Annotated in this window: 50 protein-coding genes and 1 pseudogene (2 of these 51 only partly in view); 28 read left to right on the forward strand and 23 right to left on the reverse strand. The window is 70.4% G+C overall.

Annotation, left to right across the window (positions count from 1 at the left end; translation table 11 throughout):
- Window positions 1–934: the 5' portion of an exodeoxyribonuclease VII large subunit gene (gene xseA, locus AB0959_RS01050; RefSeq protein WP_366824088.1), read on the reverse strand. 275 nt of this gene lie to the left of the window's left edge; the window shows 934 of its 1,209 coding nt (coding positions 1–934); its start codon is at window positions 932–934; its stop codon lies beyond the left edge, outside the window.
- Window positions 935–1,041: 107 nt separating this feature from the next.
- Between xseA and AB0959_RS01055 the strand changes: the two genes are divergently transcribed.
- Window positions 1,042–2,058 carry a 4-hydroxy-3-methylbut-2-enyl diphosphate reductase gene (locus AB0959_RS01055; protein ID WP_366824089.1) on the forward strand — a complete coding sequence of 339 codons (1,017 nt, stop codon included), beginning with the start codon at window positions 1,042–1,044 and terminating at the stop codon, window positions 2,056–2,058.
- A 108-nt stretch (window positions 2,059–2,166) separates the two neighbouring features.
- Window positions 2,167–2,910, forward strand: a complete 744-nt coding sequence (gene ppgK, locus AB0959_RS01060) for a polyphosphate--glucose phosphotransferase (protein ID WP_366824090.1) — start codon at window positions 2,167–2,169, stop codon at window positions 2,908–2,910.
- Window positions 2,911–3,004: 94 nt separating this feature from the next.
- Here the strand turns inward: ppgK and AB0959_RS01065 are convergent, their stop codons facing one another.
- Window positions 3,005–3,541: a DUF6542 domain-containing protein gene (locus AB0959_RS01065; protein WP_366824091.1), complete on the reverse strand. Its 537-nt coding sequence runs from the start codon at window positions 3,539–3,541 to the stop codon at window positions 3,005–3,007.
- Between the two features lie 479 nt (window positions 3,542–4,020).
- On the opposite strand from AB0959_RS01065, the gene ychF reads away from it, so the two are divergent.
- Together ychF and AB0959_RS01075 are read left to right on the forward strand one after the other, a co-directional pair.
- A complete protein-coding gene (ychF, locus tag AB0959_RS01070; protein ID WP_366824092.1) occupies window positions 4,021–5,109 on the forward strand; it encodes a redox-regulated ATPase YchF in 1,089 nt (362 codons plus the stop codon).
- Window positions 5,110–5,458: 349 nt separating this feature from the next.
- Window positions 5,459–6,388, forward strand: coding sequence for an amidohydrolase family protein (locus AB0959_RS01075; protein WP_366824093.1), 930 nt, complete (start codon window positions 5,459–5,461; stop codon window positions 6,386–6,388).
- A 387-nt stretch (window positions 6,389–6,775) separates the two neighbouring features.
- On the opposite strand, the gene AB0959_RS01080 is transcribed toward AB0959_RS01075, so the two are convergent.
- From AB0959_RS01080 to AB0959_RS01090, 3 genes are all read right to left on the reverse strand, one after another.
- Window positions 6,776–7,102: a carboxymuconolactone decarboxylase family protein gene (locus AB0959_RS01080; protein ID WP_366824094.1), complete on the reverse strand. Its 327-nt coding sequence runs from the start codon at window positions 7,100–7,102 to the stop codon at window positions 6,776–6,778.
- 142 nt (window positions 7,103–7,244) lie between these two features.
- A complete protein-coding gene (locus AB0959_RS01085; RefSeq protein WP_366824095.1) occupies window positions 7,245–7,652 on the reverse strand; it encodes a cupin domain-containing protein in 408 nt (135 codons plus the stop codon).
- A 38-nt stretch (window positions 7,653–7,690) separates the two neighbouring features.
- Window positions 7,691–8,533, reverse strand: coding sequence for an SDR family NAD(P)-dependent oxidoreductase (locus AB0959_RS01090; protein ID WP_366824096.1), 843 nt, complete (start codon window positions 8,531–8,533; stop codon window positions 7,691–7,693).
- 227 nt (window positions 8,534–8,760) lie between these two features.
- Here AB0959_RS01090 and AB0959_RS01095 point away from each other — a divergent pair, with 227 nt between their 5' ends.
- A complete protein-coding gene (locus AB0959_RS01095; protein ID WP_366824097.1) occupies window positions 8,761–9,651 on the forward strand; it encodes a helix-turn-helix transcriptional regulator in 891 nt (296 codons plus the stop codon).
- 48 nt (window positions 9,652–9,699) lie between these two features.
- Window positions 9,700–10,686, forward strand: a complete 987-nt coding sequence (locus AB0959_RS01100) for an aldo/keto reductase (RefSeq protein ID WP_366824098.1) — start codon at window positions 9,700–9,702, stop codon at window positions 10,684–10,686.
- Window positions 10,687–10,761: 75 nt separating this feature from the next.
- Here the strand turns inward: AB0959_RS01100 and AB0959_RS01105 are convergent, their stop codons facing one another.
- Window positions 10,762–11,670, reverse strand: coding sequence for a LysR family transcriptional regulator (locus tag AB0959_RS01105; RefSeq protein ID WP_366824099.1), 909 nt, complete (start codon window positions 11,668–11,670; stop codon window positions 10,762–10,764).
- A gap of 110 nt (window positions 11,671–11,780) precedes the next feature.
- On the opposite strand from AB0959_RS01105, the gene AB0959_RS01110 reads away from it, so the two are divergent.
- Both AB0959_RS01110 and AB0959_RS01115 read left to right on the forward strand, forming a co-directional pair.
- Entirely contained in the window at window positions 11,781–12,611 is an 831-nt protein-coding gene (locus AB0959_RS01110) for an SDR family NAD(P)-dependent oxidoreductase (protein ID WP_366824100.1), read from the forward strand.
- A 152-nt stretch (window positions 12,612–12,763) separates the two neighbouring features.
- A complete protein-coding gene (locus AB0959_RS01115) occupies window positions 12,764–15,037 on the forward strand; it encodes a DEAD/DEAH box helicase (protein ID WP_366824101.1) in 2,274 nt (757 codons plus the stop codon).
- A 220-nt stretch (window positions 15,038–15,257) separates the two neighbouring features.
- Here the strand turns inward: AB0959_RS01115 and AB0959_RS01120 are convergent, their stop codons facing one another.
- A complete protein-coding gene (locus AB0959_RS01120; protein ID WP_366824102.1) occupies window positions 15,258–16,370 on the reverse strand; it encodes a threonine synthase in 1,113 nt (370 codons plus the stop codon).
- A 276-nt stretch (window positions 16,371–16,646) separates the two neighbouring features.
- On the opposite strand from AB0959_RS01120, the gene AB0959_RS01125 reads away from it, so the two are divergent.
- From AB0959_RS01125 to AB0959_RS01155, 7 genes are all read left to right on the forward strand, one after another.
- Window positions 16,647–18,215, forward strand: a complete 1,569-nt coding sequence (locus AB0959_RS01125; RefSeq protein WP_366824103.1) for a S8 family serine peptidase — start codon at window positions 16,647–16,649, stop codon at window positions 18,213–18,215.
- Between the two features lie 241 nt (window positions 18,216–18,456).
- Window positions 18,457–19,737, forward strand: coding sequence for a DUF4190 domain-containing protein (locus tag AB0959_RS01130; protein ID WP_366824104.1), 1,281 nt, complete (start codon window positions 18,457–18,459; stop codon window positions 19,735–19,737).
- 147 nt (window positions 19,738–19,884) lie between these two features.
- On the forward strand, window positions 19,885–20,637 hold the full coding sequence (locus tag AB0959_RS01135) for a GntR family transcriptional regulator (protein ID WP_366824105.1): 753 nt from the start codon (window positions 19,885–19,887) through the stop codon (window positions 20,635–20,637).
- Between the two features lie 733 nt (window positions 20,638–21,370).
- Entirely contained in the window at window positions 21,371–21,562 is a 192-nt protein-coding gene (locus AB0959_RS01140) for an SPOR domain-containing protein (RefSeq protein ID WP_131563975.1), read from the forward strand.
- Window positions 21,563–21,617: 55 nt separating this feature from the next.
- Window positions 21,618–22,034, forward strand: coding sequence for a (deoxy)nucleoside triphosphate pyrophosphohydrolase (locus tag AB0959_RS01145; protein WP_366824106.1), 417 nt, complete (start codon window positions 21,618–21,620; stop codon window positions 22,032–22,034).
- Window positions 22,035–22,458: 424 nt separating this feature from the next.
- On the forward strand, window positions 22,459–22,917 hold the full coding sequence (locus tag AB0959_RS01150) for an ATP-binding protein (protein ID WP_366824107.1): 459 nt from the start codon (window positions 22,459–22,461) through the stop codon (window positions 22,915–22,917).
- Between the two features lie 259 nt (window positions 22,918–23,176).
- Window positions 23,177–26,236 (forward strand): SpoIIE family protein phosphatase, encoded by a 3,060-nt coding sequence (locus AB0959_RS01155; protein WP_366824108.1) that lies wholly within the window; start codon window positions 23,177–23,179, stop codon window positions 26,234–26,236.
- Window positions 26,237–26,294: 58 nt separating this feature from the next.
- On the opposite strand, the gene AB0959_RS01160 is transcribed toward AB0959_RS01155, so the two are convergent.
- The 5 genes from AB0959_RS01160 to AB0959_RS01180 all read right to left on the reverse strand — a co-directional run bounded on the left by AB0959_RS01160 (window position 26,295) and on the right by AB0959_RS01180 (window position 32,079).
- The gene (locus AB0959_RS01160) at window positions 26,295–27,866 is read right to left on the reverse strand and encodes a hypothetical protein (RefSeq protein WP_366824109.1); all 1,572 of its coding nucleotides are present in this window, start codon (window positions 27,864–27,866) and stop codon (window positions 26,295–26,297) included.
- A gap of 343 nt (window positions 27,867–28,209) precedes the next feature.
- A complete protein-coding gene (locus tag AB0959_RS01165) occupies window positions 28,210–28,980 on the reverse strand; it encodes a succinate dehydrogenase/fumarate reductase iron-sulfur subunit (RefSeq protein WP_366824110.1) in 771 nt (256 codons plus the stop codon).
- A complete protein-coding gene (locus AB0959_RS01170; RefSeq protein WP_366824111.1) occupies window positions 28,977–30,923 on the reverse strand; it encodes a fumarate reductase/succinate dehydrogenase flavoprotein subunit in 1,947 nt (648 codons plus the stop codon). Before AB0959_RS01170 ends, AB0959_RS01165 begins: the two co-directional genes overlap by 4 nt.
- Before the next feature lie 18 nt (window positions 30,924–30,941).
- A complete protein-coding gene (locus AB0959_RS01175) occupies window positions 30,942–31,763 on the reverse strand; it encodes a hypothetical protein (protein ID WP_366824112.1) in 822 nt (273 codons plus the stop codon).
- 25 nt (window positions 31,764–31,788) lie between these two features.
- Complete coding sequence (locus AB0959_RS01180) at window positions 31,789–32,079, reverse strand: hypothetical protein (RefSeq protein ID WP_366824113.1); 291 nt, start codon at window positions 32,077–32,079, stop codon at window positions 31,789–31,791.
- A 548-nt stretch (window positions 32,080–32,627) separates the two neighbouring features.
- Here AB0959_RS01180 and AB0959_RS01185 point away from each other — a divergent pair.
- The 8 genes and pseudogenes from AB0959_RS01185 to AB0959_RS01220 all read left to right on the forward strand — a co-directional run.
- A complete protein-coding gene (locus tag AB0959_RS01185; protein WP_366824114.1) occupies window positions 32,628–34,715 on the forward strand; it encodes an ABC transporter family substrate-binding protein in 2,088 nt (695 codons plus the stop codon).
- A gap of 302 nt (window positions 34,716–35,017) precedes the next feature.
- Window positions 35,018–36,925, forward strand: a complete 1,908-nt coding sequence (gene typA, locus AB0959_RS01190) for a translational GTPase TypA (protein ID WP_366824115.1) — start codon at window positions 35,018–35,020, stop codon at window positions 36,923–36,925.
- 392 nt (window positions 36,926–37,317) lie between these two features.
- Window positions 37,318–38,355, forward strand: coding sequence for an ABC transporter permease (locus tag AB0959_RS01195; RefSeq protein ID WP_366824116.1), 1,038 nt, complete (start codon window positions 37,318–37,320; stop codon window positions 38,353–38,355).
- A 101-nt stretch (window positions 38,356–38,456) separates the two neighbouring features.
- On the forward strand, window positions 38,457–40,262 hold the full coding sequence (locus tag AB0959_RS01200) for an ABC transporter substrate-binding protein (RefSeq protein ID WP_366824117.1): 1,806 nt from the start codon (window positions 38,457–38,459) through the stop codon (window positions 40,260–40,262).
- A gap of 104 nt (window positions 40,263–40,366) precedes the next feature.
- A complete protein-coding gene (locus AB0959_RS01205) occupies window positions 40,367–41,344 on the forward strand; it encodes an ABC transporter permease (protein ID WP_366824118.1) in 978 nt (325 codons plus the stop codon).
- Between the two features lie 10 nt (window positions 41,345–41,354).
- Complete coding sequence (locus AB0959_RS01210) at window positions 41,355–42,416, forward strand: ABC transporter ATP-binding protein (protein ID WP_366824119.1); 1,062 nt, start codon at window positions 41,355–41,357, stop codon at window positions 42,414–42,416.
- A gap of 13 nt (window positions 42,417–42,429) precedes the next feature.
- The gene (locus AB0959_RS01215) at window positions 42,430–43,572 is read left to right on the forward strand and encodes a dipeptide ABC transporter ATP-binding protein (RefSeq protein WP_366824120.1); all 1,143 of its coding nucleotides are present in this window, start codon (window positions 42,430–42,432) and stop codon (window positions 43,570–43,572) included.
- Window positions 43,573–43,658: 86 nt separating this feature from the next.
- Window positions 43,659–43,772, forward strand: a pseudogene (locus tag AB0959_RS01220) (peptide ABC transporter ATP-binding protein); the annotation flags it as partial.
- A 73-nt stretch (window positions 43,773–43,845) separates the two neighbouring features.
- Here the strand turns inward: AB0959_RS01220 and AB0959_RS01225 are convergent.
- The 3 genes from AB0959_RS01225 to AB0959_RS01235 form a co-directional block, all read right to left on the reverse strand.
- Entirely contained in the window at window positions 43,846–44,133 is a 288-nt protein-coding gene (locus AB0959_RS01225) for a hypothetical protein (protein ID WP_366824121.1), read from the reverse strand.
- Window positions 44,130–44,426 carry a DUF6247 family protein gene (locus AB0959_RS01230; RefSeq protein ID WP_366824122.1) on the reverse strand — a complete coding sequence of 99 codons (297 nt, stop codon included), beginning with the start codon at window positions 44,424–44,426 and terminating at the stop codon, window positions 44,130–44,132. Before AB0959_RS01230 ends, AB0959_RS01225 begins: the two co-directional genes overlap by 4 nt.
- A 209-nt stretch (window positions 44,427–44,635) precedes the next feature.
- Complete coding sequence (locus AB0959_RS01235; RefSeq protein WP_366824123.1) at window positions 44,636–45,052, reverse strand: ATP-binding protein; 417 nt, start codon at window positions 45,050–45,052, stop codon at window positions 44,636–44,638.
- 134 nt (window positions 45,053–45,186) lie between these two features.
- On the opposite strand from AB0959_RS01235, the gene AB0959_RS01240 reads away from it, so the two are divergent.
- Together AB0959_RS01240 and AB0959_RS01245 are read left to right on the forward strand one after the other, a co-directional pair.
- Window positions 45,187–46,071 carry a helix-turn-helix transcriptional regulator gene (locus AB0959_RS01240; protein WP_366824124.1) on the forward strand — a complete coding sequence of 295 codons (885 nt, stop codon included), beginning with the start codon at window positions 45,187–45,189 and terminating at the stop codon, window positions 46,069–46,071.
- A gap of 13 nt (window positions 46,072–46,084) precedes the next feature.
- A complete protein-coding gene (locus AB0959_RS01245) occupies window positions 46,085–46,294 on the forward strand; it encodes a DUF397 domain-containing protein (protein WP_366824125.1) in 210 nt (69 codons plus the stop codon).
- A 157-nt stretch (window positions 46,295–46,451) separates the two neighbouring features.
- Here the strand turns inward: AB0959_RS01245 and AB0959_RS01250 are convergent, their stop codons facing one another.
- From AB0959_RS01250 to AB0959_RS01280, 7 genes are all read right to left on the reverse strand, one after another.
- Window positions 46,452–47,453 carry an ABC transporter ATP-binding protein gene (locus tag AB0959_RS01250; RefSeq protein WP_366824126.1) on the reverse strand — a complete coding sequence of 334 codons (1,002 nt, stop codon included), beginning with the start codon at window positions 47,451–47,453 and terminating at the stop codon, window positions 46,452–46,454.
- Window positions 47,450–48,448, reverse strand: coding sequence for an ABC transporter ATP-binding protein (locus AB0959_RS01255; RefSeq protein WP_366824127.1), 999 nt, complete (start codon window positions 48,446–48,448; stop codon window positions 47,450–47,452). Before AB0959_RS01255 ends, AB0959_RS01250 begins: the two co-directional genes overlap by 4 nt.
- Window positions 48,445–49,368, reverse strand: coding sequence for an ABC transporter permease (locus tag AB0959_RS01260; protein WP_366824128.1), 924 nt, complete (start codon window positions 49,366–49,368; stop codon window positions 48,445–48,447). Before AB0959_RS01260 ends, AB0959_RS01255 begins: the two co-directional genes overlap by 4 nt.
- A complete protein-coding gene (locus tag AB0959_RS01265; RefSeq protein WP_366824129.1) occupies window positions 49,365–50,378 on the reverse strand; it encodes an ABC transporter permease in 1,014 nt (337 codons plus the stop codon). Before AB0959_RS01265 ends, AB0959_RS01260 begins: the two co-directional genes overlap by 4 nt.
- 54 nt (window positions 50,379–50,432) lie before the next feature.
- The gene (locus tag AB0959_RS01270) at window positions 50,433–52,310 is read right to left on the reverse strand and encodes an ABC transporter substrate-binding protein (RefSeq protein WP_366824130.1); all 1,878 of its coding nucleotides are present in this window, start codon (window positions 52,308–52,310) and stop codon (window positions 50,433–50,435) included.
- A 284-nt stretch (window positions 52,311–52,594) separates the two neighbouring features.
- On the reverse strand, window positions 52,595–53,341 hold the full coding sequence (locus AB0959_RS01275; protein WP_366824131.1) for a class I SAM-dependent methyltransferase: 747 nt from the start codon (window positions 53,339–53,341) through the stop codon (window positions 52,595–52,597).
- A gap of 56 nt (window positions 53,342–53,397) precedes the next feature.
- A complete protein-coding gene (locus tag AB0959_RS01280) occupies window positions 53,398–54,435 on the reverse strand; it encodes an amidohydrolase family protein (RefSeq protein ID WP_366824132.1) in 1,038 nt (345 codons plus the stop codon).
- Window positions 54,436–54,511: 76 nt separating this feature from the next.
- Here AB0959_RS01280 and AB0959_RS01285 point away from each other — a divergent pair, with 76 nt between their 5' ends.
- Window positions 54,512–54,889, forward strand: a complete 378-nt coding sequence (locus tag AB0959_RS01285) for a VOC family protein (protein WP_366824266.1) — start codon at window positions 54,512–54,514, stop codon at window positions 54,887–54,889.
- Window positions 54,890–55,028: 139 nt separating this feature from the next.
- The gene (locus AB0959_RS01290; RefSeq protein ID WP_366824133.1) at window positions 55,029–55,532 is read left to right on the forward strand and encodes a pyridoxamine 5'-phosphate oxidase family protein; all 504 of its coding nucleotides are present in this window, start codon (window positions 55,029–55,031) and stop codon (window positions 55,530–55,532) included.
- Window positions 55,533–55,567: 35 nt separating this feature from the next.
- Here AB0959_RS01290 and AB0959_RS01295 read toward each other — a convergent pair whose 3' ends face one another.
- A complete protein-coding gene (locus AB0959_RS01295) occupies window positions 55,568–56,587 on the reverse strand; it encodes a hypothetical protein (RefSeq protein ID WP_366824134.1) in 1,020 nt (339 codons plus the stop codon).
- Window positions 56,588–57,251: 664 nt separating this feature from the next.
- Between AB0959_RS01295 and AB0959_RS01300 the strand changes: the two genes are divergently transcribed.
- Window positions 57,252–57,671, forward strand: the 5' portion of a protein-coding gene (locus AB0959_RS01300) for a dienelactone hydrolase family protein (RefSeq protein WP_366824135.1). It continues 306 nt past the right edge of the window; the window shows 420 of its 726 coding nt (coding positions 1–420); its start codon is at window positions 57,252–57,254; the stop codon falls past the right edge of the window.

Consider the following 57,671-nt stretch of genomic DNA (forward strand, 5'->3'; position numbering starts at 1 on the left):
GCGGGTCCTCCATCGCGGGGCGGGCCAGCGCGTGCGCCAGCCCCCGCTCCTCCCGCTCCAGATAGGCCTCCACGCAACGCCGTCCACGATCCCGCAGCCAGCGCACCCGCTCGTACTCCTCGCCGACGTCCGGGACGACCTTCTTGGCGGCGTCGGTCGGCGTGGACGCGCGCAGGTCGGCCACGTGGTCCAGCAGCGGGTTGTCCGGCTCGTGCCCGATGGCCGACACCACCGGGGTACGGCAGGACGCCACGGCCCTGACGAGCTGCTCGTCGGAGAACGGCAGCAGATCCTCCACGCTGCCGCCGCCCCGGGCGACGATGATCACGTCCACGTCGTCGATCGCGTCCAGCTCCTTGACCGCCTGGACGACCTGCGGCACGGCGTGCACGCCCTGGACCGCGACGTTGCGCACCTCGAAGCGGACGGCCGGCCAGCGGTGCCGGGCGTTCTCCAGGACGTCGCGCTCGGCGGCCGAGGCGCGACCGCAGACGAGTCCGACGAGCTGCGGCAGGAAGGGCAGCGGCTTCTTGCGCTCCGGCGCGAACAGCCCCTCCGCGGCGAGGGACTTCTTCAACTGCTCCAGCCGGGCGAGGAGTTCACCGACGCCGACGGGCCTTATCTCGGCGGCGCGCAGGGAGAGCTGCCCGCGCGGGGCGTACCACTCGGGCTTCGCGTGCACCACGACGCGCGCGCCCTCGCTCACGACGTCGGCGATCGCGTCGAACACCTGGCGGTAGCAGGTGACGCTCACGGAGATGTCGTGCGACGGGTCGCGCAGCGTCATGAAGACGACGCCCGCGCCCGGGCGCCGTGACAACTGGGTGATCTGCCCCTCGACCCACACCGCGCCGAGCCGGTCGATCCACCCCCCGATGAGCCGCGACACCTCGCCGACGGGCAGCGGGGCGTCCGCGGACGTAGTCAGTGCCATGCGCCCGAGGGTAGTGGGGGCCACTGACATTCCGGTCGCCGCGGCGGGTGGGGTGACGGGGCGTCGGGTTGCTTTCGCGATCTCGGCCCAACCGGCGCGGCCTTACGATGGGTCGCATGACTGCTTCGCCTGGCCGCCGTGTCCTCCTCGCCGCCCCCCGCGGCTACTGCGCGGGTGTCGACCGCGCGGTGATCGCCGTCGAGAAGGCCCTGGAGCAGTACGGGGCCCCGATCTACGTCCGCCACGAGATCGTCCACAACAAGTACGTCGTGCAGACCCTGGAGAAGAAGGGCGCGATCTTCGTCGAGCAGACGGAGGAAGTTCCCCCCGGCAACATCGTCATGTTCTCCGCGCACGGCGTCGCACCGACCGTGCACGAGGAGGCCGAGCGCGGCCGCCTCGCCACCATCGACGCCACCTGCCCCCTGGTCACCAAGGTCCACAAGGAAGCGATCCGGTACGCCGACGACGACTTCGACATCCTCCTGATCGGGCACGAGGGCCACGAGGAGGTCATCGGCACCTCCGGTGAGGCGCCGGACCACATCACGCTCGTCGACGGCCCCGAGGACGTCGCCAAGGTCGAGGTCCGCGATCCCTCCAAGGTCGTGTGGCTCTCCCAGACCACGCTCTCGGTCGACGAGACCATGGAGACCGTCGACGCGCTCAAGACGAAGTTCCCCGGGCTCGTCTCGCCCCCCAGCGACGACATCTGCTACGCCACGCAGAACCGTCAGCTCGCCGTGAAGCAGATGGGCGCCGAGGCGGAGCTGGTGATCGTCGTCGGCTCGCGCAACTCGTCCAACTCCAAGCGGCTCGTCGAGGTCGCCAAGCTCGCGGGCTCGCGGGAGGCGTACCTGGTGGACTTCGCCGACGAGATCGACGAGGCCTGGCTGGAGGGCGTCTCGACCGTCGGCGTCACCTCCGGTGCCTCGGTGCCCGAGATCCTCGTCGAGCAGGTCCTGGAGTGGCTCTCGCAGCGCGGCTTCGCGGACGTCGAGCTCGTCAGGGCGGCGGAGGAGTCGATCACCTTCTCCCTGCCGAAGGAGCTGCGCAAGGACCTGCGCGCGCAGGCGGCGAGCCTGGTGGCCGAGCGCACGGGCCGGGACACCACCGAGCAGTAGGAGCACACTTGGGCAGGTCGTCGCCGCGAAGTGAGGGTTCTGCGAGGTTGCCGCCCGTGAACCTGAGGCCGGTACGTCACTGTCCGTCGTACGACGTAACGTAGGGCCATGCAGATCTTCGGCGTGGACATCGGTGGATCCGGGATCAAGGGTGCTCCCGTGGACCTGGACCGGGGCGACCTGGTGGACGAGCGGTTCAAGGTGCTGACCCCGCACCCGTCGACGCCCGACGCCGTGGCCGACGGCGTGAAGGAGGTCGTCGACCACTTCGGATGGGCGGGTCCGGTCGGCGTCACGTTCCCCGGAGTGGTCACCGGCGGCGCCACGATCCGCACAGCGGCCAACGTCGACAAGGCCTGGATCGACGTCGACGCCCGCGCCCTGCTCGGCGAGCGGCTCGGTGGCCTGCCGGTGACGGTGGTCAACGACGCGGACGCGGCGGGCGTCGCCGAGGTGCAGTTCGGCGCGGGCCGCGACCGCCGTGGCACGGTCATCGTGCTCACCTTCGGCACGGGCATCGGCAGCGCCGTGTTCACGGAGGGGGCCCTCGTGCCGAACACGGAGCTGGGCCACCTGGAGCTGAACGGCCACGACGCGGAGAAGCGCGCGTCCACCAAGGCCAAGGACGACCACGAGCTGACCTGGGAGCACTGGGCGAGGCGCGTCACGAAGTACCTCGCCCACGTCGAGATGCTCTTCTCGCCCGAGCTGTTCATCATCGGCGGCGGAGTGAGCCGCAAGTCCCACAAGTTCCTGCCGCTGATCGAGGGCATCAAGGCGGAGATCGTCCCGGCGCAGCTGCAGAACAACGCGGGGATCGTCGGAGCGGCCATGCGGGCGGCGAAGGTGTAGCGGCTCCGCCGGAGGCGGGGTGCCGTACGGCGGCGTGACCGCAAGGCATGACCGCAAGGCGTGACCGCAAGGCGGGTCCGTGAGGCGCCCAGAGTCAGAGGCCGGGGCCGGAGTGCCCCGGTTCGCCGCCGAGAACCCGGCGGCGGCTCATCAGGCGGAGTTTGCGCCAGGTCGAGACGACACCGGCGACGAGCGTGCCGCCGTACAACCAGCCCGCCTGGGTGGCCAGGCCGGTGATCAGGCCCACCAGCCACCCGGCCAGACCTTCGTCGCCGTCGGTGAGGGGCAGCAGCCCGACAGCGAAGGCGATCGGCACGACGACGGGCGCGGTGACCAGGTCGCCTCGGCGTACCCAGACCGCGGTCAACGCGCTGACCAGCAGGAACAGCAGGCCGTACACAGTCAGCGAGGCCCCGAACAGCAGTCGGTCGAGGCATCCGAGGGTGAGCATCGCGGCGCCGCAGAACAGCCCGCTGCCGAGTCCGGTGAGCCGGAGGTTCGGCATCCGCCGTACGGATCGCGCCCCAAGGGCCTCGGACTCGCCGACCGCCGGCCTCCGTACGCCGGGAGCGCGCCCCGGCGCACCGCCGCCGGACGCCCTCGCGGCCTCTGCGGGGCGGCTTTCCCGCACGCGGGGTTCTCCCCTGCCCGATCCCGAGCCTGAGCCTGAGCCTGAGCCCGAGCCGGTGCCGGTGCCGGTGCCCAGGGCGTCGGCACCGGGCCCCCGGCCGCCCGCCGGTCCCGCCGCTGGACCCGCTGGTCCTGCCGGTCCCGCTCCACCGGACCGGCCCGGAGCGGACCCCGCTCTGCCCGTCTGGGGCGGAAGGGGCGTGTCACGGCGCGATCGGGGCTTCGGAGGGCGCGTCCTGTGTTGCTCCACCGGACCAACCTAGGTCGCCCGATGTGCCGAACGGCTTCTCTGACACGCCGTTGAGCAGAGCTTGGCCAAGCGTTCGATCCGCCCGCAGGGGCGGGCACGCGCACGCCGTAGACTGGTGGATCGGCCCGCGCACTCGCCAGGCGCACCACGCTGAACGAAGGTCGTCTTCATGACAAGGACCCGGGCCTGACCAGTCAGCTGCTCAGTCCTCACGTACGGGAAGTCGCAACGTGTCGCTCACGATCGGAATCGTCGGTCTGCCCAACGTCGGCAAGTCGACCCTGTTCAACGCCCTGACCAAGAACGACGTGCTGGCGGCCAACTACCCGTTCGCCACGATCGAGCCGAACGTCGGCGTCGTGGGCGTCCCCGACCCCCGTCTCACCAAGCTGGCCGAGATCTTCAGCTCCCAGCGGACCCTCCCGGCGACCGTCGACTTCGTCGACATCGCGGGCATCGTGCGCGGAGCGAGCGAGGGCGAGGGCCTCGGCAACAAGTTCCTGGCGAACATCCGTGAGTCGGACGCGATCTGCCAGGTCATCCGCGCCTTCCAGGACGAGAACGTCGTGCACGTCGACGGCAAGGTCTCGCCCAAGGACGACATCGAGACGATCAACACCGAGCTGATCCTCGCCGACCTCCAGACCATCGAGAAGGTCCTGCCGCGCCTCCAGAAGGAATCGCGCATCAAGAAGGACATCGCCCCGAAGGTCAAGGCGGTCGAGGAGGCCAAGGAGGTCCTGGAGAAGGGCGACACCCTTTTCGCGCACGGGATCGTCCAGGGCACCGAGCGCAACGAGCTCCTCCACGACCTGCACCTGCTCACCACCAAGCCGTTCCTGTACGTCTTCAACGTCGACGAGGACGAGCTGGTCGACGAGGACTTCAAGAACGCGCAGCGCGCCCTGGTCGCCCCCGCCGAGGCGATCTTCCTCAACGCCAAGCTGGAGGCGGACCTCGCCGAGCTCGACGAGGAGGAGGCGCTGGAGCTCCTCCAGTCCGTCGGTGTCGACGAGCCGGGCCTCGCCACCCTCGCCCACGTCGGCTTCCGCACCCTGGGCCTGCAGACCTACCTCACGGCCGGCCCCAAGGAATCGCGCGCCTGGACCATCAAGAAGGGCGCCACCGCCCCCGAGGCCGCCGGTGTCATCCACACCGACTTCCAGAAGGGCTTCATCAAGGCCGAGGTCATCTCCTTCGACGACCTCGTTGAGACCGGCTCGGTCACCGAGGCCCGCGCCAAGGGCAAGGCCCGTATGGAGGGCAAGGACTACGTCATGCAGGACGGGGACGTGGTCGAGTTCCGGTTCAACGTGTAGCGGCTGACTTGTCGCCACGTCGCTGATCTGGCAAACATGCAGGTCGGAGAGGGTCCGGCTCTTCGGAGTCGGGCCCTTCGTCTTCTCCCGTGCTGGGATGGTGCTGGGATGGGCTCTGGCCCCCGCGCAGGTGGCGCAGCAGTCGGAAGAACGTCTGCGGCACGATGCGGCTCGGACCGACGGCTGTCGTGACGAAGTGAAGGCAGCCGTGAGCACCGGGCGTCGGGGCCGTGTCATCGCCCACCCGGATCAGTGGCCCTGGTGACCGATCACTCACGCCGTCAGTAGGACAGGGGCTGGACCCACCCCCTTGGCAGGGCTGATCGTGGGAGACGTGAACGATCACCTCATGGCACCTGTCGACGGCACAAGTTCGTTAGACGCAGCAAGTGACGTGGCCTTGGACGCAGAGGCCAGTGAGGTCCGCCGTTTCTGGAACCGGCTCGGCCTTCCCGGACTGGTCGACGTCCACACGCACTTCATGCCCGAGCGTGTCCTGCACAAGGTCTGGGAATACTTCGACGCGCAGGGGCCGCTGACCGGCGGACTGGAGTGGCCGATCAGCTACCGGCAGCAGGAGGCGGAACGGGCTGCTGTGCTGCGCGCGTTCGGTGTGCGAGCGTTCACTTCGATGCTCTACCCGCACAAGCCCGGCATGGCCCCCTGGCTCAACGGCTGGGCCGCCGACTTCGCTCACCGCAACCCCGACTGTCTGCACACCGCCACCCTCTATCCCGAGCCGGGTGTCGAGACGTACGTGCGCGAGGCCGTCGAAGCGGGTGCGCGCGTGTTCAAGGCGCACGTACAAGTAGGGGCCTACGACCCGGCCGACGAGCTTATCCAGGGGGCGTGGGGGGTGCTGGCCGAGGCCCGGGTCCCCGTGGTGATCCACTGCGGCTCCGGTCCCGCTCCCGGCAAGCACACCGGTCCCGAGCCGATCGCACGGGTACTGGCGCGACACCCGAAGCTACGGCTGATCGTCGCGCACCTGGGGATGCCCGAGTACGAGGACTTCCTCGGCCTCGCCGAGCAGTACGCGGAGGTCCGGCTGGACACCACCATGGCGTTCACCGACTTCACCGAGGGATTCATGCCGTTCCCCCGCCAGGCCTTGCCTCGGCTCGCCGGGCTCGGCGGCCGTATCCTGCTCGGTTCCGACTTCCCCAACATCCCTTACCCGTACGTACACCAGCTCCACGCTCTGGAGCGGCTCGGCCTCGGGCCGGAGTGGCTGCGGGCCGTGTGCCACGACAACGCGGCAACGTTGTTCGGACTGTGATGACAGGGCTCGGCTCCCCCAGTGCGGTTACTGTCGGCCTTGGACTCGTGGACTCGTGGACTCGCATGTCGCGGTGTCGCGTACGGCATCGCGCCCATGCCCTTGGGGTCGTAGATGCCGGTGAGCTGGTCGGCGAGGAGTTCGAGCTGGACGCCGGTCGCCTGGAGGTGCCCGGAGAACGTCATCAGCCCGGCGGCGTGGCGGGCCAGGCGCTTGAGCTGGTGGATGGTGAGATGACCTCCTGGTCGGGGGCTGCCCCCTTGATGTCGTACGCCGGCTTCAGCGCCTTCTCCAGCTCCGGCCGGCGCTGCTTCTACGGGGGCCCGGCTTCCACGGCCGCCCGGGCACGCCACAGGCTGCAAGGGCTCTGGGCTCTGGGCTCTGGCCTCAGTCCGAGAAGACCTGCTTGGCAACCATCATCGCGGTCATGGCCTTGGGCCAGCCGGCATAAAAGGCGAGGTGGGTGATCGCCTCGATGAGTTCGGTCTCGGTGACGCCGTTTTCCTTGGCGCGTCCGAGGTGGAAGGCGAGCTGGTCGGCGTCGCCGCCGGCGACGAGGACGGCGACGGTGATCAGGCTGCGGTCGCGCGCGGCCAGTTCGGTGCGGTTCCACACGTCCTCGAACAGAACGTCGTCGGTGAGTTCGGCGAGCTTCGGAGAGAAGTCACCGAGCATGCGGCGTCCGCCACCGAGCTGCTTCGGCTGGTCGGTCATGGGAATTCCTCTTCTCGGCCCACGGGCCTTGGGTGTGTCGTCGGAGAGCTGTGAAGCGTGCTGGTCTGCCGTCGACGGCAGACCAGGGCTGGCGCATGCACGCCGCCCGGCGTGGGGGACGGGGGCATGCGGGGCCGGTGCGTCAGCTGCTGCGGGAGCGGTTGTACTGCTCGTCGGTGACGGGCTCGTTCCAGGTGGTTTCGTCACTGCCGTCGCCCTTGCCCTCCCACATGGCGATGTGCTCCATGAAGCGGCCGGGGGTGGCGCCGTGCCAGTGCTCCTCGTTCGGGGGGCAGGTGACGGTCTGGCCGGGGTGGGCCTCGAAGACGGTGCCGTCGCGGGTGCCGATCAGGGCCGTGCCGGAGACGACGTGGAGGGTCTGGCCCAGGACGTGGGAGTGCCAGTGGGTGCGGGCGCCGGGAGAGAAGCGGACCATGTTGGCGCGCATCCGGGACGGCTCCTGGCCTGCGTAGATCACGTCGAACCAGACGTCGCCGGTGAACCAGGCGGCGGGGGCCTTGACGGTGTCCTGCTGCTTGACGAATTCCATGATCTTTCCTTCTGTGTGCGGGGGCGGGTGAGAGTGCGTCAGACGGCGTCGTCGTGGGCGAGGCCGGAGCCCAGTTCACGGGAGGCGTCGACGTCAGCGAGGAGTTCCTTGGCCTTGCCTTCGACGGCGGCCAGGCAGTCGTCGCCTGCGATGAACCGCAGCGGCGGCTTGTCGAGGGCTGCGACCTTGAGGAGGGCGCCGGCGAGCTTGGCGGGGTCGCCGGCCTGCTGCCCGTTCATCGATGCCCAGACCCTCTTGGTGGCGGCGGTGCGCTCGGCGTAGTCGTCGAGCGACAGCTCCGCGTACGTGGTGGAGGCATCCACCAGCAGCTCGGTGCGGAAGAAGCCGGGCTCCACGATCGTGGTTTTGATGCCGTACGGCTCCACATCGTGGTGCAGGGACTCCATGAAGCCCTCCACGCCGAACTTCGCCGTGGCGTAGGCGACGGTGAACTCGCCGCCCACCTGCCCCGCGAGGGAGGAGATCGTCATGACGTGCCCGGAGCGCCGGACGCGCATGACCGGCAGGACAGCGCGGGTGACGTTCATCGGACCGAACAGGTTCGTCTCGATCTGCGCCCGCACCTGGCCTTCGGAGAGCTCCTCGAAGTAGCCGGCGTAGAAGTTCGCGGCGTTGTTGATCAGCACGTCGATCCGGCCGAACCGGTCGACGGCCGCCCGGACGGCCGCCCGGGCGGCGGCGGGGTCGGTGATGTCCAAGGCGGTGGCCAGCAGGTTGTCCTGCTCGCCGCCCAGGACCTCGATGACGCCCTCGGGGCGGCGGCCGGTGGCCACGACCTGATGCCCGGCGGCCAGGGCCTGGCGGGCGATGTCGGCACCTAGACCGCGGCCGGCGCCGGTGATGAAGAAGACCTTGCTCACGATGCGGTGCACTCCAAGGCGCGAAAGAGGACAGACCAGCTCGTCACAGCCTGTATCCGGAAATGTTTTCAGGCGGCCGGTACAGGCCCGGGCCTCGAGGGCCCGACGAGCACCGCCGACCGCCTCACCACTAGGAAACTCAAGACCGAGGGCATGAGGGAGGGCCTGCGCTGCCAGGTACTGACAGAGCCCCCCACGGCCGCGCCGGCCCGCCTAGCCTGGAGGGCGTGAGTACCGAGAGCGACATCCGCGAGTTCCTGGTCTCCCGCCGCGCCAAGATCACCCCGCAGCAGGCCGGACTGCCCGCCTACGGCGGCAACCGGCGCGTGCCCGGGCTGCGCCGCGAGGAAGCCGCGATGCTCGCCGGCGTCAGCATCGACTACTACGTCCGCCTCGAACGCGGCCACCTCGCCGGAGCCTCCGAGGAAGTCCTCGACGCCGTCGCGGGTGCCCTGCGACTCGACGAGGCCGAACACGCCCACCTCTACGACCTCGCCCGCGCCGTCGCCCGACGCCCCACCCGCCGCACAAAACGCACCCGCGGCCCGCTCCCCGACAGCGTCCTGCGCGTCCTTGACTCCATGACCGACTCCCCGGCCTTCATCCGCAACGGCCGCCTCGACATCCTCGCCGTCAACCGCCTCGGCCGCGCCCTGTACTCTCCGCTGTTCACCGAAGGCGCCCCGCGCCCGGTCAACATCGCCCGCTTCCAGTTCCTGGACCCGCACGGCCGGGACTTCTTCCCCGACTGGGAGCAGTCCGTGAACACGACCGTGTCCCTGCTGCGCACCGAGGCCGGCCGGGCTCCCGGCGACAGCGACCTGACCGGGCTCGTCGGCGAGCTCGTCACCCGCAGCGAGGAGTTCCGCACCGCGTGGGCCAAACACAACGTGCGACTGCACCACACCGGCCGCAAAGGCTTCCGTCACCCGGTCGTCGGCGAGATCACCCTCGACTTCGACGCCATGGAACTGCCCGCACAGCCCGGCCTGACCCTGACCGCGTACGGCACCGGAGCCCACACCCCGGCCCACGACGCACTGCGGCTGCTGGCCGCCTGGGCCGCCACCGAAGACGCCTCCGCAACCGCAGACCCGGACCGCACCACCAGCCACTGAACCGTGCCCGCGGCCACCGGACCTCGATCACCGCAAGGAGACACCCCCATGCACACCCGTATCCTCGGCCAGGGCCTTGAGGTCTCAGCCATCGGCCTGGGCTGCATGGGCATGTCCCAGAGCTACGGCCCCAATCCCGGCAACCGGCAGGACATGATCGCCGTGATCCGTGGCGCCGTCGACCGCGGCACCACCTTCTTCGACACCGCCGAGGTCTACGGCCCCCACACCAACGAAGAGCTCGTGGGCGAAGCACTCGCCCCGCTGCGCGACCAGGCCGTCATCGCGACCAAGTTCGGCTGGCGCATCGAAGACGGCAAGTCCGTCGGTCTCGACAGCCGGCCGGAGCAGATCAAGCGGGTGGCCGACGCCTCGCTGCGCCGGCTGCGCACGGACACGATCGACCTCTTCTATCAGCACCGGGTCGACCCCGACGTGCCGATCGAGGATGTCGCGGGCGCCGTCGCGGAGCTGGTACAGGCCGGCAAGGTGCGGCACTTCGGCCTGTCAGAGGCGGGTGCCGCGACGATCCGCCGTGCGCACGCCGTCCACCCCGTGACGGCGGTACAGAGCGAGTACTCGCTGTGGACCCGCGACCCCGAACCCGAAGTCCTGCCCACGCTCGCCGAACTCGGCATCGGATTCGTACCGTTCAGCCCCCTCGGCAAGGGCTTCCTCACCGGCACCGTCGACACCACGACCGCGTTCACCGACGACGACATCCGCACCACCATCCCACGGTTCGACCAGGACAACCTCGCCTCCAACCAGGCACTGATCGACCACGTCACCACCCTGGCCCACGCCAAGAACGCCACCCCCGGACAGGTGGCCCTGGCCTGGCTGCTCGCCCAGCACCCGTCGATCGTGCCGATCCCCGGCACCCGCCGCATCGCACGGGTGGAGGAGAACGCCGCCGCCACACAGCTCGCCCTGTCCGCCGACGAGCAGGCGGACCTGGACGCGCTGGCGGCCCGCATCGGCGTCCGCGGCGACCGCTACAACGAGATGCACATGAATCTGGTCGACAAGTAAACGGGCCACGCCCCAGCAGTGCACCCTCTTCAGGTTCAACGTCTGACAATGGGGATCTGAAGGTTCGGATCCGTCTCACCCGCGGCCGCCGGTCGCCCGGCGGCACGCCTGTGCGTAGGCCCGTACCAGGGGCCGATCCCCGTCCTCCCGGCGCCAGGCCAGGACGTAGCGGCTGGGAGTGACGCCGCGCACCGGGCGGGCGACCACGCCGCCCAGGGTGAGCAGCGGGACGTTGCCCGCGGCCACGAGACACACGCCGAGGCCGGCGACCAGGGCCTCGTACGTCTCCTCCGTGCTCGCGATCTCGGCGCCGATCCGGGGTGGGCGGCCGTCGCGGGCGTCCAGGGCGAGCCAGTAGTCGCGCAGCGGGCCCGTGCTCTCCGGAAGCGCGAGGAACGGCTCGTCGGCGAGGTCCGCGAAGTCGATCTCGGCGCGGGTGGCGAGGGGATGGGTGTCGGGGAGGGCGACCAGGAGCGGTTCCTCGGCGATGAGCGTCCACGCGAAGCGTTCCTGGCCGGGCAGCGGCAGCCAGACGAACGCCACGTCCGCGTCGCCGTCCGCGAGGCCCGCCGTCGGGTCGTCCCAGTTCACCTGCCGCAGCCGGATCTCCGCCTCCGGGTGCGCGGCCGTGAAGCGGGAGCGGATGGCGGGCAGGACGCCGCCGCGCCCCGGACTGGTGCTCATCCCGACGACGAGCGTGCTGCGCTGGGCCGTCCGGGCTTCCTCCACCGCGGCCGCCGCCTCGTCCCAGGCGGCCAGCACCCGCCGGGCGTGCGGCAGCAGCGCCGAGCCCGCCGCAGTGAGCGTCACACCCCGCGGATCGCGCCGGAACAGCTCCACGCCCAACTGCCGCTCCAGTGCCCGGATCTGTTTGCTCAGCGCCGGCTGCGACACGTACAGCCGCTCCGCCGCGCGCGTGAAGTGCAGTTCGTCCGCCACCGCCACGAAGTAGCGCAGGTCCCGAGCATGTACGTCCATCGCCATAACCATCGGTTATCACCAGCGGTCTTGGACGCGCAACCGGTAACGGAAGCAGGCTGGTCAGTGAGCGATCAGGGCCGAGAGAAGACGCCGAGAGAAGACGAGGAGCGGTCATGAACAGGGTGTGGCTGGTGACGGGCGCGAGCAGTGGGTTCGGGCGGGCGATCACCGAGGCGGCGCTCGCCGCGGGTGACGTGGTGGTGGGCGCGGCGCGGCGCACCGACGCGCTGTCCGACCTGGTGGCCGCCCATCCGGACCAGGTGGAGGCGCTGAAACTGGACGTCACCGACACGGCGGCGGCCGAGGCGGCCGTACGGGACGTCGTGGCGCGGTACGGACGGATCGACGTCCTGGTCAACAACGCGGGACGCACCCACGTGGGTGCCTTCGAGGAGACCACCGACGCCGAACTCCGCGAACTGTTCGACGTGCACGTCTTCGGGCCCGCCGCCCTCGCCCGCGCCGTGCTGCCGTACATGCGGGAACGGCGCTCGGGAGCGATCGTGCAGATGAGCAGCGTGGGCGGACAGGGTTCCTTCGCGGGCTTCTCGGCGTACAGCGGAACGAAGTTCGCCCTGGAGGGCATGTCGGAGGCTCTCGCGGACGAGGCCCAGGAGTTCGGCATCAAGGTGCTCATCGTCGAACCGGGGGCCTTCCGTACGGCGCTGTTCGACACCAACAGGGCGGGTGTCAGCACGGACAGCGGTGTGTACGCCAAGGTGGGGGAGACCCGTGGGTTCGTGGCCGGAGGTGACGGCGCCCAGCCCGGGGACCCGGCGAAGGCGGCGGCGCTCATCCTGGCCGCGCTGGACGCCGAGCGGACCCCGCTGAGGCTGCCGCTCGGGGACGACAGCGTCACCACGGTCCTCGCCCATCTCGACCAGGTCCGGGACGACGTCGTCGCCTGGGAGAAGCGCACCAGGGCGACGGCCTTCGACGACTGAGGTCCGGCCGGGCCGGGTTTGGTGGCCGGTCGCGGGGACCGGTTGTCGGGGCCGGTCGCCAGGGCCGGTCGCCAGGGCCGGTCGCCAGGGCCGGTTGTCAGTGGTGCGTGGAAGGATGCACGCACTGGGACTCACGGCGCCGAGGGGGTGGCATGGGGGGAGCGGGACGGCACGTTCGAGGGCTGATCGCGGACGGCGCGCGGCTGCACGAGGCCGCGCGCGCCGTGCTCACCGACCACACCCGTGCCCTGGAAGCGGTGCGTACGGCCCTGGCGCCACTGAGGAGTGGACTCGTGGCCGAGGAGCTGGAGTCCATCCCGGTGGCCCGGCTCAAGGACGTCACCGAGGGGCGGCTGCGGCTCGGGGTGCTGGAGGCCGCCGGGTTCACCTCCGTGCGGTCGGTGTACGAGGCCGGCCGGTACGAGCTGCGGCAGATCCCCGGCGTCGGTGCCCAGACCGCCGACCAGGCGCTCGCCGCCGCCCGGCAGATCGCCCAGGCGGTCGAGGAGACCGTCTCCGTACGGATCGACGTGGACCGGCCCGAGCCGAGGACCACCGCCCTGGTCCTCGCCCTGCGCCGGCTCGTCGAGGCCGGACCGGAGCTGCAGCGGGCCGTGGACGCGGCGCGGACGCTCGACGAGAGGCTGGGCACGCTGCTGCCGGTGGCCGGTCCGGCCGGCGGGCGGCTGCGCATGGTGCTCGCGGGGCGGGCCCGCCGGGAGGCGGCGCTCGCGGCGGTCGCGGAGCTCGCCGAACTGCTCACCGACACCGCCGCGCGGGACGTGGGCCTGCTGCTCGCGCAGGCCTCCACCGACCTGCTGCGCGAGCCCGCCTCGGAGATCGAGGCGTGGGTCGACTTCGAGCTGCGCTCCGCCGAGTACTACAGCCGGCTCGCCGAGATCGGCGGCCATCGCCCGGACGTGGCCGCCGCCGAGGGCTTCCTGCCGTCGGAGGTCGCCGAGCGGGTGCACGCCCAGCACCTGGACGACACACACCGCCGGGTCTCGCTGCGCGGCTACCAGTCCTTCGGCGCCCGGTTCGCGCTGGCCCAGCGCCGGGTCGTCCTCGGTGACGAGATGGGGCTCGGCAAGACCGTCCAGGCCATCGCCGCGCTCGCCCACCTCGCGGCCGAGGGGCACACCCACTTCCTCGTGGTCTGCCCGGCCAGCGTGCTGATCAACTGGACGCGCGAGGTCCGCTCCCGCAGCACCCTGCGGGCCGTGCCGGTGCACGGCCCCGACCGGCAGGACGCGTACGCCGAGTGGAGCGAGCGGGGCGGCGTCGCGATCACCACGTACGACGTGCTCCACGGCCTGCCGGGACCCGACCCCCTGGCCGGGGCCGGCGCCCGCCGGCCTTCCGAGGAGCACGCTTCCGCCGACCGTGCGTCCGCCGAACGCGCTTCCCCCGTTCGCGTTTCCGCCGACCGTGCGTCCGTCGACCGCGCGTCTGCCGTTCCCGGGATGCTCGTCGTCGACGAGGCGCACTACGTGAAGAACCCGGACACGCGCCGCTCCCGGGCGGTCGCGGCCTGGGCCGAGACGTGCGACCGCGTGCTGTTCCTCACCGGCACGCCCATGGAGAACCGCGTCGAGGAGTTCCGCTCGCTCGTCCGCCACCTCCAGCCCGGCCTGCTCCCCGAGATCCACGGCCGCAGCGCGGCCGCCGGGCCCCACGCCTTCCGCACGTCGGTCGCGCCCGCGTACCTGCGCCGCAACCAGAAGGACGTGCTCACCGAGTTGCCCGCGCTGGTGCAGGTCGACGAGTGGGAGGAGTTCAGCGCCGCGGACGAGGAGGCGTACCGGAAGGCGGTCGCTGACGGGAACTTCATGGCGATGCGCCGCGCCGCCTACGTGGACGCGGAGAAGTCCGCGAAGCTCCAGCGTCTGCGCGAGCTGGTGACCGAGGCCGAGGGCAACGAACTGAAGATCGTGGTCTTCTCCTACTTCCGCGACGTGCTCGACACGGTCCACCGGACGCTGGGGGAAGGGGCGTTCGGCCCCATATCCGGTACGGTCCCGGCGGCCCGCCGCCAGCGCCTGGTGGACGACTTCGCGGCCGCCCCGGGGCACGCGGTGCTGCTCTGTCAGATAGAGGCGGGCGGTGTGGGGCTCAACCTCCAGGCGGCCTCCGTGGTGATCCTCTGTGAGCCGCAGGTCAAGCCCACGCTGGAGCACCAGGCAGTGGCCCGCGCCCACCGCATGGGTCAGGTCCGCACCGTCCAGGTCCACCGTCTGCTCGCCACCGACAGCGTCGACCAGCGTCTGCTGGACATCCTGAAGAACAAGTCCCGCCTCTTCGACGCCTACGCCCGCCGCAGCGACGTCGCCGAGTCCACGCCGGACGCTGTCGACGTCTCGGACACCGGCCTGGCGCGCCGCATCGTGGAGGAGGAGCAGCAGCGGCTGGCCGCCGTGTCGGAGTAGGGGAGGGCGGCGGATCCCGCACGGCCGCTCGCCGTTCCACGTCCGTCAGGAACGGTCGCTGATCCTTTCCGTCGGGATCGGTCGCTGATCCTGTCCGTCACGAGCGGTCGCCGATCCATGGCCATCGCGGCCGCGCGTCCTCCCCCGCCGTGCCCACGGCGCGCCCTGCCCACCGTGCTCGCCGTCCGTGCCCGCGGCCCGCTCCCCGGCCCGCCCCCTCTCAGGCGTCCGCCAACCCCGACTTCAGCCCCGCCCCGCACAACGGGACCACGGCAGTACGGTCCCCGAGCGCGCCCTCGCGTACGGCCGCCCAGCAGGCCACGCCCGTGGACTCGACGTACAGTCCCCGCGACGCCAGGTCCCTTTGCGCCTGCCGGATCTGGTCCTCCGTCACCGTCAGGAACCTGCCCCCTGACTCCCTGACGGCCCGCAGGACCTGCCGGGCCCGCGGAGGCCGTGGGATGGCGATGCCCTCGGCGAGGGTGGGGGCCGTCGGGATCTCCGTTTCCGCGATCAGGTCGTCGGCGCCCTCGGTCCAGGCGTGGGCCAGCGGGGCGACCGCGGCCGACTGGACGGCGTACAGGGCGGGCCGCCGGCCGATCAGTCCCGCCGAGTACAACTCGTCCACCGCGAGGGCGGCGCCCAGCAGCAGTGTTCCGTTGCCGACCGGGACCACGATCACGTCGGGGAGGCGGCCGCCGAGGTCCTCCCACAGTTCGTGGACGTACGTCTTCGTGCCGTGCAGGAAGTACGGGTTGAAGACGTGGGACGCGTAGAAGACCCCCTCCTCGTCCGCCGCCTCCCGGGCAGCCCGTGCCGTCGCCTCGCGGTCGCCGTCCACCACGTGCAGTCGTGCGCCGTGTGCCCGGATCTGCTCCAGCTTCTTGGCCGACGTACCGGCGGGGACGTACACCGTGCAGGGCAGCGCCGCCCGTGCGCAGTACGCCGCGATGGCCGTGCCCGCGTTGCCGCTGCTGTCGGCGAGCACCTGGCGGGGCCCGAGCCGCAGGGCCAGTTCGGCCAGCAGTACCGCGCCCCGGTCCTTGAACGACAGCGTCGGCATCAGGAAGTCCAGCTTGGCGGAGATGCCGTCCGTCAGCTCCACGAGGGGAGTGCGCCCCTCGCCCAGGGACACCGAGGGGCCGGACAGGGGCAGGCACTCCGCGTACCGCCAGAGCGAGTTCACCCGTCCCACCAGGGACTTGAGCGGGGCCGGCGTGGGGGCGAAGTCCAGGTCCAGAGGGCCGCGGCAGGCCGGGCAGCACCAGGCGAGCGAGCCCGCGGGGACGCGCGTGCCGTCGGAAGGGCAGTAACGGTCCGGCAGAGGTGTCATGGCCGCAGCGTAGTTGTGCCGTCCGGTGACGGTGCGTCATGACCGGTGCCCAACGGGCGCGTCACGTTCGTGAGGGCCGTCGTGGGTCGTCGTGGACCGCCGTTCGAGCCGTCGTGCGGCGCATGGCGCGGTTCTGTGCCGCCGTCAGCCCTCAACTGACGCACAGGAAGACCCCGCGATACGCGAAGTATGACCATATTTGTGTAACAGTGACCCCGCCCCACTCGCCCCACCCACCCCCCACCCGGGCACCACCGATTGAGGAAGGTTCCTTAGATGGCAGTGATGCGTCAGACCCGGCGAAGACTGGCCGGTGCGACCACGGCGGCACTCGTGGCCGGTCTCGTCCCGGTCCTCGCCGCGAGCGCCTCCGACCCCGAACCGGAAGGCCGGATCCAGTACGCGGGCGCGGTCGGCGCCATCAAGGACAGCTACATCGTGATCCTGAAGTCGGACGTCGCGAAGGCCGGCTCCGATCAGGGCAGGGCTCTCGCCAAGGCGTACGGCGCGACCATCGAGCGCACCTACACGAAGGCCCTCAACGGCTACGCCGTCAAGGCCACGGAGGCCAGGGCGAAGCGTTTCGCCGCCGATCCGGCCGTCACCTCCGTCGTCCAGAACCGCACGTTCACGATCGACGCGACCCAGTCCAACCCGCCGTCCTGGGGCCTGGACCGCATCGACCAGGCGGCGCTCCCGCTCAACCAGAGCTACAGCTACGACGACACCGCCGGAGAGGGCGTCACCGCTTACGTCATCGACACCGGCGTGCGCATCTCGCACCGCGACTTCGGCGGCCGTGCCTTCAACGGCTACGACGCCATCGACGACGACAACACCGCCCAGGACGGCCACGGGCACGGCACGCACGTCGCCGGAACGATCGCCGGAACGACCTACGGCGTCGCCAAGAAGGCGAAGATCGTCGGTGTCCGCGTCCTGAACGACTCCGGTGAGGGGACGACCGCGGAGGTCGTCGCGGGCATCGACTGGGTGACCGCCCAAGCCGTCAAGCCGGCCGTCGCCAACATGAGCCTCGGCGGCCCGGTCGACACGGCGCTCGACGCGGCCGTCCGCAACTCCATCGCCTCCGGCATCACCTACGCGGTCGCGGCCGGCAACGAGTCGGCCAACGCGTCCACCCGTTCGCCCTCGCGTGTCGCCGAGGCCATCACCGTCGGTGCCACCACCAACTCCGACGCCCGTGCCAGCTACTCCAACTACGGCACGGTCCTGGACCTGTTCGCCCCGGGCTCCTCCATCACCTCCCTCTGGCGCACCAGCGACACGGCGACCAACACCCTCTCGGGTACGTCGATGGCGACCCCGCACGTCACGGGAGCCGCCGCGCTCCACCTGGCGGACCACCCCACCGACACGCCCGCCGCCGTCGAGGCGGCCCTGGTCGACTCCGCGACCACCGACGTCGTCACCAGCCCCGGCACGGGCTCGCCGAACCGCCTCCTCAGCGTCGGCGGCAGCGGGGCGACGGTCCCGCCCGGCCCGCGCTTCGAGAACACCGCCGACCACACGATCTCCGACAACGCGACGGTCGAGTCGTCGATCAGCGTGAGAGGGGTCTCCGGAAAGGCCCCGGCGTCACTGCGCGTGCCGGTGAGCATCGTTCACCCGTATGTCGCCGATCTCCGGGTGCAGCTGATCGCTCCCGACGGCACGGCGTACACGCTGAAGGCATACGGCACCGGCGGCGATACCGACAACATCAGCACCACCTACACGGTGAACGCGTCCTCCGAGACGGCCAACGGCGTCTGGAAGCTCCGGGTGACCGACAACGCGGTGCAGGACGTCGGGCGGATCGACTCCTGGGGGCTGCAGTTCTGACGTCTGCTCGGACGCCACCCCTCCGACGAGCCGTTGAGGTGCGGTGACGGGGGGTGGCGTTGAGGGGGGAGAGGGAGCCGCCCCGCGCAGGGCCCGCCCGCCCCACGTTCGAGCCTCCTGTACCGCCCCGTCCGTCCCCCCTGTACCGCCCCGTCCGTCCCGCGCTTACCATGCGGCCACGTCGTACGTCAGTTCCCGTCGTACGTCGGTTCCCGCACTCCGGACGAGAGGCAACGGCACTGTGGCCATACCCCCGCCCCCTGGGCCGCAGCAGCCCCAGGACCCCCAGGGCCCGTACCCACCGCCCCAGGGCCCCGGGCAGCCCTACGCGGGGCCGGGGCAGCCGTACGTGGGCCAGGGGCAGCCGTACGTGGGGCCGGGGCCGGGGCAGCCGTACTCGGTGGGCCCTGGCCAGCCGCCATACGGCTACCCGTACCAGCCCTGGGGGCAGGGGTACTCCCCGTACAACCGCCCGGCGCCCGTCAACGGCTTCGCGATAGCCGCGCTCGTGCTCGGCATCCTCTGCTGCCTGCCGTTCGTCGGGCTGGTGTTCGGGATCGTCGCGCTCGCGCAGATCAGGAAGAAAGGGGAGCGCGGCAAGGGCATGGCCGTCTCGGGGATCGTGCTCTCGTCGATCGGTACCCTCCTGATGATCGTCTCCCTCGCCACGGGCGGCGCGCGCGACTTCTGGGAGGGCTTCCAGGAAGCGGCCCGTGAGAACGGCGGCACCTTCTCGGTGGAGAAGGGCGAGTGCTTCGACGCGCCGAACGGCTCCCTGGAGGGCTACGCGACCGACGTCGACACGGTGCCGTGCAGTGGGGAGCACGACGCGGAGGTGTTCGCCAACGTCCGGCTGCCGGAGGGCGGTTACCCCGGCACCGACGGACTCACCGAGACCGCCGACAAGAAGTGCTACCACCTCGCCGACTCGTACGCGATGGACTCCTGGGCCCTTCCGGAGTACGTCGACGTCTACTACTTCACCCCGACCCGGCAGAGCTGGGCTGCGGGCGACCGCGAGGTGACGTGCATGTTCGGGAGCACGGACGAGAAGACGAAGCTGACGGGTTCGCTGCGCGAGGACGACTCGATGCTGACCGCCGATCAGCTCACCTATCTCCAGGCCGAGGGGATGTACGACGACGCCCTCGACACCGCGCCCGCCGACGAGTACGTCGAGGGCGACCTGCCGGGGCACAAGAAGTGGGCGTCCCGGGTCGCGAAGGCCCTGGACGAGCAGGTGGCGATGCTGGGCGAGCACCGGTGGGGCGACGGCACCGAGCAGCCGGTCGCCGGCCACGCGGACGCCCTGAAGCGGGCGCGCGAGCAGTGGGAGAGGGCGGCGAAGGCAGCCGACGCCAACGCCTTCTACGAGCACTACGACAAGGCACTCGACATCGCGGACGGCCCCACGGCGATCACGGCCCGCAAGGCTCTGGGGCTGGCCACGACCCCGCCTTCGTACGGTGAGGAGAGCGGTGGCGACACCGGCGGAGGGGGTGACTCCGCCAAGGAGGTGTGAGGGCGGGTACGGAGGGCAGAAAGTGCCTGCGTAATGCACTCCCGGAGCTCACGTCATCACATCGAGTGATTCTCAGGCCTTTACTTGCATGGCTCAACCCACGGTTGCGACGCTGTAGCTGTCTGTACAACCTGATGGGAGCGGCCAGTGACTTTCGGTGAGCAGCCGGCGTATCTGCGCGTCGCGGGTGATCTCCGCAAGAAGATCGTCGACGGTTCACTCCCTCCCCATACCCGGCTGCCCTCGCAGGCCCGCATCCGCGAGGAGTACGGGGTGTCGGACACGGTGGCGCTGGAGGCGCGCAAGGTGCTCATGGCGGAGGGGCTCGTCGAGGGCCGTTCCGGTTCGGGGACGTACGTGCGGGAGAGGCCCGTGCCCCGGCGGGTCGCCCGCTCCGGGTTCCGGCCCTCCAGCGGCGCCACACCCTTCCGGCAGGAGCAGGCCGACGCCGCCGCGCGCGGCACGTGGGAGTCGAAGAGCGAGCAGGCCGAGGCGAGCGGCGCCGTCGCCGAGCGGCTGTGCATTCAGCCCGGGGACCGTGTGATGTGCACGAAGTACGTGTTCCGGGACGCGGGGGAGACGATGATGCTCTCCACGTCGTGGGAGCCGCTCGCCCTGACCGGGCGTACGCCGGTGATGCTGCCGGAGGAGGGGCCGCTCGGCGGGATGGGCGTCGTCGAGCGCATGGCGGCCATCGATGTGATCGTCGACAACGTCACGGAGGAGGTCGGCGCCCGCCCCGGCCTCGCGGAGGAGCTCCTCGCCCTCGGCGGTGTTCCCGGGCATGCCGTGCTCGTCATCCAGCGCACGTACTACGCGTCGGGGCGACCGGTGGAGACGGCGGACGTGGTGGTGCCGGCGGATCGGTATCGGGTGGCTTATCACCTGCCGGTGAAGTAGGGGGGGCCGGGTGGTTGGGGTGTTGAGGTGGGTGGATTGATGCGGGTTGGGTGTGGCTGGTCGCGCAGTTCCCCGCGCCCCTAAAGGCCGTGCGGATCCCCGCGGCCTTGAAAACCGCGCAGATCCCCGCGCCCGCTAAAGACCGCGCAGTTCCCCGCAGCCCCGAAAACCAGCCCTCCGTGCCCCTGAAAACCGGCCCCGCCCGCACTACTCAGCCCCTCCGGCGTTTGAGGTGCGGGGGTCCGGGGGCCGGCCCCCGGAACGGGGTCCGGGGCGGAGCCCCGAAAAGGGGTGGAGGTCCAGGGGGCGCAGCCCCCTTGGCCGGTGGCCGGGGTCGAAGGGGCAGCGCCCCTGGGGATGGGACGGGTAGGGGCGGCGGGGGCGAGACACCCGGGGAGCCGACCTGGACGGCGCGGCAAGGGGCGGGCTCGCCCAAGTCACCCGGTCCGAGCCGCAGTTCGAATTTGGCCGTTCTCGCGGCGGCCCCGCAGAGCAAGCCCCCCGGCACTCCGTCACCGCTTCCCCCTGCTCGCCGGAGCGCGAAGGGGCGCGCGTGGGGCGGTCGACGGCGCATTCGACAGGAAGCGCCCCGTGCGTCATGGCTGGTTGCGTACCTCTTTGTGAAATTCCGTATTCGCTGCGTGAAGGTAAGGCGTACGCTCGGGCATATGCGGATTGCGGTTTCCTTGGGCGGGGCACGGCGAGAGCCGGGGACGGGAAGTGGAGGGGCGCGATGAACGACGGCACGATCACTCTCCCTTGGCTCGTCATACGACAGGACGACAACGGCAATCGCTACCGCGTGGGCAGGTACGCGACCCGCGCCGAGGCGCAGAAGATCGCGGACAGCCTCGACAGCCGCGGACACAAGCAGCTCTACTGGGTCGAGCGCATCGGGCAGAACGGCCAGAGTGGGGGCAACTGACCGCCCACGCCCAGCGCCGCCAGGCATCCGCCCCCGCTCCCGTAGGCTCCCGCGCATGACCGAACCGATCGTGGTGGTGGGGGCCGCCCTGCTGAGCGGCGGACGCCTGCTCGCCGCGCGCCGCACCGCACCGCCCGAGCTGGCCGGCCGCTGGGAGTTGCCCGGCGGCAAGGTCGAGCCCGGCGAGACCCCTCAGGACGCCCTCGTCCGCGAGCTGCGCGAAGAGCTCGGCGTGGAGGTGGAACCGGCCGAGCGGGTCCCCGGTGAATGGCCCCTGAGGGCCGACTACGTGCTGCGAGTGTGGACCGCGCACCTCCTGTCCGGCGACCCCAGACCCCTCGAGGACCACGACGAGCTGCGCTGGCTGACCCCTGACGAGGTCTGGGACGTCGACTGGCTGGACCAGGACGTCCCGGCGGTCATGGAAGCGGTACGGCTGGCGTGGGGAAGGGACGGCTCCGGGGTGCGCTAGCCCTCGGAGCCGAAGCGCACCAGCCCGGAGCCGGGGTGCACCAGCCCGGAGCCGAAGAGGCGGAGCGGACTGCGCCGGCCCCCGGAGTCGAAGCACACCAGCGCCCTCGGAGCCGGAGTGCGTCGGTGTCCCCGGAGATGGACTGCGCCAGTGCCCCGGAGCCGGGGCGGACACCGGGGCCGGCGAGGTTACGCTCCGCGCACAGGGGCCGTCCATGTTCGGCCCGGGGGCGCGTGCGAGGGTCTGCGCCCGAGGGTGCGCCGCGTGTGCCCCTGGGCGGCGGGTTCCGCGGGCCTCGCTGGCGCCCACGCCACATGTGCCCCACGGCCTTGCTGCACGCATGGGGCTCGTGGGGTGTGCGCCCCCTACGCTGTTCGTGTCGCGGTGCGCCCCTGTGCGCGGTAGGCCGTATCCGATATCGGGTATGTGCCCATTAACCCTGAGAAACCAGACACCTCCGCTTCTGGCCCGGGAAGTGATCGGCGTGATCGACACCGAAGGCGACTGCGCCGAGTGGACCTTCCCCGCCGAGCCCGGTGCCGTACGGGCCGCCCGTGCCGTCGTCAGGGAGCAGCTGCGTGGCTGGCACCTCGAATCCCTCGCCGATCTGACCGCCCTGCTCGTGAGTGAGCTGGTGACGAACGCCCTGCGACACGCCACAGGACCCATCGGTGTGCGCCTCGTCCGCCCCTCCGGCCCCCTGGGTGTCCTGCTCGTCGAGGTCTCCGACCCCCTCCCGGACCCGCCCCGCGAGCGCCTGCCCCGCCCCGACGACGAGAGCGGCCGGGGGCTCCAGCTCGTGGCCTCGTCCTCCCGGGCCTGGGGCACCCGGCCCGGAGCGGCCGGCAAAACGGTCTGGTTCGAACTTCCCGTGCCCGGTTGACGCACGTTCCGCCAGGGGGCGGCTCCCCGGGGCGCATGGCCACCGAGCGGTTCGAGCCAGTGGCCCCGACCGGACTCTTTGGTTCGAGGTGCCACCGCCTGGTTAGAAGACTGGGAGTATGGCCGGGCCGGTCCAAAACGCATCGGGACCGTGCTGTGATCGTGAACACCGTGTCGTGCGGCCACGTAGTGCTGGATACTGCGGGCAGCCGCCCCCGGTGACCGAAGCCGGACGCGGTGAGCTGGAGGGGACGGTTCGCGTGAGCGAGATACCAGCGAAGGCCACGGAGTCGGAGGACCCGTGGGACGGCGCGAGGGCTGAGGCCGCGAGCCGTTCCGCCGCGGGCGGCACGCCACGCGGGGTCGCCCGCCGCGCAACGGGCCGCGCGACGGCCACCACGGCCGACGGCACCACCCACGCCCCGACCGCCGGCGGCGCGGATTCCGGCGGCGCGAGCGCTCGGGCCACGGGTGGCGCGGCCGGTGACGTGGGCCGTCATACGCCCGCCCACGGGGCCGGAGGTGTGTCCGCTGACGCGAGTAACGGCATGACCGGCGCGTCGCACGGCGCCGGGCACGAGGCGCACGGCGGGCGTGTCCCGGACCCACGGTCCGCCGACCGCCCCGGCGGCGCGGACGCGTCGGCCGGGCGGCCCGGAGAGGGCATCGGCGCGGGCACCCCGGGCACGGGCACGGGGCCTGGCAACCGCGCGGGCACCCCCGGCGTGGGACTCGGCGGCGGCCTCGGCGCGGGCAGGCCCAGCGACGGGCCGGGCGACGGATCCGGTGACGGGCCGGGCGACTCGATGTGGCAGAGCAGCCCGCCCGGCTCCATCTACGACTACATCAAGGTCGCCTCGTTCTCGATCGGTCCCGACGGGCTCGTCGACCAGTGGAGCCTGCGCGCCGAGCACATCTTCGGCATCCCCGCCGAACGGGCCGTCGGCATGGACCCCATCGAGGCCTTCGTTGCTCCCGACCTGCGCGAACGCGGCCAGCACAAGATGGCGGAGATCCTCGACGGTCGTGAGTGGACCGGAGTCGTCCCGTTCCGGATGCCCGACGCCGAGGGCACCGAGGGGCTTGCCGAGGTCTATGTGATGCCCACCACCACGGAGGACGGCGAACGGGCCGCCGTGTGCATCGTGGTGGACGTCCGCACCCTGCGCTCGATCGAGACCGACCTTGCCGCTTCTCAGTCGATTTTCGGTCAATCCCCGTTCGGTTTCCTTCTGATCGACACCGACCTGCGGGTACGGCGCGCCAACCAGCGGTTCGCGTCCGTCTTCGGCGGCACCCCCGACGACCACCGAGGGCGCGGCGTCCACGACTACCTGCCGTCGCCGGAGGCCGAACGCGTCGCCGCGACCCTGCGCCGCGTCCTGGAGACCGGCGAGTCCATCACGGAAATGAACGTCATGGGCTTCGTGCCGGGCTCCGACGAGCGCCGCCACTGGTCCATCAACCTCTACCGCGTGCACAGCGGCTCCGGCCGGCCCATCGGCATCGCCTGGCTCAGCACCGACGTCACGGCCCGCCGCGCCGCCGCCCGGGAAGCCGCCGCCGCACGGCGCAATCTCGCCCTCCTGAACGAGGCGGGCGCCCGCATAGGCAACTCCCTCGACCTGGAGACCACTGCCCGCGAACTCCTCGACGTCGTCGTCCCCGGCTTCTGCGACCTCGCCACCGTCGACCTCTACCAGGGGCTCCTCGTGGGCGACGAGACCCCGCCCGGACTCGCCGACGGCAGCGCCGAGCTGCGCCGGGTGGCCTTCGCCAGCGCGGTCTCCGACGCGCCCTTCGTGGGCGGGCCGGCACCCGTCGCCGTCGGCGCGGTCCACCACTACCCCTTCAACTCGCCCTGTGCGGACGCCCTGCGCATGGCCCGTCCGCAGCACATCCCCGCCGAGGACGGGGGCCTCATCCAGTCCACGCTCGCCGTCCCGATGGTCGCCCACGACACCGTGGTCGGGCTCGTCCAGTTCTCGCGCACCAAGGGCAGCGAGCCGTTCGGTGAACGCGACCGCGCTCTCGCCATGGAGCTGGCCTCGCGCGCCGCGGTCTGCATCGACAACGCCCGCCTCTACCGCCGCGAGCACGAACGGGCGCTGATACTCCAGCGATCCCTGCTCCCGCCCGGCGACCCGGAGGCCTCCGGCCTCGACATCGCCTGCCGCTACCTGCCCGGCAACGCGGCCACCGAGGTCGGCGGCGACTGGTTCGACGTCATCGAACTGCCCGGTCACCGCACCGCGCTGGTCGTCGGCGACGTCATGGGCCGAGGCCTGCGCGCCGCCGTCGCGATGGGCGAACTGCGCACCGCCGTCCGGACCCTGGCGCTGCTCGACCTCGAACCCGCCGAGGTCCTCTCGGCGCTGGACGAGATCGCCCGCGGCCTCGGCACCCCTGGGGGTCCCTCCCAGGCTTTCGGCTCTGGGGGAGGCGTCCAGCAGGCCTCCCGCACGGCCGCCCGCCAGCCGCGCGACGCCGACCTCTCCGAGGTGTACCTCGCGACCTGCGTGTACGTGGTCTACGACTCCGTGACGAGAAGGTGCACCTTCGCCAACGCCGGCCACCTCCCACCCGCGCTGGTCGAGCCCGGCGAGAGCGCGCTCATGCTGGACGTGCCGCCCGGCATGCCGCTCGGTGTGGGCGGCGAGCCGTTCGAAGAGGTGGAGGTCGAACTGCCCGAAGGCGCCCTGCTGGCGCTCTACACGGACGGACTGGTCGAAAGCCGCGACCATCCGCTCGACGAGGGCCTCCAGGCGCTCGTCGGCGCCCTCACCGACCCCTCCCAGCCGTTGGAGGACGTCTGTGACCACGTCCTCAACACCCTGGACACCCACCACGGCGAGGACGACATCGCCCTGCTGATGGCCCGGGTGCAGGGACTGCCGGCCGACTCCGTGGGCGACTGGACCCTGCCCCGCGAACCCCGCAGCGTGGGTCGCGCCCGCGAGTACGCGCGCGGACAGCTGCAGTCGTGGGACCTGGAACCGCTGGTCGACACGACGGAGCTGCTGGTCAGCGAGCTCGTCACCAACGCCCTGCGGTACGGCGAGGGCGAGATCCGGCTGCGGCTGCTGCTGGACCGGACGCTGGTGTGCGAGGTGTGGGACGCGGGTCTGGTGCAACCGCGCCGGCGCCGGGCGCGGGACACCGACGAGGGCGGCCGCGGTCTCCAGCTGGTCGGCCTGCTCTCCGCGGCCTGGGGCTCGCGCCGGACACCGCGCGGCAAGACGGTCTGGTTCGAACTTCCGCTCCCGGACGGCGAGTCGGGCCTGGCGGACCCGGCGGAGGCGCTGCTGAGCCTGTTCTGAGCCCGCTCAGCGAGCCGGCCCCGGCGGAGGCGAGCAGCCGGGGACTGGGGAGGGCGGCTCAGAACGGCCCGCCGCGACCGCCCGTACCCCTCCGCCCCCGGGTCGCGGGCCCGCCGAAACAGGCCGGCCCCCGAGGGGCGCCCCGGTCGCCGGGCGCCTCCCCGAGGAGGACGCCGCCCAGCAGCGCCCCGGCCAGCCCACCGCCGAAGGGGCCGGCGTACGGGTTCCCGTACGACCGCACGTCCTGCCAGGCCAGCCGCTGGGCCTCGTGGGCCAGGAGGTCGGCGCTGCGGGCCTCGGTGAGGGAGGAACTCTCCTGGGCCAGGGCGAAGTGACGTTCCGCCTCCGCCAGCCGGGTCCGCGCCTGGCTTCCCACGGCCGCCCGGTGCGTCGTGACGAAGCCGATCGCCGCGGTCAGCGCGCTCCGGGCCGTGAGCAGGGCCCCGTCGAGCAGGTCGGCGGCATACCGGCCGGGCAGCGAGCCGCCCAGCGCGGCGGCGGCCCGGGCGAGGCGGCGCAGGGCGTCGAGGGGGTCGTACGGCACCACGGCCACCTCCCGGCGTACGTCCGCCACGGTCGTCGCGGCGAAACGGTCCCGTGGCGGGCCGCCCTCACCGAGAGCCGTCTCCACCTCCGTGAGTACGGCCGGCAGCCGCTCCTCGGCCGTCGCCAGTTCGGTGGCCAGCCGGTCCACACCGGTCACGAACACGTCCGCCTGGTGGACGGATCCCTCCGCCGCCCGCAGGTGAACCGCCGTCTCCCCGTGGTCACCCTCGACCACCGCCTGGCGCGCCCGGCCCAGCTGTTCCGTGGCGAACATCAGCCGGTCCTTGGCCTGTTCGACGTGGCCCGCTACGGGCAGGCAGGCCGAGGGGCCGTACCGCCCGCGCAGCTCGCCCAGGGTCGCCTCCGCGCCCCTCACCCGGCCGTTCACCTGCCGGAAGCGTGCCTCCGCGAACTCCAGGGCCCCGGTGGGTTCCCGCTCCAGCTCCCGTAGTCCGTCGAACGCCGGTGCCTCCTCGTCCAGTCGCCACCCGGCCTCCGCGCACCGCGCGACGATCTGCTTCAGGAGCGCCCGCCTCTCGTCGTCGGACACCTCGTCCGCCGCGTCGTCGAGTTCCTGCCGCAGCCGGAACGCCGCCGCCAGCTCGCCCCGCGCGTCCTCCAGCGCCTGGGTGAAGGGCCGTGCCGCCGCCTCGCCCAGCCACCCCACGACGAACCCGAGTTCCTCGGTGCTCGTCCGCACACAGTCGTCGACCTCGACGAGGAACCGCCGGCCCTGCCGGTCGAGCTCCTCCGACGCCACGACCGGCTCGCCCCCGCCGCCCGGTGTCGTACGCGTCCTGGCGCGCCGCGTCCGCCGTACGAACGCGTACGTGGCGAGCGCCACCGCCGCGCCCACCGCGAGCAGCGGCAGCAACAGGTCGCCGGTGGAGGTCTGCTTGTCGGGCTCCACCGCCCGCGTGACGTGCCCTGCGGCCAGGGCGGGCCGGGGTGCGTGCGCACGGTGCGTGTGGCCCGCGCCCGTCACGGGCAGCACCAGCCACCCCACGGCGGCCATCGCCCCGAGCACGGCGTGCGCCACCCGCACACCTGTGTGCGACCGGCTCCGGCTGGGGGGAGATGTCACGTTTGAGAGCGTATGGCCGCTTATCTACGTCCGCGACTCGTCTGCCCCATTGCGGTCGGTTGTCGGCTGCGGGTCCGTCGTGGCGTGTCGCGCAGTTCCCCGCGCCCCTTGAAAGCCGCCGCCGCGCGCCCCCGACCCACGACAAACCGCAGGCGCCCAAGCCACAACGGCGCCGCAGCCACTCAACGACCCGCAGGGGGCGCGCCCCAAAGGGGCGCGGGGAACTGCGCGACAAGCCACAGACAACCCCGCAGCCGCCCCCCACCAGGAACCCGGCAGACGAGAACGCCCCCGCCCAACCGCCGGAGGCACCTCGCTCACACCAGTCCCGAGACCACCCGCCCTACGACGACCGTCTCCGGATCTTCGACCCCAGCCACACCAGCGGGTCGTACTTGCGGTCCACCGCGCGTTCCTTCAGGGGGATCAGGGCGTTGTCCGTGATCTTGATGCCCTCGGGGCAGACCTCCGTGCAGCACTTGGTGATGTTGCAGTAGCCGAGGCCGTGCTCGTCCTGGGCCGTGGCCTTGCGGTCGAGGCCCGACTCCGCGGCCGCGTCCAGCGGGTGCATGTCCAGTTCGGCGACCCGCATCAGGAAACGCGGGCCGGCGAAGGCGGGCTTGTTCTCCTCGTGGTCGCGGACGACATGGCACGTGTCCTGGCACAGGAAGCACTCGATGCACTTGCGGAACTCCTGCGAGCGGTCCACGTCCTCCTGCATCATGCGGTACTCGCCCGGACCGACACCCTCGGGCGGGACGAAGGACGGCACCTCGCGCGCCTTGGTGTAGTTGAAGCCGACGTCCGTCACCAGGTCGCGGACCACCGGGAACGCCCGCAGCGGAGTGACCGTGATCGTCTCGTCCCGGGTGAAGACCGACATCCGTGTCATGCACATCAGCCGAGGCCGCCCGTTGATCTCCGCGGAGCAGGACCCGCACTTGCCCGCCTTGCAGTTCCAGCGCACCGCCAGATCGGGGGCCTGGGTGGCCTGGAGGCGGTGGATGATGTCGAGGACCACCTCGCCGTCGTTCACCTCGACCTTGAAGTCCTCCAGGCCGCCGCCCCCCACGTCCCCGCGCCACACCTTGAAGTGGGCCGTATAGCTGCTCATTCGTACAGCTCCTCCTCGGCGAGGTACTTGACCAGCTCCTCCTTGTCGAACAGGGCGAGCAGGTCGGGACGGATGGGGTCGGTTGTCTCGCGGGTGAGGTCGATCTGGCCGGCCACAGGGTCGGTCGCCGCCAGACCGCCCGTCGGGTCGGTCAGCCGGCACAGGAGGTTGGTGCGGCGCCACTTTCGGTCCATCGTCGGGTAGTCCTCGCGGGTGTGGCCGCCCCGCGATTCCGTGCGTTCCAGTGCCGCCCGGGCCACGCACTCGCTGACCAGCAGCATGTTCCGCAGGTCCAGCGCCAGGTGCCAGCCCGGATTGAACTGGCGGTGCCCCTCGACCCCGGCCCGCCGCGCCCGCAGGCGAAGATCGGCGAGCTTCTCCAGGGCCTGCTTCATCTCGGGCTCGCGGCGGATGATGCCGACCAGGTCGTTCATCGCCTGCTGGAGCTCCTGGTGGAGGGTGTACGGGTTCTCCGGCGGACGCCCGTCCTCCTCGCCCGGTGCGGGGCCCTCGGCCGAGAACGGCCGCAGCGCCTCCGCGGCCGCCGAGTCGACCTGGACCTCGTCCACCGGAGGCCGCGCACCCGCCGGCCCCGCCGCGTACTCGGCCGCGTGCCATCCCGCCCGGCGCCCGAACACCAGCAGGTCGGAGAGCGAGTTGCCGCCGAGCCGGTTGGAGCCGTGCATGCCGCCCGCGACCTCGCCGGCCGCGAACAGCCCCGGCACGCCCCGCGCCGCCGCCGTGTCCGACTCGACCGCGATACCACCCATCACGTAGTGGCAGGTCGGGCCGACCTCCATCGGCTCGGCGGTGATGTCGACGTCGGCCAGCTCCTTGAACTGGTGGTACATCGAGGGGAGGCGACGGCGGATGACATCCGCCGGCATGCGCGTGGACACGTCCAGGAACACCCCGCCGTGCGGGGAGCCGCGGCCCGCCTTCACCTCGGCGTTGATCGCCCGCGCCACCTCGTCACGGGGGAGCAGCTCCGGAGGCCGCCGGTTGTGGTCCGGGTCCTCGTACCAGCGGTCGCCCTCGTCCTCCGACTGGGCGTACTTCTCCTTGAAGACGTCGGGGATGTAGTCGAACATGAACCGCTTGCCCTCGGAGTTCCTGAGGACTCCGCCGTCACCGCGCACCGACTCGGTGACGAGGATGCCCTTCACCGACGGCGGCCAGACCATGCCCGTCGGGTGGAACTGCACGAACTCCATGTTCAGCAGCGGGGCGCCCGCGAGCAGCGCCAGCGCGTGTCCGTCGCCCGTGTACTCCCACGAGTTCGACGTCACCTTGAAGGACTTGCCGATACCGCCGGTCGCGATCACCACCGACGGGGCCTCGAGGACGAAGAAGCGGCCCGACTCGCGCTCGTACCCGAAGACGCCGGACACCCGGCCCTCGTCGTCCTTGAGAACCCGGGTGACGGTGCACTCCTGGTACACCTTGAGCCGGGACTCGTAGTCCCCGGTCTCCTTGAAGTCCTCCTGCTGGAGCGAGACGATCTTCTGCTGGAGGGTGCGGATCAGCTCCAGGCCGGTGCGGTCGCCGACGTGGGCAAGACGCGGGTACTCGTGCCCGCCGAAGTTGCGCTGGGAGATCCGGCCGTCCTTCGTACGGTCGAAGAGCGCGCCCCACCTCTCCAGCTCCCACACCCGGTCGGGGGCCTCCTGCGCGTGCAGCTCGGCCATGCGCCACTGGTTGAGGAACTTGCCGCCGCGCATGGTGTCGCGGAAGTGGACCTGCCAGTTGTCGCCCGCGTTGACGTTGGCCATGGCGGCCGCGATGCCGCCCTCGGCCATCACCGTGTGGGCCTTGCCGAACAGGGACTTGCAGATCACGGCCGTACGGGCGCCGCGTTCGCGTGCCTCGATGGCGGCGCGGAGGCCCGCGCCGCCCGCGCCCACCACGACGACGTCCCACTCCTGCCGGTCGACCACGGACATTGTTCAGTCCCCACCCATCTAGAAGAAGCGCGGATCGTCGAAGGCACCGGACGCGACCAGGTAGACGTAGAAGTCGGCGAGCGCCACGCTCACCAACGACGCCCACGCCAGCTGCATGTGCCGGGCGTTGAGCTTCCCGACCCACTGCCACATCCGGTACCGAACGGGATGTTTGGAGAAGTGCTTGAGCTTGCCGCCGACGATGTGCCGGCACGAGTGGCAGGAGATCGTGTACGCCCAGATCAGCACGATGTTGATCAGGAACACGACACTGCCGAGGCCCATGTGGCCCCACTCGTAGTGCTCGTTGCGGAAGGAGAGCACGGTGTCGTACGTGAGGATTCCGGCGACGGCGATCGCGGCGTAGAAGAAGTACCGGTGGATGTTCTGCAGGATCAGCGGGAAGCGGGTCTCGCCGGTGTACTTCTTGTGCGGCTCGGCGACCGCGCAGGCGGGCGGGGACGCCCAGAACCCGCGGTAGTACGCCTTGCGGTAGTAGTAGCAGGTCAGGCGGAAGCCCAGCGGAAAGATCAGGATGATGATCGCGGGCGAGATGCCCCACCAGCTGCCGAAGATCTCCCAGTTGGGTCCGGCGTGCATCGGCTCGCACCGCTCGGCCAGACACGGCGAGTAGAACGGCGAGACGTAGGGCGCGGCATAGTAGTCCGCGTCGGCGAAGGCCCGCCACGTCGAGTAGACGACGAAGGCGAGCAGCCCGGCCGCGGTGACGGCGGGCGCCAGCCACCAGCGGTCGGTCCGCAGGTGCGGAGAGGCGATCGCGGCGCGCGTACCGGTGCGTACACCGCCGCTGTTCAGATGTGGTTCCGTACCAGTTGCCAACGTATGACTCCGGTCGGGTGAGGGATCAGGGCGCGTGGCGGTCGCGGGCGCCGAGTCCCTCGTCGTCCGAGTCCGTCCACAGGGCGCTGTCGTACGGGGTGTCGGGGATGGTGAGGAGCTCGGTTCGCCGGGGCTGCCCGAGCCCGGGTGCGGCGTCGCGCAGCAGAGCGACGCTTTCGCGCAGGTGATCGGCGTCGGCGCGGACCCGGCGCATTTCGAGCCCGCCGCTGCCGAGCTGCTGCTCCAGGCGGCCCACGGACCGGGACAGGTCTTCCAGGCAGCGCTGGACCGATGTCAGTTCGTCGTGCACGGACATGACGTGACCTCACTTCCGTGGGCTGTGGCCCCAGGGCCTGTTCCGGGTTCCCCGTCTGCGCCCCGACGCCCGGCACGCACCCTCGCCGCACGGCGTCACAGGACAGGTGGCTCCGCCACATGACCTGCGACGCCGCACGCCGAGGGCACGCACCGAACGCCGCTGCGCCCGCGCGTCGCGCGGACGACGGGGAACCCGGAACAGGCCCTGGACGGCAACGGTCATGCGCCTGCGAGTGTTGCGCGTCACACGAGCCCCTGTGAAGGCGTGTGCACGGATTGGCGGATCACAACCCCGCAAACGCGCCGCCGCGCGCCCCGGGTGTGCCCCGGCGGACACGGGACCGTTGCGCCGCACGGGTGCGCTTGTCCCCGCCTCTCGCCGTGTCGCCGCGTCCACTCGCGCTCTCTCGCCTTCAGTGGGCTCATCCGGCTGATCGATCTGATCAGCTCTATATCGCCCCAATATACCCCGAACGTGATCAAAATGGTCTTGTCCTGTGCCGCGGCAGCGGTGGAGCGGCACGGCGACACCCGGAGGTGGCAGTGATGGCCGACGACCGAGTCGGACCGCGCGCGGTGCTGCGCTCGGTCGCGTTCCTTGCCGCGGGCGTGCTCGCGGCTCCGGTGCTCACCGCGTGCAGCGAGGACGACCCGGCCGGCAGACCCCTCGCCGGACAGGACATCGCGCCCGCCGCACGCAAGCTGGTCGCCGACGGGGGCACCCTGCGCTGGGCCGTGGACGGCGTGCCCGAGACGCTCAACACCTTCCAGGCCGACGCCGACGCCGCCACCGCGCGGGTGGCCGGAGCCGTCCTGCCGTCGATGTACCGGCTGGACGCCGGCGGCCGCCCGGAGCGGAACACCGACTACCTGGAGTCCGCCGAGATCGTCGACCGCGAGCCCAAGCAGGTCGTGCTCTACAAGCTCCACCAGCAGGCCGTCTGGAGCGACGGCCGCGAGATCGCCGCCGCCGACTTCGCCTCCCAGTGGCGCGCCCTGTCCGGCCGGGACTCCACGTACTGGACGGCCCGCAACGCCGGGTACGACCGGATCGAGAAGATCGAGCGCGGCGCCAACGACCTGGAGGTGCGCGTCACCTTCAGCAGGCCCTACGCCGACTGGAAGTCGCTGTTCTCGCCGCTGTACCCGAAGGAGGTCACGGGCAACCCGGACGCCTTCAACGACGGTGCCCGGCGCAAGCTGAAGGTCACCGCCGGCCCCTTCAACCTCAAGGAGGTCGACCGCAAGGGCGGCAAGATCACCCTCACCCGCAACCCCCTGTGGTGGGGCCGCCCCGCGAAGCTGAAGGAGCTGGTGCTGCGTGCCGTGCCGCGCGACGAGCGGGCGGAGGCACTGGCCGACGGCAAGGTCGACATCGCGGAGATCGACGCGGAGGAGGCCCGGCGGATCGACCGCGCCGGACAGGCGGGGGGCCACAAAGGCGCACCTCCGACCAGCTCCGCCAGGGCCCTGGGCTCCCGGAAGGACGCGGACGACTCCGACGAGAAGGCCGCCGACAAGGCGAAGAGCGCCCGCAAGCGGGGCAGGGCGATGTCCGAGTACGCCGCCCAGCAGTCCGCCCTGCGCGGCTTCGAGGTCCGCAAGTCCCTGGAGCCCGCGTACACCCAGCTCGCCCTCAACGGTGCCGAGGGCCCCCTCACCGACGAACGCGTCCGCCGTGCCGTGGCCCGGGCCCTGAACCGCAAGCAGCTCGCGGGCCTCGTCCTGAAGCCCCTCGGGCTGCCCGCCGTCCCCGTCGGCAGCCACGTCGCGCTCGCCGGCCAGACCGCGTACGCCGACAACAGCGGCGCCCTCGGTGGCGAGGACACCAAGGAGGCACGGGCCCTGCTCGCCGACGCCGGATGGGTGCCGGGCGGCCCGGTCAAGAAGGAGAGGAAGGCGGCCGGAGCCGAGGGCAAGAAGCACACCCGGTCCGGCGACTCCGTGCGCTCCGGCGAGGACACCCGGGAGGGTGACGGCGAGACGTACGTCGTCGGCGAGGACAACAAGGCGCACGCCGACGACAAGCAGGACCCGCCCGGCGCGTACGCCCCAGTGGGCACCCACGCGCCCGCGATGAAGGGCCCGCTCGCCAAGGACGGCAAGGCGCTCAGCCTGCGTTTCGTCCTGCCGTCGGGACCCGGCTCGGAGTCCCTGAGGGCGGTCGGCAGGCGCATCGCGCGGATGCTGGACCGCGTCGGCATCCGGACCGAGATCACCAAGGTCCCGGACGACAGCTACTTCAAGGACCACATCGCGAACGGCGAGTACGACCTCGCGCTGTACTCCTGGCCGGCCTCCGCCTACCCCGCCACCGACGCCCGCCCCATCTACGCCAAGCCGGTCCCCGGGGCGGACGGCTCCCTGAGCATCGAGCAGAACTACACGCGTGTGGGCACCGACCAGGTGGACCAGCTCTTCGACCAGGCCATCGCCACGCTGGACGAGAACGAGTCCCGCTCCCTGATCCGCAAGGCCGACGCCCGTATCTGGGCCGCCGCCGGCTCGATCCCCCTCTACCAGCGCCCCCAGCTGATGGCCGCCCGCACGAACCTGGCCAACGTGGGAGCCTTCGGCTTCCAGACCCCGGTGTACGAGGACATGGGCTTCCTGAAGAAGTCGGAGCGCCCCTGACGGGGACGCGGAGCCCTGTCGGCAGGGGGCGCGCCCAAGGCTTTCAAGGGGCGCGGGGAACTGCGCGACCAGCCACAACACACCCGCAACCGCCACACCACCCCAACCCGGCAGACGAGACGCAACCCGCTGAACCCCGTAGTCGAGTACCTCACAAAACAAGGCCCCCACACCCTCCCGGCCAAGCCCAGCGGCAGCGGCCCCGTACCATGGGGTGAGGCCGTGGCGTGTCCAGCCCGGCAGGGTCCGCGAGACGCAGCCGTCCGCGAGACCGTCCTCACACTCCGGGAGAACGCCGCAATATGGCCACGCGCCACGACATCCGCAACGTAGCCATCGTCGCCCACGTCGACCACGGCAAGACGACCATCGTCGACGCCATGCTCAAGCAGGCGGGCGCCTTCGCCGCGCACCAGCTCGACTCCGTCGACGACCGCATGATGGACTCGAACGACCTGGAGCGTGAGAAGGGCATCACGATCCTCGCCAAGAACACGGCGGTGAAGTACCACCCCAAGGACGGCGGGGATCCGATCACCATCAACATCATCGACACCCCCGGCCACGCCGACTTCGGCGGCGAGGTCGAGCGCGGTCTGTCGATGGTCGACGGTGTCGTCCTGCTCGTCGACGCCTCCGAGGGCCCCCTGCCGCAGACCCGCTTCGTGCTGCGCAAGGCCCTCCAGCAGCGCTTGCCCGTCATCCTGTGCATCAACAAGACGGACCGCCCGGACTCCCGTATCGACGAGGTCGTGAACGAGACCTACGACCTCTTCCTCGACCTGGACGCGGACGAGGAGCAGATCGAGTTCCCGATCGTCTACGCCTGCGGCCGGGACGGCATCGCCTCGCTGACCAAGCCGGACAACGGCACGGTCCCGTCCGACTCCACCAGCCTGCAGCCGTTCTTCTCGACGATCCTGGAGCACATCCCGGCGCCGACCTACGACGAGGAGGCCCCGCTCCAGGCGCACGTCACCAACCTGGACGCCGACAACTTCCTCGGCCGTATCGCGCTGCTCCGCGTCGAGCAGGGCGAGCTGCGCAAGGGCCAGACGGTCGCCTGGATCAAGCGCGACGGCTCCATCAGCAACGTCCGCATCAGCGAGCTGATGATGACCGAGGCGCTCACCCGCAAGCCCGCCGAGAAGGCCGGCCCGGGCGACATCTGTGCCGTCGCCGGTATCCCGGACATCATGATCGGCGAGACCCTCGCCGACACCGAGAACCCGATCCCGCTCCCGCTGATCACGGTCGACGAGCCCGCGATCTCCATGACCATCGGCACCAACACCTCGCCGATGGTCGGCCGCGGCGGCTCTGGCAAGGGCGCCGACGCGAAGGCGGCGGTCAAGGACCGCAAGGTCACCGCCCGCCAGGTGAAGGACCGCCTCGACCGCGAGCTGATCGGTAACGTCTCGCTGCGCGTGCTGGAGACCGAGCGCCCCGACGCCTGGGAGGTCCAGGGCCGTGGCGAGCTGGCGCTCGCGATCCTCGTCGAGACCATGCGCCGCGAGGGCTTCGAGCTGACCATCGGCAAGCCCCAGGTCGTCACCAAGGACGTCGACGGCAAGGTGTACGAGCCGGTCGAGCGCATGACGGTCGACGTGCCCGAGGAGCACATGGGCGCCGTCACGCAGCTCATGGGGGTCCGCAAGGGCCGGATGGACAACATGTCCAACCACGGCTCGGGCTGGGTGCGCATGGAGTTCGTCGTCCCCTCCCGCGGTCTGATCGGCTTCCGCACGGAGTTCCTGACCCAGACCCGCGGCACGGGCATCGGGCACTCCATCCACGAGGGCTTCGAGCCCTGGTTCGGCGCCCTCCAGACCCGTAACAACGGCTCCCTGGTGGCCGACCGCTCCGGTGCCGTCACCGCCTTCGCGATGACGAACCTCCAGGAGCGCGGCGTGCTCTTCACGGAGCCGGGCACCGAGGTGTACGAGGGCATGATCGTCGGGGAGAACTCGCGCTCCGACGACATGGACGTCAACATCACCAAGGAGAAGAAGCTCACCAACATGCGGTCGTCGACGGCCGACGTGACCGAGTCGATCGTCCCGCCGCGCAAGCTCTCCCTGGAGCAGTCCCTGGAGTTCTGCCGCGACGACGAGTGCGTCGAGGTCACCCCGGAGGCCGTACGCATCCGCAAGGTCAACCTGGACGCCCGCGAGCGCGCCCGCGCCGCGAGCCGCGCCAAGCACGGCTGACACGCCCTCACCGAGAGCGAAGGAGTACCCGGTTCCCGCAAGGAGGGGGCCGGGTGCTCGGCGTGCGCGTATGGTCGTCCACGGCGAGACGATTTTGCTGTCCGTGGGCTGTGAGGCGCTGTTCGGATATCGGTGCGCCGACGATCAAGTTTCGGACATGTAAACAAAAATCCCTCCGCGAATGTCCGTTTCGCGAAATCTTTGTCTCAGCTGTCAAGCGCGATCAGGTGTCAATCTTCGCAATTTTTGCTCAAAATATGGACGGTAGGGAGATCCCTATGCCCATCGGGCTTGACGCGCGTTGACTCACTTGGCGAAAGTTCCCCCAAACCACAGAACCCGCCGGTATCTGTGCTGCGCTCAACTCTCCATCCCCCGGGGGAAGAACACACATGACCAGTCCAACCAAGGCCGAGGGCTCGGGTCCGTCGGTCGCCTTGGACCCCGAACTGGCGTCGAACACCGAGGCCGACAAGCCGAAGAAGCTTGAGGGTCGTTCCCCCGGCCAGCTGATGTGGCAGCGGTTCAAGCGGGACCGTACTGGAGTCGTCTCCGCGGTCGTAGTGATTTTCTTCTTCGCGGTCGCCGCGCTCGCGCCGGTCATCGCGAAGCTGTACGGCAAGGACCCGTACACGCTCTACGCCCAGGAGCCCGACTACCCGTTCCTGCTCGACGACTTCGCCATGCCCACGGGCTCCTTCGGAGGCATGTCGGGTGACTTCTGGTTCGGAGTCGAGCCGAAGCTGGGGCGTGACGTGTTCACCATGCTGCTGTACGGCATGCGCACCTCGCTCTACATGGCCGTCATCGTCACGCTGTTCAGCGTCGTCACCGGCGTGATCATCGGGATGGTCGGCGGCTACTTCGGTGGCAGGGTCGACTACTGGCTGGGGCGGGTCACCGACTTCTTCCTGGCCTTCCCGAGCCAGTTGTTCTTCATCGCCTTCATGCCCATCGTGACCGCGCTGTTCGTCTCCCCGCGGGACGAGACGCCGACCTACCTGCGGGCCGTCGCCATCATCCTGGTGATGTGGGTCCTCGGCTGGATGGGTCTCGCCCGTCTGGTCCGCAGTTCGGTGCTCTCGCTGCGGGAACGCGAGTTCGTGGAGGCGGCGAAGGTGTCCGGTGCCTCTCCCGCGCGCATCGTGCGCAAGGAGATCCTGCCGAACATCGTCACACCGATCCTGGTGCAGAGCACCTACATCCTGCCCAGCACGATCCTCACCATCGCCTTCCTCTCGTTCGTCGGCGTCGGGTTCGTCGAGCCCACCCCCGACTGGGGCCGCATGTTCGCCAGGGGGGCCGAGGTCTACGAGCAGGATCCGACGTTCATGTTCTTCCCGGGCGTGGCGCTGGTGATCTTCGTGCTCTGCTTCAACCTTCTCGGAGACTCCGTCCGGGACGCATTCGACCCCAAGACCGGACGGTAAGCGTCCATTGGTGGTGGGGGGACTGCCACCCCCGTTCCGGGCTCACCGGACCGTCAGGCAGTACACGTGGACAACTATCGACAGGTAGGTGCATCGGCATCATGAAGCCCATCAGAACGCGCACAGGGCGCGCCATGGCCGTTGCGGTCGTGGCCGGCTCGCTGGCGCTGACCGGCTGCTCCAACGACAGCGGCAGCAACGACGGGAAGGACAACTCCAAGTCGAAGGACGACGCCGCCGCACAGTCGACGCCTGTTGCCTACGGTGATGCCAAGGCCTCCCAGGGTCCTGCCGAGGAAGTGGCCGGAGCCAAGCCCGGTGGCGTCATCAACGTGTACCAGCAGTCCGACCTGACCCACATGGATCCGGGCCAGATCTACGTCAGCGACGCGGGCCAGTTCGCCAACCTGATCCACCGTGGTCTGACGAACTTCCAGGAGGACGCCAAGGGCAACCTGACGGTCGTCGGTGACGTCGCCACCGACTCCGGCAAGGCCTCCGACGGCAACAAGACCTGGACGTACACCCTCAAGGACGGCGTCAAGGACCAGTACGGCGACGAGATCACCTCGGCCGACGTCCGCCACACCATTGAGCGGCAGTACGCGAAGTTCATCTTCGACGGTCCGCTCTACGTCCAGAACTGGCTCTCCGGGCCGAAGTACCGTGAGGCGCTGCCGGACGGCCCGTTCAAGGGCAAGCACCTGCCGGACTCCGTCCTGGAGACCCCGGACGACAAGACGGTGGTCTTCCACTTCAAGGAGCCCCAGCCGGACCTCCCGCAGGCGCTCGCCATGGCCGGTTACTCCATCGTGCCCGAGAAGCGGGACACTAAGGAGAAGTACGACAAGGCCCCGGCGTCCCTCGGCCCGTACAAGCTCTCCGAGTACAAGCCGGGCAAGTCGCTGACCCTGGTCAAGAACGACCAGTGGGACCCGAAGACGGACTCGGTGCGCCACCAGTACGTCAACGGCTACCAGTTCACCAACACCGTCGACCAGGCCAGCCAGACCAAGCGTCTGATCGCCGACCAGGGCGAGGCCAAGAACGCCATCCAGTTCACGGACCCCGTGGACTCGGCCCAGATGTCGACGGTCATCACCAACCCCGCGACGAAGAAGCGCACCATCCAGGGCTACCAGCCCTACGTGTGGCAGTTGAGCTTCAACCTCGACAGCCCCAACATGAAGGACAAGAAGGTTCGCGACGCGATCACCTACGCGATCCCGAACCAGTCCATGGTCCAGGCCGACGGTGGCCGTTACGGCGGCGAGATCGCCGGCGGTCTGATGGCTCCGACCCTGCCCGGTTTCGACCCCAAGTACGACCCGTTCGGCAAGCTGAAGAAGCCCAACGGTGACCCGGAGAAGGCCAAGCAGCTGCTGAAGGAGGCTGGTGTCAAGGAAGGCACCAAGCTGTCCTACGCCTACTCCAACACCCCGCGTGGCCAGGCGCAGATGGTCATCATCAAGGACGCCCTGAAGAAGATCGGCTACAGCGTCCAGGCCAAGGAGATCGACCGCGCCACGTTCTACGAGCAGGTCGGCAAGCTGAAGAACCCGTACGACCTCTACATGACCGGCTGGGGCCAGGACTGGCCGTCCCCGTCCACGGTCATCACCCCGGTCTACGACGGCACCCAGGTCGCCGACGGTTCGCCGAACTACTCGCACATCAACGACAAGCAGGTCAACGCCCTCATCAAGAAGGCTCTGACCCAGCAGCCCGAGGAGGCCGCGAAGACCTGGGAAGAGGCTCACCACCGCATCGTGGAGGAGATCAACCCGGCCGCCCCGGTCTACTACTCGAAGCAGATCCAGCTCTACGGATCGAACATCGGCGGTGCCAAGTACAGCACGGAGTCGAGCTACATCGACATCAACGACCTGTACCTGAAGAAGCCGTAACCCGTCAGCTCGGCTGATCCGCGGGGGTGTGCGCCAGGCGGAGCGCACCCCCGCGGACGGTAACCCCCTCGACCGCCGCGTTTCGAAGAGAGCATCCACCCGCCATGCTTCAGTTCCTCATCCGCAGGCTGATCGGCGCCGTCGTCATCATGTTCCTGATCGGCGCCTTCACGTTCTTCTTGTTCTATACGATCCCCGCTGACTTCGCCGAACTGGCCTGCGGCAAGAACTGCAGCCCCGAGAACATCGCGGTCATCAGAGAGAATCTCGGTCTCGACAAGCCCATCACCCAGCAGTTCTGGGAGTTCATGACCGGCATCGTGACCGGACGCGACTTCCCCCAGGGGCACTGCTCCGCTCCGTGCCTGGGTGTCTCCTTCGACAGCGGCGAGTTCGTCTGGGACTCCATCACGGACCGCTTCCCGCTGACGCTGTCGCTGACCGTCGGCGGTCTGGTGATCTTCCTGGTGCTCGGTCTCGGCTCGGGTCTGCTCGCCGCCTGGAAGCGCGGCACGGTGATCGACAAGCTGGTCAGTGGCGCCTCGATGGTGCTCAGCTCGTTCCAGATCTACTTCCTCGGCCCGATCGTGCTCGGCATCTTCGTCTTCAGCACCGGCTGGATGGACAACCCCAAGTACGTCCCCTTCACCGACGATCCCGTCGGCTGGGTCGTGGGTCTGCTGATCCCCTGGGCCGTGATGGCCACGATCTTCACCGCCCAGTACACGCGTATGGCCCGCTCGACCATGATCGAGCAGCTGTCGGAGGAGCACGTGCGCACCGCCCGCGCCAAGGGCATGAGGCAGCGGTACGTCTTCTTCCGCTACGCCTGGCGCGGTTCGCTCATCCCGATCGTCACCATCATCGGGATGGACCTGAGCGCACTCCTGTCCGGCGCGGTGGTCACGGAGTTCACCTTCGACCTGCCCGGACTCGGCCGTCTCGCGGTCCAGTCCTCGCTGACCAAGGACCTTCCGCTGACCATGGGCGTCATGCTGTTCGGGGCGTTCTTCATCCTGATGCTGAACATCCTGGTGGACCTCGCCTACGCCTACATCGACCCGCGCGTGCGCCTCAGCTAGGAGAATGACCGTGACCACACTGACCAAGACCGAAGGCGAGAAGGCCCCGACCGGGCCGGAGGCCTTCCTCTCGGTCCGCGACCTGAGGGTGCGGTTCTCCACCGAGGACGGCATTGTGAAGGCGGTCGACGGGCTCTCCTTCGACGTCGAACGCGGCAAGACCCTCGGTATCGTGGGCGAGTCGGGCTCCGGCAAGTCCGTGACCAACCTGACCGTCCTCGGCCTGCACAACCCGAAGAACACCACCGTCGAGGGCGAGATCGTCCTCGACGGCAAGGAACTGGTGACCGCGACCGAGCGGGAGATGGAGAAGATCCGCGGCAACAAGGCCGCGATGATCTTCCAGGACCCGCTCACGGCCCTCTCGCCGTACTACACGGTGGGCCGGCAGATCGCCGAGCCGTTCATGAAGCACACCGGCGCCTCCAAGAAGGAGGCACGGCAGCGGGCGATCCAGATGCTGGACAAGGTCGGCATCCCGCAGCCCCGGACGCGCGTGGACGACTACCCGCACCAGTTCTCCGGCGGTATGCGCCAGCGCGCCATGATCGCCATGGCCCTGGTCTGCGACCCCGACCTGCTCATCGCGGACGAGCCGACCACCGCCCTCGACGTCACCGTCCAGGCGCAGATCCTCGACCTGCTCAAGGACCTCCAGCAGGAGTTCGGCTCGGCGATCGTCTTCATCACCCACGACCTCGGCGTCATCTCCGACATGGCCGACGACCTGCTGGTGATGTACTCCGGCCGGGCCGTGGAGCGCGGCACCGTCCGCGAGGTGCTGCGCAACCCCCAGCACCCCTACACCTGGGGCCTGTTGAGCTCGATGCCTCGCCTCGGTGGCGACACCGCGCAGGCGCTCACCCCCATCCCCGGGTCACCGCCCAGCCTGCTCAACCCGCCGTCGGGCTGCCCCTTCCACCCGCGCTGCGCCTTCACCGGCGAGGTGACCGGCAACCGGTGCAGCGAGGAGCGGCCGCCGCTCGGCGAGGGACGCTCCTCCGCGTGCCACCTGACGGCGGAGCAGAAGCAGACCATCTTCATCGACAAGATCCAGCCCCGGCTGCGCTAGGGAGATCCGAGACATGAGCGACAACCTCACCCTCCCCACACAGCAGGGCTCCGCCGATACGTCGACCGAGAACCTCCTCGAGGTCGAGGGCCTGACGAAGCACTTCCCGATCTACGGCGGCTTCCCGTTCAAACGGAAGGTCGGCGCCGTGCAGGCGGTCGACGGCATCGACCTGACGGTCGGGGTCGGCGAGAGCGTCGGTCTGGTGGGCGAGTCCGGCTGTGGCAAGTCGACCACCGGCCGGCTCATCACGCGCCTGCTGGAGCCGACGGGCGGCAAGATCACGTACGCGGGCCAGGACATCACGCACGCCTCCCGCAGGCAGCTGGCCCCTGTCCGGTCCGAGATCCAGATGATCTTCCAGGACCCGTACTCCTCGCTGAACCCGCGGCAAACCGTCGGCACGATCATCAAGTCGCCGATGGAGGTCAACGGGATCAACCCCGAGGGCGGCCGGGAGAAGAAGGTCCGCGAACTCCTTGAGCTCGTCGGCCTCAACCCGGAGCACTACAACCGGTTCCCGCACGAGTTCTCCGGCGGCCAGCGCCAGCGCATCGGCGTCGCCCGCGCCCTGGCGCTGAACCCGAAGCTGATCGTCGCGGACGAGCCGGTCTCCGCGCTGGACGTGTCGATCCAGGCGCAGGTCGTGAACCTCCTGCAGAAGGTCCAGGACGAGCTGGGCATCGCCTTCCTGTTCATCGCCCACGACCTCGCCATCGTGCGGCACTTCTCGAAGCGCGTGGCCGTGATGTACCTCGGCAAGGTCGTCGAGGTCGGCGACCGGGAGTCGATCTACAACCGGCCCCGTCACCCGTACACCCACGCCCTGCTCTCGGCCGTCCCCGAGGTCGCCATCGACGACGAGGAGGAGGGCAGGGAGCGCATCCGCCTCGCCGGCGACGTCCCCTCGCCGATCCACCCGCCGTCCGGCTGCCGGTTCCGCACCCGCTGCTGGAAGGCGCAGGACAAGTGCGCCTCCGAGGAGCCGCCGCTGATCCAGCTCTCCGGCAACCGTGAGGGCCACCTGACGGCCTGCCACTTCCCGGAGGAGCCGACCACGGAGGCCCGCGACGAGGACGTCGTGATGGACCCGGCGCTGAAGGCGCTGGAGGACAGCGCGGCGGACGAGCCCGCGGCGGAGGTCACGAAGGACTGACGATGACGGGCGTGCCGGTCGTGGCCGTCCCACGACTCGGCACGGCCCTCGGTACGTCAGCGATGATCTTGGATTAGGAGGCGGGCACCGAAGAGCCCCTGTCCCCGGTCCCTGGGCGCTTCAAGGCCTCCGACTCGCCGGCGGCCCACGAGTCGGCGCGCCAGTTCGAGGAGGAGAAGGACGTCGTGCACGCGGCCTGAGCCTCCCGCAGCGCCCGAATCGCGGGGGCGCTCGAAGCCAACTGGTTCCGAGCGCCCCTTTTGCAGCGCGGCACTACTCGGCGGAAAGGCCGTCGTCCGGAGTCACTGCGACGATGGCGACGGTAGGGGGCGGCGGTGCTGGCGTGTACACGTACGCGACTGCCAGCCCCGGCACACTGCCCCGGGGCTCGATCCTCGTCTTGCGGATCTCGGTGCCGTCCTGACGGGGCGGCCCGAGCAGGACCCCAAGTCTGGGCACCTGCTCCAGTTCCTGCCGCAGCCTTTCCAGTGCCTGCTCGGCTCCGAGGGTTTTCGCCCGCTCGGCCGCCCGCACCGTGACGGCGGCGATCACGCCGCTCATCGGCCCGGGGCCTCCCGCTTCAAGAGGGACGTGAGGTCAGTGCCCTCCTGTACGGCGATGTCGAACTCGGGATCCTGGTAGAGCCGGATCCTGCCCCGGTAGTCGACGATCACCGCGCCGACAGCATTCAGGTCCGTCTCCGACGATGCCTCCAGCGCGCGCTGAAGATCTGCTTCGAACGACTCCCGGTCGCCGGGAAAACCATGTCCGGATCGAAGAGCGGCTCGAATGTCCCCGATGGTCCTCAACGGCAGCGCCCCAGGCCCGGGCGTCTCCGCGTACTGTGCGCTCACGATCCACTGCTCCTTGGTGTCCGCTCGTCCTACCAGAAGTGTCCTACAGTGGTGCGAGTCCCGCTGCGGAACGTCGGCCCGGCCCCGGGCGACCAGGTCCGCTCGCGTGCTTGCTGAAGCGCCACAGACCGCTCGGCGTCGAACGTGGGCAAGGCATCGGGCGTCAGCGTACCTGCGAGGCTGCGGTGCGGGCTGTGCCTGTGGACAACTCACGCCTCGTCCTCGTTCCCCTTCGGAACGACGCTGAACCACACCGCCTTGCCGTGTGGGTAGTCCCGTACGCCCCAGTGATCGGCGCACGCCTCGACGATGCCGAGGCCGCGTCCGCGCTCGTCCTCGTTCGAGGGAGTGTGAAGTGCCGGTGCGCCTGAACCGTGGTCCCACACCGTGACGCGGAAGTCCTCCGGGGTGCGTTCCATGCTGACGTAGGTCTCCTGGGCGGAGCAGCGGTAGGCGTTGGTGACGATCTCGGAGGCCAGCAACTCCACACTGTCGACGATGCAGTTGAGCCTCGTGGCGGCGAGGATGCTGCGGATCGTTGCCCGGACCACGCGAACGGCGCGGGGGTCGTGGGGGATGGTGAGGCCGTAGGTCCAGAGGGGTTGGGGGGTTTCGGGCGTGCGCATATGGCAGCCTCCAGTCGTGTGCGTACTGTTACTGACGACGTACGTACGGTAGCGATATTGGTTGCCAATACTCAACCTCCTTGCTGAAGGTGCTGGTTGGTGGATACTTCCGTGGTTGACGATGAGGAGGCTGTATGGGGCTGAGGGCGAACCCGACCTACCGGCAGCGGCGCTTCGGGGCCGAAGTTCGGGCCATGCGCGAACGTGCCGGATTCACCGCTGCACGTGCGGCGGAGGTGATGGGGATGAATGCCTCGCACATCAGTACCGTCGAGGCGGGGCGTACGAGCCTGTCCGCAGAGCGGGTGCGTCGACTGGCTGCCGCATCAGGTAGCGAAGAATCCACCTATGTGGACGCCTTGATCGAGCTGGGTAACAGGTCCGGCAAGGGCTGGTGGACCAAGTATCGGGAGCGTCTGCCTCAACTCTTCCTCGACTTTGTTGAGTTGGAGGACGCCGCAGTCGACGTCGTCTGCTATGAACCGTTCTTCGTGCCGGGCCTGCTCCAGACCGAGTCCTACGCCTCAGTGATCCACCGTCAGGGATACGCGAAGTCGCTCGAAGCGGAGCAGGATCTGGCGGTGGAGTTCCGCCTCCGACGCCAACAGCTCCTGTGGAAGGAACAGCCTCCCCGGTTTCACGCGATCATCCACGAGGCGGCGTTGCACCCGTCGTACGGCGACAGGGGCATCATGCGTGAGCAACTGCTCCGTCTGATCGAGCTGTCGCGCCTGCCGCATGTCACCCTGCAGGTGCTGCCCTTTGATGGGCCGGTGCCGTTCGGTACGTCCTTCACCATGCTGCTGCCGACTGAGCAACGACTCGGGGCGGTCCTCGTCGCGCATGTCGAGCAGGACCTGTGCCTGGGGGAGGCCAAAGACCTTGCCAGGTACACGGATTTGTTCGCTACGCTGCGGGACACGGCACTCCCCGCAATGGACGTGTCCGTACCGCCCGAGGGACACCTCGCCAAGGACTCCCTGAGGCTGATCCAGAGACTCCTTTACCCCCTCCTTTGAGGAAGGCGAGCAGGTGACCGGGTTGCGATGGCAGAAGTCAACCTACAGCGAGGGCGGCTCGGCGACCTGCGTCGAAATGGCCCTTGATCGAACCGGCACCCTTCACCTCCGTGAGAGTGTCACCCCCGCCGTGGTCACGAGCGTGGCACCGGCCGCCCTCGTGGCACTGATCGATTGGGCCAGCAAGGGTGAGGGGACGGCCGTGTCCACGGAGGTGGGGTAACCGGCTGAACTGTGACACATTCGGGAAATGTGTCACATCCGCGGGTTCGCCCACCTGCCCGCAGTCGCCGTACGCCGCGTCCGGTGACGTGACCGAGATGCCGTCCGGAGGCTGACCCGGCGGAGGCCGTCAGCCGGCAGCCCTCAGACGCCGGCCCTCAGACCACGGCCCTTGCCCAGTGGCAAGCTACCTGCGCCTCAGCACCCCCGCCCAGCACCTCCAACTCCCGGCTCCGGCACGACTCAACCACGCCCGCCCGTTCCGCCTCCCCGCTTGCCAGGATCTGGCAGCGGGCGTGGAAGCGGCAGCCAGGGGGGATGCGGGACGGGTCCGGGGGTTCACCGGTGAGGACCACCGGGTCGCCCGGGGCCTCCGGCAGGACCGACAACAGGGCCTGGGTGTAGGGGTGCCGGGGAGCCGTCAGGACCTGTTCCACGTCGCCGGTCTCCACGATGCGGCCCAGGTACATCACGGCCACCCGGTCGGCGATGTTCCACGCCAGGCCCAGGTCGTGGGTCACCACCAGGGCGGACAGGCCCAGTTCGGCGCGCAGGCGCAGCAGCAGGGCCAGGATCTCGCCGCGCACGGAGGCGTCCAGCGAGGCCACCGGCTCGTCGGCGACGAGGATCTCGGGCTCCAGGACGAGGGCGCCCGCGATCACCACGCGCTGGCGCTGGCCTCCGGACAGCTCGTGCGGGTAGCGGAGGTAGAAGCGCTCGGGTGGCCGGAGCCCGGCCCGGGAGAGGGCCTGGGCGACCGCCGACCGCTCGTCCCCGCCGTACCCGTGGATGCGCAGCCCCTCGGCCACCGCGTCGTACACCGTGTGGCGGGGGTTCAGTGATCCGCTCGGGTCCTGGAGCACCAGCTGGACGCGTCTGCGGTAGGCCTTCAGGGCTCGGGACGAGTACTCCAGGGGCTTGCCGCCGAAGGTGACCCGTCCCGCGGTCGGCGGCACCAGGCCGAGCAGCGAGCGGGCCAGCGTGGTCTTGCCGCAGCCCGACTCGCCGACCAGTGCCACGATCTCCCCGGCCCCGATGTCGAGTTCGACGCCGTCCACGGCCCGGGCCGGTGCTGTGCCGTGCCGCCCGGGGAAGGTCACGTGCAGGTCCTGGGCGCTGAGCAGGGGCGGTGGTGTCGGCGCCGTGATGGGGTGCGTCATGGGGTGGTGCTCGCCTCCTCCGTCGCGGTGGCCCGGCCCGGGGCCTGCGCCCCCACGTGCACGCAGGCCGCCCGCCGCCCCGGACCGGCGTCCCGCAGCGGCTGGTCCTGCGTGGCGCAGGCGTCCAGGGCCACGGGGCAGCGCGGGTGGAAGGCACAGCCGGAGGGCAGGGCGGAGGGGTCGGGAGGGTCGCCGGGCAGGCCGCGCGGGGCGAACCGTGAGGCCGGGTCGCCGATGCTCGGGAACGCCGCCGACAGGGCCTCCCCGTACGGATGCCGGGCGTCCTCGTGGACCTCCCGGGCGGGACCCTCCTCGACCACTCGGCCCGCGTACATCACCGCGAGCCGGTCGCAGGTGTCGGCGAGGACCGAGAGGTCGTGGCTGATCATGACGAGGCCCAGGTCCTGTTCGGCGACGAGCTGTCGGATCAGCCGCAGGATCTGCGCCTGGATCATGACGTCGAGCGCGGTGGTCGGCTCGTCGGCGATGATCAGCCGGGGGTCGCAGGCCAGGGCCATGGCGATCATGACGCGCTGGCGCTGGCCGCCGGACAGCTCGTGCGGATACGCCGACGCCCGTGCTGCGGGCAGACCCACGTGCTCCAGGAGTTCGCCGGTCCTCTTCCGGGCCGCCGCGGCCGTCGCCTTGCGGTGCAGCAGGATCGGTTCACCGATCTGGTCGCCGACGCGGTGCACCGGGTTGAGCGAGTGCATCGCCCCCTGGAAGACGATCGAGGCGCCCGCCCAGCGGACCGCCCGCACCCGCCCCCACCGCATCGTCAGCACGTCCTCGCCGTCCAGCAGGATCTCCCCACCGACCCGCGTACCGGACGGCAGCAGCCTCAGCAGCGCGAGCGCGAGCGTGGTCTTGCCGCAGCCCGACTCGCCCGCGATGCCGAGCATCCGGCCCGCCGCCAGCGAGAGGTCCACGCCCCGCACCGCGGCCGCCCCGCCCGCGTACGTCACGTCGAGGTTCCGGACCTCCAGCAGCGTCAACGGGTCACCCCCAGCCTGGGATCGAGAACGGACTCCACCGCACGGCCGCACAGCGTGAACGCCAGCGCCACCAGGGCGATCGCGATGCCCGGCGGCACCAGGTACCACCAGTCGCCGGAGCTGACCGCGCCGGCCTCGCGTGCGTCCTGGAGCAGACCGCCCCACGACACGACCGTCGGATCACCCAGGCCCAGGAAGGCCAGCGTCGCCTCGGCGAGGATGGAGGAGGAGATCATCAGGGTCGTCTGCGCCAGCACCAGGGGCATCACGTTGGGCAGCACGTGCCGGGACATGATGTGCCAGTGGCCGCCGCCGAGCGCCTTCGCGCGTTCGATGTACGGGCGCGCCTCCACGGCCAGCGTCTGGGCCCGCACCAGGCGGGCGGTGGTCGGCCAGGACGTCACGCCGATCGCCAGGACGATCGTGCCGAGTGAGCGCGACATGACGGTGGCCAGCGCGACGGCGAGTACCAGCGCCGGCATCACCAGGAACCAGTCCGTGATCCGCATCATCACGGTGGCGTACGCACCGCGGAAGTGGCCGGCCGTGATCCCCACGAGCGCGCCGATGGCCACCGACAGCACGGCCGCGAGCAGTCCGACGAGGAGCGAGACCCGCGACCCCCAGACGACCAGGCCCAGCAGATCACGCCCGAACTGGTCGGTGCCCAGGGGGAATTCCGAGCTCGGGCTCTGCAGTGGCCGGCCCGGCGCGCTGGTCACGTCGGCCACGTCGGAGCCGACCGTCAGCGGCGCGGTCAGGGCCGCCAGCGCGAAGAGCGCGAGCGCGGCCAGGCCGAGGAGCCCGGCGCGGTGGGTGCGGTACCGCTTCCAGAAGCGGGCGGCCGAACGGCGGCGGCGCTGCCTTGCGAGGGCCCGCGGACCAGCCTTCGCCACCTCGGGATTCGCTTCGGTCGTCATCGGCCCACCCGGGGGTCGAGCAGCGGATAGATCAGGTCGGCCAGCGTGTTCATCACGATCACCGCCGACGCGAAGACGAAGAACAGGCCCTGGACGAGCGGGAGGTCGGGCACGCTCAGCGCCTGGTAGAAGAGGCCGCCGAGGCCCGGCCAGGAGAAGACGGTCTCGACCAGGATCACGCCCGCCACCGTCCGCCCGAGGTTGACGAAGATCAGGGTCATGGTGGGCAGCATCGCGTTCGGCACGGCGTGCCGGCGCCGGACCAGGTCGTCCCTGAGCCCCTTGGCGCGCGCGGTCGTCAGATAGTCGCTGCCCATCTCGTCGAGCACGGCGGAGCGGGTGACCAGCAGTGTCTGCCCGTACTCGACCGCGACCAGCGTGATCACCGGCAGGACGAGGTGGTGGGCGACATCGACGACATACGCGAAGCCCTCCTCGCCGCCCGACTCCATGCCGCCGGTGGGGAAGAGCCCGGGGATCGGTCCCATGCCCACGGAGAACACGATGATGAGCAGCAGACCCAGCCAGAACGACGGGATCGAGTAGAGGGCCAGCGCCAGACCGGTGTTCAGCCGGTCGCCGAGCCGGCCGTGGCGCCACGCCGAGCGGGTGCCGAGGACGATGCCGAGCGCGGTGTACAGGACGAACGCGGTGCCGGTGAGCAGCAGCGTGTTCGGCAGGGCCTCAGTGATCTTGTCGACGACGGGCGCCCGGAACTGGTACGAGGTGCCGAGGTCTCCGGTGAGCGCCTTGCCGCAGTAGTCCGTGAACTGCTGCCACAGTGGCAGGTCGAGCCCGAACTCCCTTCGGTACGCGGCCAGTTGCTCCGCCGATACCTGGCGGCCGCCCGTCATGTACTTGACCGGGTCGCCGGGGATCAGCCGGAAGAGGAAGAAACTGGTGACCAGGACGGCGAGCAGCGAGACGGCGGCGCCGCCCAGCTTGCCCGCCGCGTGGCGGAGGTACGCGGTCCTGACGCGTGCCCGTGCGCGTGCCCGTGTTCCGTTCATGAACGGCTGTCCGCCGACTGGCGGCCGGACCGGTGCGGCTTGTCGGTCCACCGGCTACTCGCGGTCGTCGGCGGTGGAGCGGCGGCGCAGGGCGAGGAACACCGCGGCGCCCGCCAGGACGACGACTCCCGAGACGACGCCGACGACGACACCGGTCGAGCCGCCACCGCCGCCGGAGGCCTCGCCGGAGGCGGCCGGAACCGCCGACCACCAGCTCCAGTAGCCGTCCTGTCCGTAGATGTTGCCCGCCTTCTTCGGCATGGTCGTGATCGACGCGATCTGGTCCGTCCGGTAGGCCTCGACCGCGTTCGGATACGCCATGACGTTCATGTACCCGAGGTCGTACAGCCGGGACTCCATCCGCTGGACGACGTCCGCCCGCTTGACGGGGTCGTACTCGGCGAGCTGCTGTGCGTAGAGCCTGTCGTACGCCTTGTCGCAGATGAAGTTGTCGGTGGCGCCGGTGTCCTTGGGGGTGGCCGGGAGCGCCGCGCAGGTGTGGATGGACAGGACGAAGTCCGGATCGGGGTTGACGGACCAGCCGTCGAAGGCGAGGTCGTAGGTGCCCGCGAGCCAGGGGTCGGTCACGTTGTCCAGGCAGTTGAGCGTCACGCCGATACCGAGCTTGCCCCACCACTCCTGGAGGTACTTGCCGACCGCCTTGTCGTTGGGGTCGGTGGCGTGGCACAGGATCCGGTAGCCGAGGGGCTTGCCGTCCTTGCCGACGCGTTTGCCGTCGCCGTTCTTCCGGTAGCCGGCCTCGTCGAGGAGCCGGGCCGCCTTCGCCGGGTCGTACGCGAGTTCCTGGCTCGCCGACGGCTTCCAGAAGTACGTCGAGAAGCGCGGCGGGATGTAGCCCTCGCCCTCGACGGCATGGCCGCGGAAGACCCTGTCGATGATGGTCCTGCGGTCGACGGCCAGGAACAGGGCGTTGCGCACCCGCCGGTCGAGCAGGGACGGGTCGCCGTCGCCGAAGCGCGTCCCGTCCTTGGACCGGGCGCCCGGGTTCGTGGCGAGAGCGTAGAAGCGGCGGCCGGGGGCGTCGTTGACGTGGATGTTCTTCTCGCCCTTGAGGGAGGCGGCCTGGGCGGGCGTCAGGGAGGGAGAACCGGCGACGAAGGAGACCTCGCCCTTGCGCAGGGCCGCCACCGCGGCGTCCTGGTCCTTGTAGTACCGGAAGACCAGCTCGTCGAACTTCGGGGCCCCGCGCCAGAAGTCCTTGTTGGCCTTGAGACGCACGTAGCTGTCGGCCTTGTAGCCCGTCAGGACGAACGGCCCGTTCCCCACCACGGGGAAGTTCTTGTCGTTGTTGAACTCCGAGAAGTCCTTGACCTTCTCCCACACGTGCTTGGGCACGATCGGCACGTCGAGCGCGGTCATCGTGGCCTGCGGCTTCTTCAGCTCGATGACCAGCTTGGTGGGGCTGGGGGCGGTGACCTTCCTGAAGTTGGTGACGAAGCTGCCGTTGGCGGTGGCGGCACCGTCGTCGGTCATCATCGTGTTGAAGGTCCAGGCGGCGTCCTCGGCGGTGGCCCGCTCGCCGTCCGACCACCGGGAGTCGGAGCGGATCGTGTAGGTCCAGGTGAGCTTGTCGGGAGACGACGCCCACTTGGTGGCGAGACCCGGGACCGTGTGGGCGTCCCCCGGGTCGTAGTTGGTCAGGTACTCGTACGTCAGCCGGTGGATGCTCGTACTGACCAGGCGGGTCGCGAGGAACGGGCTCAGCGAGTCGACGCTCTGCGCGACCGCGACGGTGAGGACCTTCCCGCCGTCCTTCGCCTCTGCCTGCCGGGGCGCCGGGTTGAGCGGAGTCGCCAGGCCGGCCGAGAACGCGAGGGCCGCGACGCCGGCGGCGAGGAGCCGGGATCTGCGCTTCCGTAAGCCTGCCCCGGGGGTCGGGCGCCCTCTGCCGTGCTGATCTCGTGTGTCCATGAATCCGTGACCTCGCGTCATCGCTCGTACAGCGGCGGCTCGTTGAACTGACTGACGGGGTGTGATCGGAACGTGACCGGGTGACATCGCCGGGTGATGAGTGTGTATCAGCGCCGGTCCGCGCTCGTCAACGGCGCGTCAACGGCGCGTCGACCCCGTGTGGCCTGCGAAGATGGCGAGTTGACGGTGATGTCACGCCCATTGGTCGAGACCGGTGACGCGACCCTGGTGGGGGACTGACGGCGTGACTCGCCGGTGACCGCCGGCGTTCCCCGCCTCGGCTCTCAGAACCCGGATCGCCGTACGACGGTGATGATCTCGGGACTGGAAGCGGGCGCGAAGGGCCCCTGCCCCCAGTCCCCGAACCGTCCCTGGACGGCCAATCCGGCGCCTCCCAGGAACCGGTCGAGTGCCTCGGCCCCCAGGAACCGCAGGGTGCTCCTGCTGACCTGAGGCCGCCGCCACCCGGGGCCGTCGAAGGTCCCGGTGAACGTCACACGGTCGCCGGTGACGGGCGACTCGACCTCGTGCCACACCCGGACGACATCACCGTTGTCGTCGGTGACGGCGCGCTCACGCTCGGCGGTCCAGCCCTCCCACGCCCGGGCGGCGGGATTGCGGGTCTCGAACACGAACCGCCCGTGCGGAGCGAGCGCCTGGCGCACCGTACGCAGAGCACGCCGCAGCTCCTCGTCCCCGACGAGTTCCTGGAACGCGTACCCGGTCATCACGACGAGGTCGAACTCCCCGCGCCACCGCACCGAGTCGAGGTCCCCGAGCACCCACTCCACGCCGGGAGCCCGCCGCCGGGCCCGTACGAGCATCGCGGCGGCCGGGTCGACCCCGGTGAGCCGCCCCCGGTGTCCGCTCTCCCGCGCCCGCCCGAGCAGCCGCCCCGTCCCGCACCCGACGTCGAGCACGGCACCGGCCCCCATCACCAGACCGAGATAGAACTCGTCACCCGGCCCCCACGGATGGAGGGCGTCGTACAGCCCGGCGAGCGTGACATCGGAGAACGCGCGGTCAACCATCGTGTGCAGTCTGTCAGTTCGGGCAACGGGTGTGCGACCGCTTCGGTGAGGGCGGGTCAGCGGATCACCCGGCCACGCAGCACGATCCGCCGTGGGTGGCGCAGGACCGCCGGTTCCCTGCGGGGATCCGCGTCGTAGACCGTGATGTCGGCGAGAGCTCCTTCGGTGAGGGCCGGGAGACCGAGGAAGGCGCGGGCGGTCCAGCTCGCGGCACCGACGGCGGACTCGGCGGGCAGCCCTGCGGCGATGAGGTGCTCCACCTCGGTGGCGACGTTCCCGAAGGGCGCGGAGTCCGTGCCGGCGAGCACCGTGACACCGGCGTCGTGGGCCTCCCGGACACGCCGGATCATCGTCCGGTGCCCCTCCTGCCATAGGCGGCCCCGCGCGGTGGACTTGATCTGCGGCGCGCTGCGGGCGAACGCGGTGAGCGTGGGGACGTACGCCGTCCCGTGCGCGGCCATCAGCCCGACGCACTCCTCGGGCATTCCCATGCCGTGCTCGATGGAGTCGATCCCGGCCCGGGCGGCACCGAGCACCCCCTCGGCGGACTGGCAGTGGGCGGCGACCCGCCCTCCGGCGGCGTGCACGGCCTCCACGACGGTCCTCAGCAGCTCATGGGGAACCGGGGGCGCCTCGAAGTCCCAGTCGGCCATGAGCTTGCACCAGCCGTCGTTCGCCTTCGCCTCGGCCACGGCGGCGGTCACCAGGTCGGCCGTGACGGTGTGGAAGCCGGCGTTCTTCGACAGGCCCGCCCACGCGAGCCAGCGGCCCGCCGTGATCATCCGGGGTGCGTCCGGTGCGTCGCGCACCTCGGCCGGTACGTCGCCCAGCAGCCCGGGGAAGCGCAGCGCCGTCGTTCCGGCGTCCCGGTGCGCCGCGATCTGCTCGGCGAAGACCGCGGGGTCGAAGACCGTCTCTCCCTCGGCCGCGCCCGGATGCGTGTGGACGTCGACGAGCCCCGGCAGCAGGAAGCCGCCGTCGGCGACGGTGTCCGCCGGGCCGGAGGGGCGGTCGAAGGTGAGGCGGTCGCCGAGGGCCCAGACGTCGCGTACTACTCCCTCGGGCAGGACGGTTCCGCGCAGGTGAAGGGGCACGGTTCATTTAATCGCTCGACTGGGGACGGACACCGGGGAATGCTCGCCGCGACCCCAACAAGCCCTTTGGAGGCATCTGTTGAACCCCGTGATCCGCCACATCACGTTCCACTGCACCGGAGACCCCTACGATCTCGGCCTGTTCTGGAGCGAGTTGCTCGGGCGGCCGCTCGCCGACGACGACAAGCCCGGTGACCCCGAGGCACTGATCGGGGACCCTGCGGGTGGCCCGGGGATGCTGTTCGTGCGGGTGGACGAGGGCAAGCCGGCCGAGAGCCGGGTGCACCTCGACCTGCGGCCCCAGGGGCGCACCCGTGCCGAGGAGGTCGAGCGGGCGATCGGACTCGGGGCCACCCTGGTCGCGGACCGCACGCGGCCCGACGGACGCGGCTGGGTCGTGCTGGCCGACCCCGAGGGCAACGAGTTCTGCGTGGAGCGGGGCGAGTTGGACTAGGGCGTGCATCGAAAGTCCTGCCTGGCACTGCTGCTGCGTCGGGCTGTTTGAGCGCGCCCAGTGCGAGGGCGGCCCTCCGTCGTGCGACGTAGGTCCGCCGCCGGATGTGGCAGGGCGCCGCACGCCATAGCCTCGACACATGACGGCAGTTGACTCGCATCCCAGCGGCCCCCGTAGCTCGGAGCAGCGCAAGCGCGAGGCACTTGAACGGCTCGCGCGGGACAACGACGTATGGGTCGCCACGGCCGACGCCACCGGCGAGCCATGCCTCGTTCCGCTGGCCTTCTGGTGGGACGGCGAGGCGGTGTGGCTGTCCACCCGCGACACCAACCCGACTGGGCGCAACCTGTGCTCCTCGGGCCGGGTCCGGCTCAGCTTCGGCCATAGCCGGGACGTGGTCCTGATCCACGGCACCGCGCGCATGCTGACCCGCGAGGAGCTTCCGGCCGAGGTTGGCGACGCCTTCGCCGCCAAGGACGGCTGGGACCCTCGCGAGGACCACCCCTCGTACGTTTTCTTCCAGGTCACCCCGCAGGTGCTGCAGGCATGGGGAACGGTTCCCGAGATGGCCGGACGGACCCTGATGCGAGACGGGACGTGGCTGGTCCAGGGCGGCCTCGAACGGGTCGCAGGCACTCGTTGACGTCGGCCCTCGGGTGCGGTGGCCGGCCGGGGCGGTCAGTAGAAGCGGCGGATGAAGATGTCGGACTTGCCGTTGGTGTCGCCGGGCACGATGTCGTCGGCCGTGGATTGGAAGACTACGTCGCGTCCGTCGGAGCTGACGGAGTCGGTTCCGGCCGAGGCGGGTTGGTCGGAGACGGCCTCGTCGGTACCTGTCTGCAGGTCGCGCAGGGTGAGCGCGGGTCCGCCGGCGTCGTTGGGGGCGTAGAGCAGGTAGCGGCCGGTGGGGTCGATGGCTATGCCGCGTACGTTGGATACCTGTTGGGTGGTGGCGTTGGGGATGTCATGGACGTAGGTGTCGGTGCCCGAGAGGTAGACGATCTTGCGGCCGTTGTCGCTGAGCTGGACGATGCTCGCCGGTACGCCCGGGCCCTCGATCGGGTCGGAGGTGCTGCTGTCGTTCCGGTCCCAGAGGAGGACGTCCTGCGCCTGTCCGTCCTGGTAGGCGACGTAGCGGCCGTCGCCGCTGATGGACGGCCGGGAGGGGGAGCTGTTGTCGAGGTGGGCAATGGTCTCGATGCTCAAGCTCGCCTGGTCCTCGATCTCGATTCTCTGACCGGGCGTTTGATTCGGCCGTTGGTTGGTGGCGAAGGCGAGGTAGCGGCCGTCCGTGCTCCATGAGGGCTGGTTGCAGGTGGGGACGCAGTCGGCGGGAAGCTGAGCGTTGTTGGGTACCCGGACCTTCCATACCCTCCCGATCTGCGGGGCCGAATAGGCGATGAGCACCCCGTTACTGCTGATCGCCGGGGGCTGGCCATCCGGGGAAAAGCGTCCCATCCCCGTGGTCTGCCCCGCCCGCTGGTCGCGGAGGTACACCCTGGGGTTTGTCTCCGTTGCGCCGGGCGCGAGGTTCGTCGCCGACGACGCGTAGACGATGTAGCGGCCGTCGGGCGTGATCGAGGCGCCGGTGGAGTTGTCGTCGGCCTGGGCACCGTCGGTCGCGACGCTGATCCTCTCGACGCCGGCTCCGCCGGTGTCCGCAGCGCCCGCCGCGGCCGAGGCGGCTGTGGGCAGCACCGCCGTTACTGAGCAGAGCGCGACCGCCGCGCTCAGGGCGGCGGTCCGTAAACGTTTCGTGGTATTCCGGTTCGCGCTCATGTTCCCCCGTCAGAACTCGGTTGCGCCTCCGGTTCCCCACCGGAGGACCAGAGAGCATGCAACCGTGATGGTGTTGTGGTGTCAATGCATCACATGACATATCGAGAGGCACAATTTCGGTCACGTGAGGGCAGTTCACTTCGCTCCGCACCGCCGACGTCCGGGCCGCGCTGCTTGCTCTCGGCACTCCCGATGTCCCGTGGCGTAGCCGTGGACCCGGAACTGCGCGCCGCAGCCTCGGCCATGTCGGCTCCCCTCAGTGGATCTTGCGCGCGACAATCCGCACCTCAGTGGTCGGCGCCGCAGATCTTTCGGGGTTGACTCCGGAACCTGTGTCGTGCGTGGTGCTGGGGCAGGTGTTGGCGTCGGCGGGGTAGGCCGTTGGGTGACACGCCAGAAACCTGCGGCGGGGTCAGTCTCCGGCACCGTGGCCAGGGCAGGTGATCTGATAGTGCTGCCGTGGGAACCGGGTCTGCGACGGATCTCGTGAGCCACCGCCGCATTCCAGAAGGGCACCCGCGCTGCTCTGCCAGCGGCAGAACCCCGGCCCGACCGGGCTCGACGATCACTACCGTCCAGTCTCATGACGACGACTACCACGCGCACGGTCCAGTACCCGGCCGACGGTCTGACGATGATCGGGCACCTCGCGCTCCCGGCCGGGGTCGACCGCCGGCCCGCGGTGCTGCTCGGACCAGAGGGCATGGGGCTCAGCGACGTCGAACGCCGCCGGGCCGATGCGCTCGCCGAGCTGGGATACGTAGCGCTGGCCTTCGACCTTCACGGCGGGCGCTATCTGGGCGACCCCGAGGAGATGCTGGCCCGTTGCATGCCGCTGCTCGCCGACCCCGACCGGATGCGGGGCATCGGCCACGCGGCGCTCGACGTGTTGCGCGCCGAACCGCGGAGTGACCCCGACCGGATCGCCGCCGTCGGCTACGGCACCGGGGGCGCCATCGGGCTGGAACTCGGGCGCGACGGCGTCAACCTGCGCGCGATCGGG

This window comes from Streptomyces sp. NPDC046862 (genome assembly GCF_040704615.1).
Lineage (GTDB): Bacteria > Actinomycetota > Actinomycetes > Streptomycetales > Streptomycetaceae > Streptomyces.

Excerpts from the sequence above, each read along its gene's own strand:
- AB0959_RS01055 (WP_366824089.1), top strand. The coding sequence starts at position 1,042 with ATGGGTCGCATGACTGCTTCGCCTGGCCGCCGTGTCCTCCTCGCCGCC.
- ppgK (WP_366824090.1), top strand. The coding sequence starts at position 2,167 with ATGCAGATCTTCGGCGTGGACATCGGTGGATCCGGGATCAAGGGTGCT.
- AB0959_RS01075 (WP_366824093.1), top strand. The coding sequence starts at position 5,459 with ATGGCACCTGTCGACGGCACAAGTTCGTTAGACGCAGCAAGTGACGTG.
- AB0959_RS01080 (WP_366824094.1), bottom strand. The coding sequence starts at position 7,102 with ATGACCGACCAGCCGAAGCAGCTCGGTGGCGGACGCCGCATGCTCGGT.
- AB0959_RS01085 (WP_366824095.1), bottom strand. The coding sequence starts at position 7,652 with ATGGAATTCGTCAAGCAGCAGGACACCGTCAAGGCCCCCGCCGCCTGG.
- AB0959_RS01100 (WP_366824098.1), top strand. The coding sequence starts at position 9,700 with ATGCACACCCGTATCCTCGGCCAGGGCCTTGAGGTCTCAGCCATCGGC.
- AB0959_RS01105 (WP_366824099.1), bottom strand. The coding sequence starts at position 11,670 with ATGGCGATGGACGTACATGCTCGGGACCTGCGCTACTTCGTGGCGGTG.
- AB0959_RS01110 (WP_366824100.1), top strand. The coding sequence starts at position 11,781 with ATGAACAGGGTGTGGCTGGTGACGGGCGCGAGCAGTGGGTTCGGGCGG.
- AB0959_RS01115 (WP_366824101.1), top strand. The coding sequence starts at position 12,764 with ATGGGGGGAGCGGGACGGCACGTTCGAGGGCTGATCGCGGACGGCGCG.
- AB0959_RS01120 (WP_366824102.1), bottom strand. The coding sequence starts at position 16,370 with ATGACACCTCTGCCGGACCGTTACTGCCCTTCCGACGGCACGCGCGTC.
- AB0959_RS01125 (WP_366824103.1), top strand. The coding sequence starts at position 16,647 with ATGGCAGTGATGCGTCAGACCCGGCGAAGACTGGCCGGTGCGACCACG.
- AB0959_RS01140 (WP_131563975.1), top strand. The coding sequence starts at position 21,371 with ATGAACGACGGCACGATCACTCTCCCTTGGCTCGTCATACGACAGGAC.
- AB0959_RS01145 (WP_366824106.1), top strand. The coding sequence starts at position 21,618 with ATGACCGAACCGATCGTGGTGGTGGGGGCCGCCCTGCTGAGCGGCGGA.
- AB0959_RS01150 (WP_366824107.1), top strand. The coding sequence starts at position 22,459 with ATGTGCCCATTAACCCTGAGAAACCAGACACCTCCGCTTCTGGCCCGG.
- AB0959_RS01165 (WP_366824110.1), bottom strand. The coding sequence starts at position 28,980 with ATGAGCAGCTATACGGCCCACTTCAAGGTGTGGCGCGGGGACGTGGGG.
- AB0959_RS01170 (WP_366824111.1), bottom strand. The coding sequence starts at position 30,923 with ATGTCCGTGGTCGACCGGCAGGAGTGGGACGTCGTCGTGGTGGGCGCG.
- AB0959_RS01180 (WP_366824113.1), bottom strand. The coding sequence starts at position 32,079 with ATGTCCGTGCACGACGAACTGACATCGGTCCAGCGCTGCCTGGAAGAC.
- AB0959_RS01185 (WP_366824114.1), top strand. The coding sequence starts at position 32,628 with ATGGCCGACGACCGAGTCGGACCGCGCGCGGTGCTGCGCTCGGTCGCG.
- typA (WP_366824115.1), top strand. The coding sequence starts at position 35,018 with ATGGCCACGCGCCACGACATCCGCAACGTAGCCATCGTCGCCCACGTC.
- AB0959_RS01195 (WP_366824116.1), top strand. The coding sequence starts at position 37,318 with ATGACCAGTCCAACCAAGGCCGAGGGCTCGGGTCCGTCGGTCGCCTTG.
- AB0959_RS01200 (WP_366824117.1), top strand. The coding sequence starts at position 38,457 with ATGAAGCCCATCAGAACGCGCACAGGGCGCGCCATGGCCGTTGCGGTC.
- AB0959_RS01205 (WP_366824118.1), top strand. The coding sequence starts at position 40,367 with ATGCTTCAGTTCCTCATCCGCAGGCTGATCGGCGCCGTCGTCATCATG.
- AB0959_RS01215 (WP_366824120.1), top strand. The coding sequence starts at position 42,430 with ATGAGCGACAACCTCACCCTCCCCACACAGCAGGGCTCCGCCGATACG.
- AB0959_RS01225 (WP_366824121.1), bottom strand. The coding sequence starts at position 44,133 with ATGAGCGGCGTGATCGCCGCCGTCACGGTGCGGGCGGCCGAGCGGGCG.
- AB0959_RS01235 (WP_366824123.1), bottom strand. The coding sequence starts at position 45,052 with ATGCGCACGCCCGAAACCCCCCAACCCCTCTGGACCTACGGCCTCACC.
- AB0959_RS01240 (WP_366824124.1), top strand. The coding sequence starts at position 45,187 with ATGGGGCTGAGGGCGAACCCGACCTACCGGCAGCGGCGCTTCGGGGCC.
- AB0959_RS01250 (WP_366824126.1), bottom strand. The coding sequence starts at position 47,453 with ATGACGCACCCCATCACGGCGCCGACACCACCGCCCCTGCTCAGCGCC.
- AB0959_RS01260 (WP_366824128.1), bottom strand. The coding sequence starts at position 49,368 with ATGACGACCGAAGCGAATCCCGAGGTGGCGAAGGCTGGTCCGCGGGCC.
- AB0959_RS01265 (WP_366824129.1), bottom strand. The coding sequence starts at position 50,378 with ATGAACGGAACACGGGCACGCGCACGGGCACGCGTCAGGACCGCGTAC.
- AB0959_RS01270 (WP_366824130.1), bottom strand. The coding sequence starts at position 52,310 with ATGGACACACGAGATCAGCACGGCAGAGGGCGCCCGACCCCCGGGGCA.
- AB0959_RS01275 (WP_366824131.1), bottom strand. The coding sequence starts at position 53,341 with ATGGTTGACCGCGCGTTCTCCGATGTCACGCTCGCCGGGCTGTACGAC.
- AB0959_RS01290 (WP_366824133.1), top strand. The coding sequence starts at position 55,029 with ATGACGGCAGTTGACTCGCATCCCAGCGGCCCCCGTAGCTCGGAGCAG.